Below are 56,818 nucleotides of genomic sequence, written 5' to 3'. Positions count from 1 at the left end.
TCCTCGGCATCAACCAGGACCCGGTGGCGATCAAGCGGGTCGAGGTCGAGATCATCGACCGGGCGTTCGCCGAGGGCTGGGTGCGGCCGCAGCCGCCCGCGGTGAAGACCGGCAAGAAGGTCGCCGTGGTCGGCTCCGGGCCGGCCGGCCTCGCCGCCGCCCAGCAGCTCACCCGCGCCGGACACGACGTCACCGTGTACGAGCGCGCCGACCGGATCGGCGGGCTGCTGCGCTACGGCATCCCCGAGTTCAAGATGGAGAAGCGGCACCTCGACCGGCGCCTCAACCAGATGCGCGCCGAGGGCACCTCCTTCAAGACCTCGGTGAACGTCGGCGTCGACATCACCGCCGAGGAGCTGCGCGAGCGCTACGACGCGGTGGTGCTGTCCGGCGGCGCCACCGTCTGGCGCGACCTGCCCATCCCCGGCCGGGAGCTCAAGGGCGTCCACCAGGCGATGGAGTACCTGCCGCCGTCCAACAAGGTGCAGGAGGGCGACCTCGACAAGTCCCCGATCGACGCGGCGGGCAAGCACGTCGTCGTGATCGGCGGCGGCGACACCGGCGCCGACTGCATCGGCACCGCGATCCGGCAGGGCGCCGCGTCGGTCACCCAGCTGGAGATCATGCCGCGGCCGCCGGAGGCGCGCAGCGGCGCCCAGCCGTGGCCGACCTACCCCATGCTGTTCAAGATGGAGAGCGCCCACGAGGAGCTCGCCGGCATGGGCGGCGACCGGCTGTACGCGGTGTCCACCACCGAGTTCACCGGCGACGAGGACGGCCACGTCCAGGCGCTGCGGATCGTCGAGGTCGGCGGCCCTGACACCGGCTTCAAGCCCGTCGAGGGCACCGAGCGGGAGATCCCGGCGCAGCTGGTCACCCTCGCCATGGGCTTCCTCGGCCCGCAGCGCGAGGGCCTGCTGGAGCAGCTCGGCGTCGAGCTGGACCAGCGCGGCAACGTCGTCCGCGACCGCGACTACCGGACCTCCGTCGACGGGGTCTACGCGGCCGGCGACATGGGCCGCGGCCAGTCCCTGATCGTCTGGGCGATCGCCGAGGGACGCGCCGCCGCGCACGGCGTGGACCGGTTCCTCACCGGCCACACCGCCCTGCCCTACCCGATTCCGCCCACCGCGCGACCGATAGCCTGATCCGCGAACATTCGCCCGCCGTGCCTCCGGTGTCCGCCGGAGGCGCGGCGGCGTCGCGCGTACGGGGGTTCCCATGCCGACCCGGCAGATCGAGGTCACCGACTGGCACCTGGAGCAGCTCGGCGCCGCCGAGCTGCGGCCCGCGCGGACACCGGACGTCCCCGCCGCCATCGCCCGCGCCGAGCTGCCCAGCCCCGAGCTGAGCCGCTACCTGTACACCGCGGTCGGCGGCGGCCACTACTGGACGGACCGGCTCGCCTGGACCTACGACCAGTGGCTCAACTGGCTGTCGCGGCCCGGTGTGGAGACCTGGGTCGCGCACGTCCGCGGCACCCCCGCCGGGTACGCCGAGCTCGACCCGCAGCCCGACGGCGTCGTCGAGATCACCTGCTTCGGGCTGCTGCCCGCCTTCACCGGCCAGGGCCTCGGCGGCCACCTGCTCAGCGTCGCCGCCGCCCGCGCCTGGGACCTCGCCGCCCGCTGGGACGACCGCAAGCCCACCCGCCGCGTCCACCTGACCACCAGCTCCAACGACGCGCCCGCCGCGCTGCGCAACTACCAGGCCCGCGGCTTCCGCGTCTACGACGTCACCGTCGCCACCGGCACCTTCGGCCACACCCCGCCCGGCCCCTGGCCCGGTGCGCACTGACCCGGGCCGTCTAGGGTCTGAGGTCCGCCGCCAGTTCCCGCAGCACCTCCACCAGCAGCTCCACGTCCGCCCTGGTGGTGCGCCAGTTCAACGCCGCCGGCCGGAACACCGTCATCCCGCGGTACCGGCTCGTCCCCGCGTAGACGCGGCCGTCCGCGAGCAGCGCCTCCCCGAGCCTCGCGTTCAGCTCGTCCAGCCGCTCCTCGGGCACGCCCGCCGGACGGTACCGGAAGCACACCACGCACAGCTGCACCGGCGCGAGCAGCTCGAGCTCCGGCGCCGCCTCCACCAGCGACCCCAGATGCTCCGCGACGTCCAGGTGCCGCTCCACCATCGCCCGGTACCCGTCCCGCCCGTACGCCCGCAGCGTCGCCCAGATCGGCAGCGCCCGCGCCCGCCGCGACGACTCCGGCCCCAGCATGTTGTAGTTGACCCGCTCGCCGTCCTCCTCCGGCAGGTACGCCGCGCCCCACGCCCCGAACGCCCGGCTCAGCGCCGCCGGATCCCGCACGAACGAGAACCCGCTCTCGTACGGCACGTTCAGCCACTTGTGGCCGTCCGCCGTCACCGAATCCGCCCGCTCCACCCCCCGCGCCAGAGCCGCCGTCCGCGGCGACAGCGCCGCGAACATCCCGAACGCCCCGTCCACGTGCAGCCACGCCCCGTGCCGCTCCGCCAGGTCCGCCATCTCCGCGATCGGATCGGAGTCGCCGGTGTTCACCTCCCCGAGGTTCGCCACGACCACCGCCCGGCCGCCCAGCTCCGCCAGCGCCGCGTCCATCGCCGCCAGATCCACCCGGCCCGCCTCATCGCGCGCGAACACCCGCAGCGTGTCCCGCCCGCAGCCGAGGATCTGCAGCGCCTTGCGGGTGCTGACGTGCACCAGCCCGCTGCTGAGCACCGGCATCGCCGGCAGCCCCGCCAGCCCCCGCGCCGCCGCGTCCACCCCGTACCGCCCCGCCCACCACTGCCGCGCGCACGCCAGCCCCGCCACGTGCGCCAGCGTCGCGCTCGGCGTCAGCACCCCGCCGAACGCCGCCGGCAGCCCGAACAGCTCCCTCAGCCAGCGCAGCACCACCGTCTCCGCCCGCGCCGCCAGCGGCGACGTCAGCCACAGCCCCGCCGCCTGGTCCAGCAGCGACGCCGTCCAGTCGCCCGCCATCGCCGCCGGCGTCGACCCGCCCACCACGAAATGGAAGAACCGCGGACCCGACGAATGCGTCGCCGCCCCCGTCCCCACCCGCACCAGCCGCCCGACCGCCGCCACCGACCCCTCGCCGCGCTCCGGCAGCGGGCCGTCCAGCTCGTCCAGCAGCCCGTCCATCGCCCGGTCGTGCACCGGACGCTCCGCCAGCCCGTCCAGGTACGGCCCCGCCGCCCCCGCCACCAGCTCCAGCGCGCCGCCCGCGATGTCACGTTCGTCCAGAGGATCGCTCATCGCCCCAGCAGACCACACGGACCGGCCTTGTGGATCACCCGGATTGGCCCGCGATTCCGTAACGCACCCCTTGTGGTCAAGAGACCGATTCGCTACCGTCCCGCCCGACACCCACGCGGGACGTCACGGGCCCGGCCGCCCACCGCTGGGGCGACCGGGCCCGCCGCCGCGGACCGGGGCGCGCGTCCGAATCCTCCAAGACCGGCCCCCTCGCCCCGCCCTACGGTGACACCCATGAGAACCCTGCACGCCACCGACCTCGCCCGCGCCTGGGAGTTCATGCGGCTCAACGCCCGCGTCATCGACCGCCGCCGCTTCGCCCTCCACTTCCACGACGCCCCCGCCGCACCCCTCCTCGCCGCCCTCGCCGCCTACGAGAACCCCGACGGCGGCTACGGCCACGCCCTCGAACCCGACCTGCGCGGCGAGGCCAGCCAGCCCGTCCCCGCCCAGCACGCCCTCGACGTCCTCCACCAGGCCGGTGCCGACGACCACCCCGCCGTCACCCGCATCGCCGACCACCTCGCCGCCATCACCACCCCCGACGGGGGAGTGCCGTTCGTCCTGCCCACCGTCCACGACGCCCCCCACGCCCCCTGGTGGCAGACCCCCGACGACCCGCCCGCCGCGATCAACCCCACCGCCTCCCTCGCCGGCATGCTCCACCGCGCCGGATCACGCCACCCCTGGCTCGACACCGCCACCGCCTTCTGCTGGCGCCACCTCGACGACCCGCCCGCCGAACCAGGCCCCTACGACGTCCTCGCCCTGCTCACCTTCCTCGACCACGTCCCCGACCGCCCCCGCGCCGAGGCCGCCTTCGCCCGCCTGCGCGGCACCCTCGCCGCCCACGCCCGCAGCGACCACCACGACCCCCTCGACTTCGCCCCCGAACCCGGCGGATTCGGGCACCGCCTCGTCGGCGAGACCGCCGTCGCCACCGCGCTCGACGCCCTCGTCGACGCCCAGCACGACGACGGCGGCTGGGACGTCGCCTTCCTCATCTGGACGCCCGCCACCCGCCCCGAATGGCGCGGCCACGTCACCATCGAACGCCTCCGCACCCTGCGCGCCTACGGCCGCCTCAAGCCCTGACCCGGCCCGCTCAGAGCAGCGCGCGGACGGGCTCGCCTGCCAGCGCCCGCACCTCGTTCGACAGATGCGCCTGGTCGGCGTAGCCCGCCGCCGTCGCCACGTCCGCCAGCGCAACCCCCGACCGCGCCAGCCCCAGCGCCCGCTGGAACCGCAGCACCCGCTGCAACGTCTTCGGCCCGTACCCGAACGCCGCCAGCGAACGCCGCCGCAACTGCCGCTCGCCCAGCCCCACCGCGTCCGCCACCTCCGGCACCGACCGGCCCGCGACCCCCGCCAGGATCGCCGGGACCAGCGGATCCACCGGCTCCGCCACCGCCGCCCGCGCCCGCACACCCGCCACCAGCACCGCCCGCCGCTCCTCCAGCGACCCCGCACCGGCCACCGCGTCCGCCAGCGCCTCCGCCGCACCGCCCCACAGCTCCCGCAGCGGCCCCCGCCCGTCACGCAGCGCGTCCGCGGGCACCCCCAGCACCGGAGGCGCCGCACCCGGCCCGAACCGCACCGCGACGATCTCCGCCCCCGGCCGCACCGCCGCCGGCATCGGGCCCGTGTCCGGCCCCGCCACATGGATCCCGCCCGCCGACCAGATCACGTCCACGCACCCGTCCGGCACCACCCGCTGCACGAACGGCTCCGCGCCCGCCGGCAGCGCCGCCGTCCACGAGCACACCAGCCCCGCCCCGCGCTCGGGGACCTCGCGATAACCCGTCGGGTTCATCCTCCCTGCATACCACCCGCCCGCACGGGCAGGGGACGCAGAGGACCCCAACGGGAGGAACCTGACATGCCGTCCGATCTCCAAGGCAAGACCATCGCCTTCCTCTGCGCCCCCGAAGGCACCGAGCAGGTCGAGCTCACCGAACCCTGGAAGGCCGTCGAGCAGGCCGGCGGCAACCCGCGCCTCGTCTCCACCCAGTCCGGCCGCCTCCAGGCGTTCGACCACCTCGACAAGGCCGACACCTTCCCCGTCGACACCACCGTCGACGTCTCCGACCACACCGAGTTCGACGGCCTCGTCCTGCCCGGCGGCGTCGCCAACCCCGACTTCCTGCGCACCGAGCCCAAGGCCGTCGCGTTCGCCAAGGCGTTCTTCGACGCCGGCAAGCCCGTCGCCGTCATCTGCCACGGCCCCTGGACGCTCATCGAGGCCGGCGTCGTCCGCGGCCGCACCATGACGTCCTGGCCCAGCGTGCGGACGGACCTGCGCAACGCCGGGGCGACCTGGGTCGACGAAGAGGTCAAGATCTGCGAGGACGGCCCCAACGTGCTCGTCAGCAGCCGCAAGCCCGACGACCTGAAGGCCTTCTGCCAGGCCGCCGTCGAGGTCTTCAAACGATGACCCGGGCCGCATGGTCTAGACCTCTGACCTAGACCATTCGGTGAACCTTGGGCGACCGCATCCTGCACGAATATCCGTACCAGCGGGTAACTAAGTACGGTTGTGACGTGACCCGTCGAGCGAAGATAGTCAGCACCATCGGCCCCGCCTGCTCCAGCACGGAACAGATCAACGCCCTCGTCCACGCCGGCGTCGACGTCGCCCGGCTCAACATGAGCCACGGCGACCACGCCGGCCACGAGGAGGTCTACCACCGGATCAGGGCGGCCGCCGACGCCACCGGACGCGGCGTCGGCATCCTCGCGGACCTGCAGGGCCCCAAGATCCGCATCGGCCGGTTCCCCGACGGCCCCGTGCGGCTCACCCTCGGCGACGAGTTCACCATCACCACCGACGACGTCCCCGGCACCCGCCGCGAGGTCTCCACCACCTTCCAGGGCCTGCCCGGCGACGTCTCCCCGGGCGACACCGTCCTCATCGACGACGGCCGCGTCGCCCTCGAGGTCACCGGCGTCGACGGACCCCGCGTCCACACCGTCGTCAAGGTCGGCGGCATGGTCTCCGACAACAAGGGCCTCAACCTGCCCGGCGTCCCCGTCAGCGTCCCCGCCCTCACCGGCAAGGACGAGGCCGACCTGCGCTGGGCCCTGCGCCTCGGCGTCGACCTCGTCGCGCTCTCCTTTGTCCGCACCCCCGCCGACGCCGACATCTGCTACCAGATCATGGAAGAGGAGGGCGTCCGCGTCCCCCTCATCGGCAAGATCGAGAAGCCCCAGGCCGTCGAACTCCTCCCCGAGATCGTCGCTGCCTTCGACGGCATCATGGTCGCCCGCGGCGACCTCGGCGTCGAACTCCCCCTCGAACAGGTCCCGATGGTCCAGAAGCGCGCCATCGAACTCTGCCGCGAGAAGGCCCGCCCGGTCATCGTCGCCACCCAGATGCTCGAATCCATGATCTCCGCGCCGCGCCCCACCCGCGCCGAGACCTCCGACGTCGCCAACGCCGTCTTCGAGGGCGCCGACGCCGTCATGCTCTCCGGCGAGACCGCCGTCGGCCAGTACCCGATCGAGTCCGTCCGCACCATGAGCCGCATCGTGGAGACCGCCGAGCAGGCCACCCTGCACGCCACCCACACCCTGCAGCGCATGCCCGAGACCGTCGGCGGCGCCATCGCCCGCGCCGCCGCCGAGGTCGGCGCGATCGTCGGCGCCGAGGCCCTCGCCGCCTTCACCATGTCCGGCGAGACCGCCCGCCGCCTGTCCCGCTACCGCTCGCCGATCCCGCTGCTGGCCTTCACCTCCGTGCCCGCCGTCCGCGGCCGCCTGGCGCACGTCTGGGGCGTCGAGACCTTCATCGTCCCCCAGGTCGACCACACCGACGCCATGTTCCGCCAGGTCGAGCAGGCCCTCCTCGAACTCGGCCGCTGCCAGAAGGGCGACAAGGTCGTCGTCGTCGCCGGCTCGCCCCCCGGCACCCCGGGCTCCACCAACGCCCTCCAGGTCCTCAACATCGGCGAGAGTCACTGACCCCACCGCCGGCCGACCGGCCGCCGACCCGCGAGGGCCGGCCCGGCCGGCCGCGCGCGGACCCGGCGTTGATCACCACCGGATCTCATTTCCACGACGCTCCGGAAACCGCGTCAACCCTCAGTACTCGGCCCCCACGAACCCATCCAGCCGCCCCACCGCCTCCCGCCTCGCGACGGAGATGTTCTTCGCGTTCATCTGAGTCCAGGGGATCCCGAGCCGGAGTTTGCGCCGGGTCTATGGCCGCCGGGGACTGGACGTTGTGCCGTCGCCTCGGTCAGCTCCCGCTCTGGTGACGATCAGGCTCGCGAGCCCTCGCGGCCGGGCGGAAGCGTCGCGGGTCGGACCGGATGAAAGGCCACTCAAGGGATAAAGTGCCCCGAGTGGGATTCGAACCCACACTGGATGTGGTTTGAGCACATAGCCTCTGCCATTGGGCTATCGGGGCATTTGTCCGGATAAACTGGACATTTTTTGTGGCATTGACCCTCAGGCGGGCTGGGGGAGGGTCGACAGGAACCAGGGTAGCGGGTTCGGTAGGCTCGTGCGCGTGGAGAGCGCTCGGCGAGTTGTGATTGCGGAAGACGAGGCCCTGATCCGGCTGGACCTGAAGGAGATGCTGCAGGAGGACGGCTACGAGGTCGTGGGCGAGGCCGGGGACGGGGAGACCGCCGTCCGGCTGGCCGGCGAGCTCAAGCCCGACCTGGTGATCCTGGACGTGAAGATGCCCGTCCTGGACGGTATCTCGGCGGCCGAGCGGATCTCGGCGGACCGGATCGCGCCGGTCGTGATCCTCACCGCGTTCTCCCAGCGCGAGCTCGTCCAGCGGGCGACGGAGGCGGGCGCGATGGCCTACCTCGTCAAGCCGTTCGCCAAGACGGACCTGACGCCGGCGATCGAGATGGCGGTGAGCCGGTACACCGAGCTGCGGGCGCTGGAGGCGGAGGTCGCCGGGCTGCAGGAGCGGCTGGAGACCCGCAAGGTGGTGGACCGGGCGAAGGGGCTGCTCCAGGAGGCGAACGGCTGGTCCGAGCCGGAGGCGTTCCGGTGGATCCAGAAGACGTCGATGGACCGCAGGCTCACGATGCGGGCCGTCGCGGAGGCCGTGGTGGCGGGCGCCACCGGCGGGGCGGCCGCCGACGGCGCGGGCGATTCCTCCGCCGGTTGACCTTCTGCCCTGTCATCCGGCGCGTTGTCAAGATCCAATGCGCCCGTGCCGGACCGGCCGCGGTCGGCACGCTGCGTAATCGTGCCTGGCAAAACGGGGGAACCGATGGGCACGGTGGCGTAACGAAGCAATAACCCTTCGATCCTGGGGTGCTGTTCTGGGACGGGTCGACGGTGTACGACATAGCTGGTCCCCGAGTGACCGTTATCTCCTTCCGGGAGAGTTCGGCGTCGGGGCATGACTCGTACCCGATCCGGCGCGGATCCGGATGTGAAAGGTTGGGCACCTTGCGGCGCAACAGGATGAGGCTGACCGGCGCGATCGCGCTGGGTGCGGCGGTGGCGCTCGGCGCCGCCGCCTGCGGTTCGGGAGACAGCGGCGGCGGCAAGGATCTGACGATCGCCTACATCGGTGTCCAGACCGGCGACAACTCCCCCGAGCTCGGGATCAACATCTCCAACGGGGTCAAGCTGGCGATCGACCAGTACAACGCCACGAACCCGAAGAAGAAGGTCAAGTTCAAGATCTACGACACCAAGGGCGACCCGGCCGTCGCGCCCGGCCAGGTGCAGAAGGCGATCGACGACGACGTCACCGCGGTCGTCGGCCCGGTGTTCTCCGGCGAGTCCAAGGCGACGGTGCCGAGCCTGGAGGAGGCGGAGATCCCGAACATCTCCCCCTCGGCCACCTCCACGGCGCTGGGCAAGAACGGCTGGAAGTTCTGGCACCGGCTGATCTCCAACGACGACGCGCAGGGCCAGGTCGACGGCGACTTCATCGTGAAGACGCTGGCCGCCAAGAAGGTCTTCGTCATCGACGACAACCAGGAGTACAGCGTCGGCCTGGCCGACAAGGTGTTCTCCGCGGTGCAGGCGCAGGGCGTCGCGCCGCAGCGGGACAAGATCGACCCGAAGGCGACCGACTACTCCAGCACGGTCAACAAGGTGAAGGCGTTCAAGCCGGACGCGATCTTCTTCGGCGGCTACTACAACGGCGGCGACAAGCTGCTCAAGCAGCTGCGCGACGGCGGCGTGACCGCCAAGTTCGTCTCCGACGACGGCGCGCTGGACCAGAAGCTGATCGACGGCGCCGGCGTCAAGCAGGCCGACGGCGCGCTGGTCTCGTGCGCCTGCCAGTCGATCAACCCGACGGCCGACAACCCGGCCGTGGCGAAGTTCATCAACGACTACAAGGCCGCGTTCCACAAGGACCAGGGCACGTACTCGGCGGAGGGCTACGACGCCACGAACGCGATCCTGGACGCCTTCAAGGCCGGCAAGACCACGACCAAGGACGTCAACGACTACCTCAAGACGGTGAACTTCCAGGGCGTGTCGAAGCCGGTCAAGTTCGAGGCGAACGGCGAGATCCAGGTCAAGACCATCTACATGTTCCAGGTGGTCGACGGGAAGCTGAAGTTCCTCGGCGACGCCGCCAAGGTCAAGCCCGAGTGAGCTAGGCCCGCCACGACGCAGGACGGCCGCCGGTCCTCCGGCGCGGGGCGGGAGCGCCGCTGCGCTCCCGCCCCCTCTTTCTTGAGGAACCCTCTGTGCTCCACGACTTCACATCCCAGTTCTGGGCGAACACGGTCGACGGGCTGACCGTCGGTTCGATCTACGCGCTGGTCGCGCTCGGCTACACGATGGTCTACGGCGTGCTCCGGCTCATCAACTTCGCCCATTCCGAAATCTTCATGATCGGCACGTTCGGCGGGCTGACCTTGATCCAGGTGGTCGGTTTCGACAACGGCCCCTACACCGGCATCGCCCTGGTGGGAGTGCTGCTGGCCTGCCTGATCGCGTCGATGGTCGCGTCGGGCGGGGCGGCGCTCGTGCTGGAGCTGATCGCCTACCGGCCGCTGCGCCGCAAGGGGGCGTCGCGGCTGGCGGCGCTGATCTCGGCGATCGGCGCGTCGCTGTTCCTGCAGGAGCTGTTCGCGACGACGGTGATCCCGCACTTCTTCGGGCACGGCGGCGGGCGCGACCCGATCCACGTGCCGGACCTGATGAAGAAGGAGACGCTGTTCTCGATCGGTTCCGGGGACGTCCGCAACGACAAGCTGCTGATCTTCGTGGCGGCGATCGTGATGATGATCGTCCTGGACCGGTTCGTGAACGCCTCCAAGCTCGGCCGCGGTATCCGGGCCACGGCGCAGGACCCCGAGACGGCGGTGCTGCTCGGCGTGAACATCGACCGGGTCGTCGTCGTGACCTTCGTGGTCGGCGGCCTGATGGCGGGCGCGGCGGGGTTCTTCTTCGCGCTGCTCTACCAGCAGACGATGTTCAACATCGGCTTCATCCTCGGTATCAAGGCGTTCACGGCCGCGGTGCTCGGCGGTATCGGGAACCTGCGCGGCGCTCTCGTCGGCGGGTTCACGCTGGGGCTGATCGAGAACTACGGCGGCTCCATCTTCGGCTCCGAGTGGAAGGACGTCATCGCGTTCACGCTGCTCGTGGTCATCCTCCTGTTCCGTCCCACCGGCATCCTCGGTGAGTCCCTCCAGCAGGCGCGCGCATGAGCGATAACACGAACAAGACAGCGAACACGGCGGGGTTGCGCGGTGCGCTCTCCGGGCCCTTGGAGGCCGTCCGCACGCACTGGGACCGGGCACCGGGCTGGGAGCGCTGGGCGGTCTACGTCCTTCTGGTGATCGGCGCGCTGTTCCTGCCCTACCAGGGTCTCGCGCCGGCGATGTCGCCGGAGTCGGACTGGCAGACGATCCTGTTCTATCCGATCGGGATCTATGTGCTGCTCGCGCTCGGCCTGAACGTGGTGATCGGGTACGCCGGCATGCTCGACCTCGGGTATGTGGCGTTCTGGGCGATCGGCGCGTACACGATGGCGACGATGGCCGTGAAGCACGGGATCGGGTTCTGGCCGCTGCTGCCGTGCGGGATCGTGCTGGCGGCGGTGTCCGGCGTGATCCTGGGCGCTCCGACGCTGCGGCTGCGCGGCGACTACCTGGCGATCGTGACGCTGGGCTTCGGGGAGATCGTCCGGAAGGTCGCGGAGAACACCGACTGGCTGGGCGGGACGCGGGGGGTCAACAACATCCCGCATCCGCCGAGCCATGAGGGCGTGTGGTTCCTCGGCGTGGACCTGTTCACCTACAAGATCAGGGACGCGCGGCCGTACTACTACCTGCTGGTCGCGCTGATCATCCTGGTGGTGATCTTCTCGAAGCGGCTGGAGGCCAGCCGGATCGGGCGGTCCTGGACGGCGATCCGGGAGGACGAGGACGCCGCGGAGATCATGGGCGTGCCGACGTTCAAGTTCAAGCTGCTGTCGTTCGCGACGGGAGCGGCGATCGGCGGTTCGGCGGGCGTGGTGTTCGCGGCGAAGACCAGTTACGTGGCGCCGGCGAACTTCCCGTTCCTGCTGTCGGCGACGATCCTGGCCGCGGTGGTGCTGGGCGGCGCGGGCAACATCCCCGGCGTGATCGTCGGCGCGTTCCTGGTGGCGTGGCTGCCGGAGCGCTTCCGCGGTCTGGCCGACTACCGGGACCTGGCGTTCGGCGCGATCCTGGTGGCGATGATGATCTTCCGCCCGGAGGGGCTGATCCCGTCGAGACAGCGCAAGGCCGAGATGGCCGAGGGCGGCGGAGGGATGGGCCATATGGGCGCCGAGATCGACACGTCCGGTTCGGAGGCGGAGGTGGGGAGCAGATGAGCGAGGTGTCCGGCGCGGGCGGCAAGACCGGCGGCGCCCTGCTCGAGCTGTCGCAGGTGACGATGCGCTTCGGCGGCGTCGTCGCGCTGAACGCGGTCGACCTGACGGTCCGGGAGGGCGAGATCTTCGCCCTGATCGGGCCGAACGGCGCGGGCAAGACGACGGTGTTCAACACGGTGACCGGCGTGTACCGGCCGACGTCCGGGGAGATCCGGTTCGCGGGCGGCCGGCTGAACGGCCTGAAGCGCTACCAGGTCACCCGGCGGGGCGTCGCGCGGACGTTCCAGAACATCCGGCTGTTCCCGAACATGACGGCGGAGCAGAACGTGCAGGTGGGCGCGGACGCGCACCACAACGCGGGGCTGGTCAGCGTGACGTTCGGGCTGCCGAAGCACCGGCGCGCCGAGCGGGAGGGCAAGGCGCTGGCGCGGGAGCTGCTGGACTTCGTCGGGGTGTCGCACCGCACGCACGACATGGCGAAGAACCTGCCGTACGGCGACCAGCGGCGGCTGGAGATCGCGCGGGCGCTGGCCACGGATCCGAAGCTGCTGCTGCTGGACGAGCCGGCCGCCGGGATGAACCCGGCGGAGAAGATCGCGCTGATGGAGCTGATCCGCAAGATCCGCGACAGCGGCCGGACGGTGCTGCTGATCGAGCACGACATGGGCCTGGTGATGGGCATCAGCGACCGGGTCGCGGTGCTGGACTTCGGGCAGAAGATCGCCGACGGGCTGCCCGCCGAGGTGCAGAACGACCCGAAGGTCATCGAGGCGTACCTGGGGGCTCCGGCCGATGCTTCTTGAACTGAAGGACGTGCACGTCCACTACGGCAAGATCGAGGCGCTGAAGGGCGTGTCGCTGGAGGTCGGCGAGGGCGAGATCGTCTCGCTGATCGGCGGGAACGGCGCGGGGAAGACGACCACGCTGAAGACGATCTCGGGGCTGCGGTCCTGCTCGGCGGGGTCGGTGTTCTTCGAGGGCGCCGACATCGGGTCGATGCCGGGGCACCGGCGGGTGCTGGCCGGCATCGGGCAGGCGCCGGAGGGCCGCGGGATCTTCCCGGGCATGTCGGTGCACGAGAACCTGCTGATGGGCGCGTACGCCCGCAAGGACGACCACACCAAGGAGCTGGCGGAGGCGTACGAGCTGTTCCCGCGGCTGGCGGAGCGGCGGACGCAGGCGGCGGGCACGATGTCGGGCGGCGAGCAGCAGATGCTGGCGATCGGCCGGGCGCTGCTGTCCAAGCCGAAGGTGCTGCTGCTGGACGAGCCGTCGATGGGGCTGGCGCCGATGCTGGTGCAGCAGATCTTCTCGATCATCGAGGAGATCAACCGGCGCGGCACGACGATCCTGCTGGTGGAGCAGAACGCGCAGCAGGCGCTGCGGCTGGCGCACCGGGCGTACGTGCTGGAGACGGGCCGGATCGTGCGGTCGGCGCCGGCGTCGGAGCTGCTGGACGACCCGCAGGTGCGGGCGGCGTATCTGGGCGGCGACGTCGGCGGCGATCCGGGTGCGGCGGCGGCCGCGAGCGGCCCGGAATCGGTCGCGCTGAGCAAGCCCGCGAAGGGCGGGCCTGCGAAGGGCGAGCCTGCGAAGGGCGAGCCTGCGAAGGGCGAGGCCGAGCCCGCCGACGACGCCGAGCCGGACGGCGCGGACGCGCCCGACGGCGAGTAGCGCCCGGCCGGGGCGTCCCACCACGACCCCGGGGCGGGGCCGCCGTTCACCGCAACGGCAGCTCCGCCCCGGGGTCGTGCTGCAGCGGGACGCCGAGCTCGTCGGTGGGGTCGGAGTAGAGCCGCAGCGCGGTGATCCGGGCGTCCTTCGGGATGTCGTACATCAGGTCGAACTCGAGCCGGTCGCGGGAGCCGAGCTCGATGTCGGTGGGCTGCCGCTTGACCCGCATCGCGTTCACGTCGGGCGGGTAGGCGCCGCGCGTGGTGACCAGCAGCTGGCGGTCGAGGTCGATCTTGTGGAAGGTGGCGTAGCGGTTCTCGGCGAGCATGCGGACGCGGGCGAAGCCGCCGAGCCGGGACGGCAGGTCGGCGTGGCTGCCGGTGATGGTGGTGAGGCCGGAGCTGAGGCCGATCGCGGCGAACGCGATCTGCCCGTCGGTCACCTCGCGGTAGGGGAGGGCGTGCTCGCCGTCGCGGACGGGGCGGGCGGGCACGCGGTAGTGGGCGGTGCCGTGGCCGCCGCATGCGGACGCCAGGGGGAGCAGTGGTGCGAGCGCGAGGAGGGCCGCCGCCGCGCGTGGTGCCGTGTGCCGCGCCGGGCGCCGTTCCGGGCGTCTTCTGGGGGTGCGGGGGCGTCCTGCAGGTAGGGGCCGCATGGTCCGCACCGTAGGACGGTGTTCGCGGCGCCCGCCAGATCGCGGGGCGTCCTGGAACCGTCCTGTGACGGTGCCCGCCTGCGAGGACGTGCCGGGCCTGGGATCACCTTTGGGGCCGTACGGCCCTTGCGGGCGCGTGCGTTGTCTACTCGGTGATCCCAGGCCGTTCCGATCCACGCTACAGACCCCGGCCGGTCCATCGCAAAGAAAGCGGCGGATCGGACTTACGGCCGACACGCGGCGGACGTGCGCCGGACGTGCGGCGTGCGGGGGCTGGAAGCGCGGAAGCGCGGGACGCGGGGGCCGGGAGGTCAGGCGGCGGGGGCGTCGCGGAGCATGCAGGTGAGGCGGGCGGTGCAGACCCGGCGGTCCTGGTCGTCGGTGATGACGATGTCGTAGGTGGCGAGGGTCCGGCCGCCGTGCGCGCGGGTGGCGACGCCGGTGACGTACCCCTCGGTCGCGGACCGGTGGTGGGTGGCGTTGATCTCGATGCCGACGGCGATGCGGCCGGGGCCGGCGTGCATCGCCGAGCCGGCGGACCCGAGGGTCTCGGCCAGCACGCACGAGGCGCCGCCGTGCAGCAGCCCGTACGGCTGGGTGTTGCCCTTGACCGGCATGCGGCCGACGACGCGTTCGGCGGACACCTCCAGGTACTCCACGCCCATCGCCTTGGCCAGGTCGCCGCGGGACTCCATCCCCTCACCGGAAAGGATCTTCGCGGCCAGGTCGTCCCGGCTCAGGCCGTCGGTGTCGCTCACTTACGCCTCCACAAAACTGTCGTACGCGCAGACTAGAGTCCTGGTGTGGCGAACGAACCAGCGACCCCTGACAAGCGTGACCGGCTCCTCCTGCTCGACGGGCATTCCCTGGCCTACCGCGCGTTCTTCGCGCTGCCGGTGGAGAACTTCTCCACCACCGACGGGCAGCCGACGAACGCGGTGTACGGCTTCACCTCGATGCTCATCAACGTCCTGCGCGACGAGCAGCCCACCCACATCGCGGTGGCGTTCGACCGCAGCGAGCCGACCTTCCGGCACGAGCAGTACGTGGAGTACAAGGCGGGGCGGGCGAAGACGCCCGACGAGTTCCGCAGCCAGGTCAGCCTGATCTTCGAGGTGCTGGACGCGCTGCGCATCCCGCGGATGTCGGTCGCGGGGTTCGAGGCCGACGACATCATCGCCACCCTGTCGGTGCAGGCCACCGAGGCCGGGCTCGACACCCTCGTCGTCACCGGCGACCGGGACGCGTTCCAGCTCGTCAACGAGCACGTCACGATCCTGTACCCGGTGAAGGGCGTCTCGGAGCTGGCCCGGATGGACCCGGCCGCGGTCGAGGCCAAGTACGGGGTGCCGCCCGAGCGGTACCGGGAGCTGGCCGCGCTGGTCGGGGAGAGCAGCGACAACCTGCCGGGCGTGCCCGGCGTCGGCCCGAAGACGGCCGCGAAGTGGCTGACCAAGTACGGCGACCTCGACACCCTCGTCGCGAAGGTCGAGGAGATCAAGGGCAAGGCCGGCGACAACCTGCGCGAGCACCTCGCCGGGGTGCTGCGCAACCAGCAGATCAACAAGCTCGACACGGCGGTCGGGCTGGAGCTGACGCCGCCGCAGCTGACGATGGGGCAGTGGGACCGCGACGAGATCCACACCCTGTTCGACTCGCTGCAGTTCCGGGTGCTGCGCGAGCGGCTGTACTCCTCGCTGTCGGCCGCCGAGCCGGAGGCCGACGAGGGCTTCGAGGTGCAGGTGGACGCGCTGGAGCCGGGCGCGCTCGGCGCGTGGCTGGAGGCCAACGGCGGCGGGCGCCTCGGCGTCGCCGTCACCGGGTCGTGGGGGCGCGGCACCGGCGAGATCACCGCGCTGGCGCTGGCGTCCAAGGACGGCCCGGCCGTCCACCTCGACCCGGCGGAGCTGATCGAGGACGACGAGCGTGCGCTCGCGGCGTTCCTCGCCGACCCGTCCCGCCCGAAGGCGATCCACGAGGCGAAGGGCCCGATGCTGGCGCTCGCCGCGCGCGGCCTGCGGCTGGACGGCGTCACCAGCGACACCGCGCTCGCCGCCTACCTGGCGCTGCCGGGGCAGCGCACCTTCGACCTCGCCGACCTCGTCCTGCGCTACCTGCACCGGGAGCTGCGCAGCGAGACCGAGGACTCCGGGCAGCTCACCCTGGACGGGTCCGGCGAGGAGGAGGCCGCCGAGGCGCTCGCCGTCCGCGCCCGCGCCGTCACCGAGCTCGCCGACGTCCTGGACGGCGACCTGGACAAGCGCGGCGCGACGCGGCTGCTGCGCGAGGTGGAGCTGCCGCTCGTGCGCGTGCTGGCCGACATGGAGCGCGCCGGGATCGCCGTCGACGCCGACCACCTGGCGGGCCTGTCGGCGTCGCTCGGCGGCCAGGTGAAGGAGCAGGAGCAGCAGGCCCACACGGCCGTCGGGCACGAGTTCAACCTCGGCTCGCCCAAGCAGGTGCAGCAGGTGCTGTTCGACGAGCTGAACCTGCCGAAGACCAAGCGGACCAAGACCGGCTACACCACCGACTCCGAGGCCCTCACCACCCTGCTGGAGAAGGACGGCCACCCGGTGCTGGAGCACATCCTGCGCTGGCGCGAGGTCGCGAAGCTGAAGAGCATCGTCGACTCGCTCATCCCGATGGCCGACGACGCGGGCCGCATCCACACCACGTTCAACCAGATGATCGCCGCGACGGGCCGGCTGTCCTCCACCGATCCGAACCTGCAGAACATCCCGATCCGCACGGCCGAGGGCCGGCAGATCCGCGAGGCGTTCGTCGTCGGCGGGGAGTACGAGTCGCTGCTGACCGCCGACTACTCGCAGATCGAGCTGCGGATCATGGCGCACCTGTCGGAGGACGAGGCGCTGCTGGAGGCGTTCGGGACCGGCGCCGACTTCCACACCATCACCGCGTCCCGCGTGTTCGGCCTGCCGCCCGAGCAGATCGACTCCGAGCTGCGCGCCCGCATCAAGGCGATGAACTACGGACTGGCGTACGGGCTGTCGGCCTACGGCCTGTCCCAGCAGCTCCGCATCTCCCCGGACGAGGCGCGCGGCCTGATGGAGGAGTACTTCCAGCAGTTCGGCGGCGTCCGCGACTACCTGCGCGACATCGTCGGCAAGGCCCGCCAGGACGGCTACACCGAGACCATCCTCGGCCGCCGCCGCTACCTGCCCGACCTCAACTCCGACAACCGGCAGCGCCGCGAGATGGCCGAGCGGATGGCGCTGAACGCGCCGATCCAGGGCTCGGCCGCCGACATCATCAAGGTCGCGAGCCTGAACGTCGACCGCGCCCTGCGCGAGGCGGGCCTGCGCTCCCGGATGCTGCTGCAGGTCCACGACGAGCTGGTGTTCGAGGTCGCCGCCGGCGAGCTCGACGAGCTCAAGTCCCTGGTCAGCGACCAGATGGCCGGCGCCTACGCGCTCCGCGCCCCGCTGAGCGTCTCCATGGGCACCGGCCGCACCTGGCAGGAAGCGGCGCATTGATTCAATTCCGGCCCAGGGCCCTCGCCTAGCGGCCCGGACCCTGACCGTGATCGGGGCGAACGCGGCCTCGCTTCGCGAGCTTCCCGTCGGGGGCTCGCCTTCGGCGTCGCCCCTCACGGTCAGATACCGCGCTCGCGTGCAAGCTGAGCTCGTCGGCGGGCGGGTGACGGGCTCGCTTGCTGCTTGAGCGCGTTGGCGTGGCCTGTCAAGGCGGCTTGCCGTATGCCCCGCGTCCGTTCTGGGCGCGGGGCATCTTTTCATGGGCGCCGATCGCGGTTCGCGGGCGGGGTGTCCGGGTTTACCGGGGGGTTTCGTACTTGGTGTGATGCGGGGCGGCGGTGGAGTGGTCTGTGGAGATCATTCGGGTACGCCGGTGGGTGTCCGTTGATGTCCGGGGGGTCGTACGCTGTCCCCCTGGTCCTGTTCGGGTCTACCGGCGGGGGGAACGTGCCTCTCCTTCACAAGATCGCTGGAGTTGTGGTCGTCTGCGCCGTGATCCTGGGACTGACGTTGCCAGGGGAGCGGCGCGGGCGCGATAAGGACGCCGACGCGGCGCAGGCCGCGGCCACCGCGCGCGCGGCGCGCGACGACCGCCCGGCGGGGAAGGCCGCGCCGTCAGGGCCGCCGGCGCCCGGCCGCGCGGCGGCGTCGCCGAGCGGGGCGGCGAGCCCGCCCGCGCCCGTGAAGCTCGCGGCGGCGACGCCCGCGGCGGCCCAGGTCAAGGCCGACGAGCTCGGCCAGATCCCGGTGCTCATGTACCACCGGATCATGGTCAAGCCGCAGCAGTCGCTGGACCGCTCGACCACGGAGCTGTACGACGAGCTGACGCGGCTCGCCAAGGACGGGTACGTGCCGATCACCGCGGCGCAGTTCGTCAGCGGGCGGATCGACGTCCCGGCCGGCAGGCACCCCGTCGTGCTGACCTTCGACGACAGCACGCCGGGGCACTTCGGGCTGGACGCGCAGGGCAACCCCAAGCCCGACACCGCGGTCGGGGTCATCGAGCGGGTCGCCCGCGAGAACCCCGGGTTCCGGCCGGTGGCGACGTTCTACCTGAACAAGGACCTGTTCGGGATGGACGAGCTGCAGGCCGCGGCGGGGCTGAAGTGGCTCGTCCAGCACGGGTACGAGGTCGCCAACCACACCATGTCGCATCCCGACCTGTCGCATCTGACCAAGGACCAGGTGCACAAGGAGATCGGCGGCATGGAGGACGAGATCGTCAAGATGACCGGGGCGCACACGACGACGTTCGCCTACCCGTTCGGGGTCGCCCCGCACAAGCCGGCGTGGGCGGAGAGGCTGGACGGCTCGTACGCGTTCCAGGGGATCTTCCTGGCCGGGTGGCGGCCGTCGGTGTCGCCGTTCGACGCCAAGTTCGACCGGTGGGCGATCGACCGGGTGCGGTCCGAGGGCAAGATCAAAGAGGACGACTGCAAGCAGTTCTGCTCGACGGCCTGGCTCGACTATCTGGACAAGCACCCCGATGAGCGGTACACATCTGACGGGGACCCGAACACCGTGACGTTTCCCGATGTGCTCGAGGACCGGCTGGCCAAGCCGTACCGGGCCTGGGCGCGGGTCTACTGATGCGCGCCGGCCGGCGGTGCCCCCACCGGATTGACCAGGCGCGCCGCGTCCCATATCCTGATCGCTGCGCTGTGGGCCTGCGCGCGCTTCGGACGGAGCAGGCTCGCGCTCGGTCAGGTCGGCGACATCGGTTCGGTTCACTGACGCGGTCAGCACCGCGTTCCTTCCGGTTCTCGGCAGGGCGGACGGCCCTCCGCGCACAACCCATGACGACTTCCATGTCCGTACCGGAGCCAGCCGACACATGACGAGTAGCACCGAGGCCACCTCGACCACCCCGCAGGTAGCGGTCAACGACATCGGGTCCGAGGAAGCCTTCCTCGCGGCGATCGATGAGACCATCAAGTACTTCAACGACGGCGACATCGTCGAAGGCACCGTCGTCAAGGTCGATCGTGACGAGGTCCTCCTCGACATCGGCTACAAGACCGAGGGCGTCATCCCCTCGCGCGAGCTCTCCATCAAGCACGACGTCGACCCCAACGAGGTCGTCGCCGTCGGGGACCACGTCGAGGCCCTCGTCCTCCAGAAGGAGGACAAGGAAGGCCGTCTGATCCTGTCCAAGAAGCGCGCCCAGTACGAGCGCGCCTGGGGCACGATCGAGAAGATCAAGGACGAGGACGGCATCGTCACCGGCACCGTCATCGAGGTCGTCAAGGGCGGCCTCATCCTCGACATCGGCCTGCGCGGCTTCCTGCCCGCCTCGCTGGTCGAGATGCGCCGCGTCCGCGACCTGCAGCCCTACGTCGGCCGCGAGCTCGAGGCGAAGATCATCGAGCTGGACAAGAACCGCAACAACGTGGTCCTGTCCCGCCGCGCCTGGCTGGAGCAGACGCAGAGCGAGGTCCGCCAGACCTTCCTCAACACCCTGCAGAAGGGCCAGGTCCGCAAGGGCGTCGTCTCCTCGATCGTCAACTTCGGCGCGTTCGTCGACCTCGGCGGCGTCGACGGCCTGGTGCACGTCTCCGAGCTGTCCTGGAAGCACATCGACCACCCCTCCGAGGTCGTCGAGGTCGGCCAGGAGGTCACGGTCGAGGTCCTGGACGTCGACATGGAGCGCGAGCGCGTGTCCCTGTCGCTCAAGGCGACCCAGGAAGACCCGTGGCAGCAGTTCGCCCGCACCCACCAGATCGGCCAGGTCGTGCCGGGCCGCGTCACCAAGCTGGTGCCGTTCGGCGCGTTCGTCCGGGTCGAGGAGGGCATCGAGGGCCTGGTGCACATCTCCGAGCTGGCCGAGCGGCACGTCGAGATCCCCGAGCAGGTCGTCCAGGTCGGCGACGAGATCTTCGTGAAGATCATCGACATCGACCTCGACCGGCGCCGGATCAGCCTGTCCCTCAAGCAGGCGAACGAGGGCGCCGCCAGCATGGAGGAAGAGGACTTCGACCCCACGCTGTACGGCATGCCGGCGGAGTACGACGAGCAGGGCAACTACAAGTACCCCGAGGGCTTCGACGCCGACACCGGCGAGTGGCTCGAGGGCTTCGACGAGCAGCGCGAGACCTGGGAGCGGCAGTACGCCGAGGCGCGCACCCGCTTCGACGCGCACCGCAAGCAGATCGAGGAGGCCCGCAAGGCCGAGGCGGAGGCCGAGACCGGCCCCGTGACCGGCGGCGGCGAGACCTCCTACTCCGGCGGCGGTGAGAGCGAGTCCGGCGGTGGCGCCCTGGCCACCGACGAGGCGCTCGCCGCGCTGCGGGAGAAGCTGTCCGGCGGCCAGTGACCCGTCACTGACCACCGCAAGGCCGACCTGACCACGGCCGGAGCGCGATCCTCGGATCGGCTCCGGCCGTGGTCGGTTTCGTCAGGGGTGCGGCGGGAACCGGCGGAACGGGAACCCGCGGTGCGGGACCCGGCGGCGCGCGAACCGCCGGTGTGAGATCCGTCCCGCTCCCGGCGGGTTCCGCGCGCACGGCGCCCGCCGGGGCCGTAGAGTCCGCAGGGGCCGCGCAGCGCCGCGCCGCCGCAACCCCCGTAGGTCCGCTCGTCCCCCGGGAGCACTCGTTCAATTGGCCAGCACAGAGGTAGGCACCAAGACCGGCGGCCCGGCAGCGCCGGGGCCGTCGATCGTCCCGCAGGGCCCCGCCCGGCTGACGCTCATCGCGATCACGGTCGCGGTGCTCGCGCAGACCCTGCGCTTCTCGCTTCCCCAGCTCGACCACTTCGCCGGCGACGCCGGCACCGGCGTCGCCGCGATCGCCGTGCTGGTGGTCTATCTCGCCGGGTTCGCCGCGCCGCTGGTGCGGCGCGCCGCCGGGCCGCGCGGGCTGCTGCTGGTCGGCGTGGGCGGGCTGTTCGCCGTCCGGCTGCTCGCGCAGGTGATCGGCCCGCAGACGTGGCTGGCGTTCGTCGGCACCGCCGTCGGCATGATCGCGGTCGCGGCGCTGTTCGAGGGGGCGCGCGGGCTGTCGGGCGTCGGGTTCGCCACCGCGACCGTCGCGGGCCTGTCCGCCGACACCGCCGTCCGGATGTGCTTCGCCACCTGGGACCCGGTGTGGCGCAACGGGATCGGGCCGTGGGCGGCGTGCCTGGCGTTCGTGGCGCTCGGCGCCGCCGCCCTCTACCGGGAGCTGTCGTCCGGGCCGGTCACGGCGCCCGGCCTGTCCTGGCGGGACGCGATGGGCGCCGCCGCGTTCGGGCCGTTCCTGGCGCTGCAGGTGCTGGTGCTGTCCAGCCCCGCGTTCGTCGCCTCGTCCGGGTGGCAGTCGCTGACCGGCGCGCACATCGCGATCGTCGCCGGGCAGGGCCTGGCGCTGGCGTTCCTGGCGTCCGGGCTCGCCGTCCGCGCCGTGCCGGGCGGGGTCTGCGTGCTCGGCGGCACCGTGCTCGGGGTCGGCGCCGGCGCGGTCGCCGGGACGTACGCGATGAGCGGCATCGAGGTGGTGCCGGTCGTGATCGTCGGGCAGGTGCTGTCGGCGTGGCTGCTGGCCGTGGCGTGCCGGGCCCCGCTGCGCCGCGCCGGGACCGGCGGGCACGTCTCGCGGATCGACGTCGGCGCCGCGCTCGGCGGCTTCCTGATCCTCGTCGTCCTCGTCCCGTACCAGGTGAGCGCGCTGTCGCCGCTGCCGTTCCCGAACAACCTGCTGCCGGGCGTCGCGGGCATCGCGCTCGGCGGCCTCGCCGCCGCCGCGGCGGCCCGCGGGGGCCCGCTTCCCGCGCGCGCGCCGCTGCGCGCGCTGGCCGGCGGCGCCGCCGCGCTCGTGCTGCTGCTCGGCACCGCGGTGTTCACCGTCGCCGCACCGGACGGGACGGCGAAGGCCGGGCCCGTCCCCGGGCAGGTCCGGCTGCTCAGCTACAACATCGAGGACGCCGTCAACCAGAAGGGCCGGCTGGACCCCGAGGGCGTCGCCCGCACCATCGAGGGGCAGCGCGCCCAGGTCGTCCTGCTGCAGGAGGCGAGCCGCGGGTCGCTGCTGTCGGGCACCGCCGACCTCGGCGTGTGGCTGTCGCGGCGGCTCGGCATGAAGCTGATCTGGGGTCCCGCGGCGGACGGGCAGTTCGGCAACGCGATCCTGACCTCGCTGCCGGTCCGCAGCTCCGGGACGGGCCGGATGCAGAAGGGCGACTGGTCGCAGATCCGCGGGTACGTGTGGGCGCGGCTGGCCGTCGGCGGCACCACGATGGACGTGTGGTCGACGCGGCTGCAGGGCGGCGACGGGGAGAGCGGCGAGCGGTCCCGCGAGGTCGCGGCGCTGCTGCGCGCCTGGGGCGGCGCGCCCCGGACCGTCATCGGCGGCGACTTCGGCGCCGGGCCCGACAGCCCCGAGGTGGCCGGCATGACCGACGGGACGGACCTGCGGAACGCCGCGCTCGGCGCCGAGCCGTCCCCGACCTCCGCCGACGGCGACCGCACCGACTACGTCTTCGGCTCCGACGGCGTGATGTTCGGCGACTACGACGTGCCGCGCTCGGGGGCGTCCGGCCACTATCCGGTCGCGGTGACCGTCCGGATCGGGAAGTGAGAGGCGACCATGGAGGAGACCGCGGGCGAGGCGACGGTCGAGGCCGCGGTCCCGGCCGACGCCGGTGAGCTGCTGACGCTGCAGCGCGCCGCCTACGTCACCGAGGCGCAGCTGTACGGCGACCCGTTCATCCCGCCGCTCGTCGAGTCGCTGGAGCAGCTGCGCAAGGTGCTGGAGGGCGACGCGGTCGTGCTCAAGGCGGTGCTCGGCGGCCGGATGGCCGGTGCGGTCCGCGCCCAGTTCAGCGACCGCACCTGCCTGGTCGGCCGCCTCGTCGTCGCGCCCGACCTGCAGGGGCGGGGGATCGGCGGGCGGCTGATGCGGGAGCTGGAGGAGCGCGTCGCGGGCCGCGCCGACGCGCTGGTGCTGTTCACCGGGCACCTCAGCGACGGCAACCTGCGCCTGTACCGGCGGCTCGGCTTCGCCGAGACGCACCGCGAGCGGGTCGCCGCGCACCTGACGTTCGTGCACATGCGCAAGACCCTCGTCCCCGCCGAAACCCCCTGAAAGCCGCGACCGCTAGGGTGGGCGCGTGCTGAAAGTGGGACTCACCGGCGGAATCGGGTCGGGCAAGAGCGAGGTGTCCGCGCGGCTGGACGAGCGCGGCGCGGTGGTCATCGACGCCGACAAGATCGCCCGCGAGGTGGTCGAGCCGGGCACCCCGGGCCTCGCGGCCGTCGCCGCCGAGTTCGGCGAGGAGGTGCTGCTGCCGTCGGGCGCCCTCGACCGGGAGAAGGTCGGCAGGATCGTGTTCGCCGACGCCGGCCGGCTCGCCGCGCTGAACGCGATCGTCCACCCGCTGGTGGGGGAGCGGATGCAGGAGCTGATGGACGCCGCCCCCGCCGACGCGATCGTCGTCTACGACGTCCCGCTGCTCGCGGAGAACGGCCTCGCCGGCATGTACGACGTCGTCGTGGTCGTCGACGCGCCGGAGGAGACGCAGCTGGACCGGCTGACGTCCCGCCGCGGCATGACCGAGGAGGACGCCCGCGCCCGCATGGCGAACCAGGCCACCCGCGGCCGGCGCCGCGCCGTCGCCACCCACGTCATCGACAACTCCGGCACCCTCGACGACCTGAAGTCCCAGGTCGACGCCCTCTGGCAGACCCTCACCCGCCAAGCCGCCGCGCAGGCGTGACGGCGCCCCCTGGAGAGCCAGGGGGCCTCGGCCATGCTCAGAAGGGCGCTTCCATGGGGAGCTGGCGGACTTCGCGGAGGTAGTTGTCGAGTTCGCCGGGCTCGAAGCGGCACATGCCGACGGCGTACCAGAACTCGGCGGTGGCGTTGCCCTCCCACTTGTAGCGGCCGTCGGGCGCGAGGGCGGCCCAGCCCTCGGCGAGGCCGAGGAGGGTCGCGCGGCGGACGGGGGCGGCGCGGTCGGAGACGTCCCACAGGATGACGGCGCCGTCGTCGCCGGCGGTGGCGAGCTGCGTCCCGTCCGGGCTGAACGCCGCCGACCACACGCGGCGGGTGTGGCCGGTGAGGGTGTGCAGCGGCTCGCCGGTGGCGGGGTCCCAGAGGCGGACGACGAGGTCGTCGCCGGCGCTGGCGAGCAGCGTCCCCGACGGGTGGAACGCGGTCGTCCACAGGCGCCCGGCGTGGCCGCGGAGCTCGTGCAGCTCAGCGCCGGTCCCGGCGTCCCACAGCCGGACGGTGCCGTCGTTGCTCGCGCTGGCGAGGACGTCGCCGGACGGCGCGAACGCCACCTGGTAGACGCGGTCGCCGTGGCCGCGCAGCGCCCGGGCGAGCGCGCCGGTGCCGGGGTCCCAGAGCCGGACGACGCCGTCGTCGCAGCCGGTCGCGACGAGGTCGCCGGAGGGCCGGAACGCGATCGAGCGGACCCGGCCGCGGTGGTCGGCGAGGTTGACGATCTCCCGGCCGCTCGTCCAGTACCAGAGCCGGACGCTGTCGTCGTCGTTGGCGGTGGCGAGGACGTCGCTGCCGGGCGCGAACGCCTGCGCCCACACGTGGTCGGTCTCGACGTTCAGCTCCCGCTCGAACGCGCCGGTGCCGGCCTGCCACAGGTGGACGCCGCCGTCGTTGGTGGCGGTGGCGAGCTGGGAGTCGCGGCCGTTGAACGCGGCGGAGGTGAGGTTGTCGGCGACGCCGCGCAGCTCCCGGACGAGCCGGCCGGTGCGCGGCTCCCACAGCCGGACGAGGCCGTCGTTGCCGCTGGAGGCCAGCAGCCCGCCGTCGGGGCTGAACGCGACGCCGGTGACGCGGCGGCCGTGGCCGCGCAGCACCGTGCGGCACTGGCCGGTCTCGGCGTCCCACAGCCGGGCGGTGCCGTCGTTGCTGCTGGTGGCGAGCTGGTGGCCGTCGGGGCGGAACGCGAACGGCCAGACCGCGCCGCGGTGCCCGGCGAGCTCGAGGCGCTGCCGGCCGGTCGCCGGGTCCCACAGCCGGACGGACCCGGCGCTGTCGGCGGTGGCGAGGCGGCCGCCGTCGGGGCTGAACGCGGCCTGGTAGATGCCGCCGCCGTGGCCGGACAGGGTGGCGCGGTGCCGGCCGTCGTCCCACAGCCGGACGGACCCGTCGGTGTCGCCGGTGACGAGCAGGTCGCCGCCGGGGTGGAAGGCGATGGCGTAGACGCGGCCGGTGTGGCCGAGCAGCTCCTGCCGGATCTCGCCGGTGCGGATGTCCCAGAGCCGGACGACGCCGGCCTCGTCGCCCGCGGCGAGCACCGAGCCGCCGGGGTGGAACACGGCGCGGAACACCGCGCCGCGGTGGCCGGTCAGCTCGCGGCGCAGCGCGCCGGTGGCGAGGTCCCAGACGCGCAGGGTTCCGCCGGCGTCGCCGGTGACCATGAGGGAGCCGGCGGGGTCGAACACGGCGGTGTAGACGGGCGCGGTGTGCCCGGAGAGGTCGTGGAGGTGCTCGCCGGTGGCGGCGTCCCAGATCCGGATGGTGCCGTCGGCGGCGCCGGCCGCGACGAGGCCGCCGCCGGCGGGGGCGTGCCCGCCGACGACGACGGGCCAGACCCCTTCGGGGTGGACGGCGAGGGTGTGCGCGCAGCGTCCGGTGGCCAGGTCCCAGATGCGGACGGTGCCGTCCGCCGAGCCGCTGGCGAGCAGGTTCCCGCCGCGGTCGAACGCGACGGCGTAGGCGCGGTCGCGGTGGCCCTGCAGGGTGCGCAGCGGGGTGCCGGTGACGGCGTCGCAGACGAGCACGCCGCCGTCCTCGCTGCCGACGGCGAGGACGGACCCGCCGGGGCTGTAGGCGAGCGGCTGCGGCAGCCGGCTGGTCTGGAAGTGGAAGCCGTAGGGGACGCCGACGGCGGCGGGCGCGACCTGGATGTCGATGGGGCGGCCGGGGGCGATGGCGGCCTCGCGCAGCTCCGGCGCGGCGGCGATCCGCTCGGGCAGGTCGGCGTCGACGAGCGCGGCGCGCGTCCAGCGGCTGCCCTCCACGGCGGCGTCGCGCAGGTCGGCGCGGGCGAGCCGGGCCCGGGACAGGTCGGCGCCGCGCAGGTCCGCGCCGGTCAGCTTCGCCTCGTCGAGCCGCGCCCCGGCGAGCGAGGCGTCCCGCAGCACGGCGCGCGACAGGTTCGCGCCGACCAGCTGCGCGTCGGTGAGGTCGGCGCCGGTGAGGTCGACCTCGTGCAGGTCGCGGTAGGACAGGTCCTCGCCCTGCAGGCGGGCGCCGCGCAGGTCGGTGCGGGCGGGGGTGCGCAGCCGGGTGGTGACGCGGATGGCGTTGGCGCGGGCGGTGTCGTCGGCGCCGGGGTCGGCGAGGACGCCGGCGGCCCAGTCCTGGCAGGCGCGGGTGTCGGCGAGGTCGCACAGGAAGTCGACGGTGAGCTGGGACAGGGCGCGGCGGCTCAGCGCGGCGGGGGCGTCGCCGCGGGCGAACCCGTCCGCGATGTGCCGGGCGACGAGCCACTCCATTACCGAGCCGTGGATGAACCCGAACAGGCCCTCGTCGGTGCGGACGAGCAGGCTGCCGGCGCCGACCGCGTGCGTCACCTGGTGGGGCGACAGGCGCCCGTCGGCGAGGCCGGTGAGGGTGTCGGCGACGTCGGCGAGCTCGGCGAGCCGCAGGAACTGCTCGTTGGACTCCCACAGCCGCAGCGCGAGCGTGCCGACGGCCTCCCACATGTCGTCGGCGGCGAGCCCGGACGGCCCGCCCGAGCCGCGGACCCGTTCGGCCTCGTACGCCAGCCACGACGAGAGGATCTCGCGGTACAGGTCGGCGGGGCTGACCGTGGTGCGGGCCTGCGCGACGGCGCGCAGCCGGTCCTCGGGCAGGTCGGCGATGAAGCTCAGCATGCGCGGGTTGGACGTCAGCGCGAGCAGCTCCTCGATGCCCGACAGCAGGCCGAGGCGGGCGTCGGCGGTCTCCTCGTCGCCGTACCGGTTCACCAGGTAGGAGCGGACCTGGCGGGGCGCGAACTCCTCCAGCCCGAGGACGCGCCGGTGCGGCAGCACCCCGACCTTCTCGCCGAGCGCGGTCAGCACCTGCGCCTGCGACTTGAAGTGCTGGGTGCGGCTCGCCACGACGATCTTCGCCTTGTCCTGCGCGGCCTGCAGCAGGGTGTCGAGGTGGTCGGCGGCCTGGTCGTAGGTGACCCGCGTGACCAGCTCGTCGAACCCGTCGAACAGCAGCACGATGCGGCCCTGCCGCAGCATGTAGTGGAACGCCTTGAGGTCGATCAGCTCCTCGCCGTGGTTGGCCAGGTGCGCGGCGACGAGGCCGTCCACCGAGTGCGCCTTGTCGAGCGCGCGCAGCTCGATGAGGATCGGGACGACGTGCGGCAGTTCCTCGGGGATGCGGCGGGCGAGCTCGCGCAGCGCGAACGTCTTGCCGCGGCCGAAGTCGCCGAGCAGCAGCAGGAACCGGCCGTGGTCGGCGGCCAGCAGCCGCAGCATCTCGCCGACGACGTCCTCCTCGACGCCGGCGCCCTCACCGGAGGAATCGTCGGAGGTGTCTCCGGACGGCGCGTCCGGGCGGAACCGGTCGAGCTCCCGGTACCGCTGCGGGACGTACAGCGACGGCGGGTACAGCCCGCCCGCCGACAGCCGCGCGGTCTGCGCCGTCACGTACTCCGACAGGTCCAGCAGCCCCTGGAACTCGGTGAGGCTGCGGACCCGGATGCCGCGGCGCAGCGCGTCGTCGCGCAGCGACCGCGGCGGCGGCGGACCGAGGTAGACCAGCTCGGAGCCGTGGTCGGCGCCGTCGGCGTGCACGTGCCGGACGAACGCGTCCACGTCCGCCTCGGTCACCTGCCCGACGTGCGCGCCGATCCGGTACTGCCGGACGAACCCGTCCTCCAGGTGGGTGAGCAGCAGGTGCGGCGGGTCGGCGCGGCCGTCGGGTCCGGGCGGGACGACGCGCCGGATCGTCGCGCGCTCGAACCGGGTCTCGCACGCCTCGGTGAGCCGGTCCAGCAGCCGGGCCGTCGGGTCGGGCGCCGGGTCGGCGGCCCGGTCCGCGGGGTCGGCCGAGCCGCCTTGGCCGCCGGGGCCGAGTTCGGGGACGGGACCGGCGGGCGCCGCCTCCGCCTTGGGCGGGAACGTTCCGGTGGTCTTCGACCAGGCGACCGTGAGGTGCTCGGCGCCGCGCTTCGCGGCGTCCTCGGGGATCCACCGCTCCAGGCCGTCCGGGCGGACCACGACGGTCTGGTGCCGCCCGGGCCCGAGCGCCGGGACCGCCGGGACGCCGGAGCCGAGCAGCGGCACGGCGCCGAAGTCGGACTCGGTGCCCTGGAAGAACAGGTTGAGGTGGCCGCTCAGCAGCGTCTCGACGGCCTCGGGGTCGCGCAGCGCGCCCGGCTCGCCCGCGATGGGCGTGTGCTCGATCGCGCCGAGCCGCAGCCACCCCTCGTCCTCGAAGTGGCGGAGCCGCTCGTTGAACCACGCGGCCTGCGCCTGCCCGACCCGCCCGTACCGGTCCTCCTCGCGGTGCGACTGCGGCAGCGTCGAGTTGAGCCCGGCCACGACGACCTTGAGGTCGGGGACGGGGAACAGCGTCCACGGCTGCGCGCTGTCGAAGATGAGCGAGTCGAGGCCCTGGTAGAACTCCTTGAACAGGTTCGCGAAGTGCCGCCACTTCGGCCAGTACGGCGGCTGCGGCTCGATGTCGTCGGCCTCGCAGCTGGAGAAGTACGCCTGGCACGCCGCCCGGGTCACGTCGTGCGTGCCCGGCACCACCACGACGCGCTGCGCCTCCAGGCCGAGCAGGGCGCGCAGGCTCGTCAGGAACGACAGCGCCTCCGCGAACTCCTTGCGGCTGCCCGAGTGGGTGAGGTTGCCGGTGACGACCACCAGGTCGGGGCGGGGGACGCCGGCGTCGGCGAGCCGCGTCACGTCGCTCCAGATGCGGTCCTGCAGCTCCGCCGCCGTCGTCGGCTCGCCCGGCTCGGCGAGCGTCCGGCCGAACCGGGGCCCCGACACGTGCAGGACGCTCAGCCGGTCGCGGGGCTCCTCGGCGCCGTGCGCGGACGGGAACGCCGGCGCCGCCACGGGCGCGCGGCGCACGGGCCGCTCGCCCGTCGCCTCCGGCCGCTCCGGGGCGGCGGGCCCGTCGCCCTCCACGTGGCCCACGAGCGGCGCGGGACCGCCCTGCCCGCCGAGTTGCCCGCCGCCGGGGAACCCCGGGCCGTCCGCGGGCCGCGCGTGGCCGGCCAGCGCCTCCCGGATGCGCCGCATCAGCAGCCCGCGCGCCTCGTCGGGGTCCTCGATCCCGACCAGGTCGACGTAGGTGATCGTCGACAGCAGCCCGTCGATCGGGCAGTCCTCGATCCGCACCGTGACGAGCTTGCGCGCCGGGTCGTCGGGGTCGGCCCGCAGCGCCGCCATCCACTCCAGCCGGCCGTACCGCGAGCGCAGGTAGTTGCGCGACAGCACCGCCACCACGGCCTTGGCCTCCGACAGCCCCCGGTCCATGAAGTCGATGAAGTTCGTCCCGGGCACGAAGTCCCACGCCTGCATCATCGTCCGGTGCCCCGCCGCCTCCAGCTGCCAGGCGATCCACGACGCCCACCGCTCGTCGGCGGGGGAGTAGCTGACGAAGAAGTCGGTGGGACGCTCCTGCCGTGAAAGGCCGCCGGGGGGAGTCATGCCGCCAGTATCGCGCCTGGGACGGCGATCTCCAGCGCACCCGGCCCGGTAAGTCGCCGCCGTTCGCCGCCGCCGGGCAGGCGGGTCCGGCGGGGGCGCGGCCGGTTATGGGATCATGGCGCGCGTGTCGCCCCCGATCGAGACCGTCCGCCGCGCGGCCCGCTCGCTGGGCGTTCTCGACTGGATCCGCATCGGCGTGCTGGTGCTCGGGCTGGTGTTCGTCGCGACCGGCCTGCTGCCCGCCGACTCCGCGCGCTCCAGCCTCGGACGCATCGCCCCGCTGCTGCTGTTCCTGTTCGCGATCATCGTGCTCGCGGAGCTCACGAAGGAGGCGGGCGTCTTCGACGCCATCGCCCAGCGGCTGGCGCGCGCCGGGCGCGGACGCTATGCGGCGTTGTTCCTGCTGTGCGTGGCGTTCGCGTCGGTCAACACCATCTTCCTCAACCTCGACACGACCGCCGTACTGCTGACGCCCGTCATGCTCGCGCTCGCGGCGCGCGCGCGGATCGCGGCCCTGCCGCTCGCCATGACGACCGTGTGGCTCGCCAACACCGCCAGCATCCTGCTGCCGGTCTCCAACCTGACGAACCTGCTCGCCGCCGACCGGGTCGCCCTGGAGACACCCGAGTTCGCGGCGCGCATGTGGCTGCCGCAGGCGGCGGTCCTGGCCGTCACCATGGTGCTGCTGTGGGTGTTCTACTGGCGGCGCCGCATGCGCGGAGAGGACACCTACGACCCGCCCGAACCCGTCCCCGTGCGCGACCGGGTGCTGTTCTCCTCGACCGGCATCGCCTGCCTGTTCTTCATCGGGGCGATCCTCGCGGGCGTCCACACCGGGATACAGCTCGGCATCACCACCACCATCGCCGCCGCCGTGGCCGTCGCCGCGTTCGCCGTACGCGACAGGTCGGTCCTGCGCCCCACGCTGATCCCCTGGCAGCTGATGGTGTTCGTCACCGGGCTGTTCCTGGTCGTCCCCACGCTGGAGCGCTACGGGCTCGACGACGCGATGCGCGCTCTCGTCGGCACCGACGACGGCGCCTCGGGCGCGTTCCGCGCGGGGTTCTCAGGGGCGGGCCTGTCGAACGTCCTGAACAACCTGCCCGCCTACGTCGCGGGGGAGTCCGCCGTGCCCGCGGCCAACAAGGATCAGCTGCTCTCGCTGCTCGTCGGCACGAACGTGGGGCCCGTCATCACCCCGTGGGGGTCGCTCGCGACGCTCCTGTGGTTCGAATGGTGCCGCCGGTGGGACGTCCGGGTCCCGATGCGCAAGTTCGTCCTGACCGGCGCGGCCCTGGCGGTCCTCGGCTGCACCGCCGCCGTCGGGGCCCTGCTCCTCACGAGCTGACCCCGTTCCTCACCCGCCGGCCGCGCGGGTCACAGGGCGCTTCCGGCGGCCGTCTCCAGCAGCCGGTCGAGCAGCTCCGGGCGCGCCGCCACGAAGCTCAGCTCCGACGGCGGCCGGTCGATGCCCAGCTCGTACGGGGACCCGTCCAGGCGGCGCAGCTCCGCGCCCGCCTCCGCCGCCAGCAGCGCCCCCGCCGGAAGGTCCACGATCTCCGGCAGGTACCCGACGATCCCGTCGATGTCGCCGCGCGCCAGCATCGCCCACCCGACCAGCGGCGCCCACAGCTGCAGCATCCGCGCGCACCCGGCCTCCACCCGCGACCGCAGCCGGAACGCCGCCGCGTCGCCCGGCCCCACCTGGTGGCCCTGCGTCCACGCCAGCACCGGGTTCCGCTCCCGGCCGGGACGCGGATGCTCGGGCAGCGTGAGCGGCGCCCCGTCGGGGCCCTGCGCGCCGCCGCCGTGCAGCGCCGACCACGTCCGTCCCGTCACCGGGTCGTGGACGACGCCCAGGACCGGCTCCGCGCGCGCGCACAGCGCCACCCCCACCGCGTACACCGGCATCCCGATGGCGACGTTGTTGGTGCCGTCCAGCGGGTCGACGAGCCACACCATCTCCTCGCCCGGCGCGCCGTCGAGGATCCCCGACTCCTCCGCGATGATGCGGTGCCCCGGATACGTCGCGCGCAGCCGCTCCAGGATCAGCGCCTCCGCGGCCGTGTCCAGCTCCGTCACCACGTCCCCCGCCGTGCCCTTCGGACGGACGTCCACCGGCCCGTCCACCCGGGAGCGCAGCAGCGTCCCCGCCGCCTCCGCCGCCTCGACCGCCACCCGCCGGGCCTCCGCGAGATCGACCGGGCGGGCCGGTGACGGAGTGCTGGTTCTCATCGGGCCTCTCCAGTCGTTGACGGGCCCGCCTACCGGCGGGCCGAGCGGTGCCGGCACCCGTGCGGGCCGGAGGACGGAGGTTCGCCGGGCGGGGCCGCGGCCCCCGCGGGACCGGGACGCGCCGCCGCGATCCGGTGCGCCGAGCGCCGCAGCGCCCGCACCGTCTCGCCGGGATCGCACCGGGCGCGCCGCACCCGGTGCGTCGGGACGTCCAGCGGCCCGAGCGACAGGTCGCCGCCACCGGGCGTCTGCCGCCCCAGCGCCACCGTCGCCGCGTCCAGGCCGTCCTCGATGAGCGTGCTGTGGAACACACCCGCGGGCAGCGTGTACGACTCCCCGGTGCGGTGCGTCGCCGACGGGCCGGGACGGTACCGGACGGCCCGCCCCGTCGCCCTGAGCTCGTCGACGTCGCCGCTGCTCACGACCTCGAACACCTGCCCGGCGCCCTCCGCCGCGGTGCCCGGCCCCTCCAGCACGTCCATGCGCACGTTCCGCACCGTCCCGTACAGGACGAAACTGAGCAGATCCCAGCTGTGGCAGTGCACCGGCGACGTCGTCGACGGGACGGGCCGCACCTCCGGCGTCCAGATGTGCAGGCACACGCCGAGATCACCGCTGCGCTCCACCGGCAGGCACAGGAACCCCAGGGGGTGGCGGACCGCCGCGACGGGCGAGCGGCCCGCGGCCGCGTCCTCCAGGACGCGCCCGGCCCACGCCGGCAGGGTCCGCGCGGCGCGGCCGGCGCGGATGTCCCCCTGGATCTCCTCGTACCTCATCCCGTCCCGTCACGCCCTCCCCGCGGCCGGTGGCACGGCCCGGTCACTCGTACGGGTCCTTCGCCCGCAGCGCCTTGCGGATGATCTCGATGACGTCCCGGTCGGTGTAGGAGTGCGCGAGCGGGATCGCGATCACCTCGAAGAGCCGGCGGACCTCCTCGACGGTCGGCTCGTCGTCCAGCGGCGCCAGCCTCGCCTGCTCGACCGGGACGCGGCGCGCCTGGTCCAGGCTGGTCTGCAGCTCCGCGCTCACCCAGCTGTAGTAGAACTTGTCGTTGTCGACGACCAGCGCCTCGCCGCGCGGGTCGTCGCGGGTCACCACCAGCCGCGACGCCGCCAGGTCGTAGCGCAGCGTCGTCATCGTCCGCGCCAGGCCGATGTCGATGTCGAGCATCCCGAAGCGCTGCTTGTGCCAGCACGCCGCCAGCAGCGTCGCGTACGCCTCCTTGCGGGTGCGCTCCAGCGTCCACTTCTCGCCCGTCGCGTCCGGCGCGTCCGACACCGACCGGCGGTGCCGCGCGTACGCCTCGCAGACCTCCACGTCGGTGGGGTCGATGATCTCCAGCCGGAACAGCAGCGTGCGCCGGTCCCGGCGGGCGGCCGCCACGCACTCCGGCAGCGTCTTGGCGCGGATGTAGGTGCCGGTGCCGCCCTTGAAGAACCACCGGTCGGTGTCGCGGCGCGCCTCCTCCAGCACCTGCGCGACCTGGCCGCCGCCGATCACCCGCACGACCGCCGTCTCGTCGAGCGCCCGCTTGGTGCCCGCCAGCACGTTCTCGAACTCCTCGATGTGCGCCAGCCGCCCGCTCAGCTCGTCGAGCGTGGACGCCGACGCCCGCAGCGTGTCGCGGACCTCGGCCTCCACCGGGATGCGGCGGCCCCGGTCGCGCAGCACCGAGGTGGCCAGCAGCGCGATCACCGCGAGGATCGCGCTCTGCGTGATCTCGTTCTCGTGCGGCAGGTTCACCCCGAGCCCGAGCACCGCGACGGTGATCGCCAGGACCAGCGCGATGAAGGCGTCGGCGTTCTTCCCGAGCCAGTTGGCGAAGCGGGTCATCGTGTGCGGCCATCCCCGTGCTAGTCGGCCCCCGTGCTAGTCGGCGCCGTCATCGTAACCACAGCACCGGGACGGCGGGAAAGCCCTGCGGCCGGGGCGTCGCGGGCGCTGCCCGGCCACACCCCCGTCACCTGCGCCGCCGCCCGAGCGGCCCTTCGGCGGCGTGGGGCGCGTCACCCCGGCCCCACATGGACGGTTACGGTCCCCCGGCCTGGCTATAGGCTCGTGACATGCACCTGGGGGCCTGGTGGTCGGCGGCGTGGCCGACGCGGCGTTCACGTGTGCTGGACGTCGGCCTGGCCGTGACCTTCGCCGTCCTGGACGGCCTCTTCCTGTGGTTCTCCCCCCAGCACTTCTGGCTGCCGCACACCGTCACCTCGGCGTGCAGCGTCGTCCTCGGCCTGACCATCGTGGTGCGGCGCCGGCACCCCGTCGCGCTGGCGGTCTTCGCGACGGTGTTCAGCGCCGTGACGGGCGGCGGCGCGTTCGTGGTCCTCGTGATCCTGTACTCGCTGGCCGCCTACGCGGCGTCCCGGCGCGTCGTCCTGGCGATCGCCGCGCTGAACTACGCCGTGGGCCTCGCCTTCCCCGCGCCCACCGCCAGCAGGGACAGCTTCCTCGTCCAGGTGATCTTCGGTGTCACCTTCACCGTGGTCCCCGTCCTGCTCGGCCTCTACATGGGTGCGCGCAAGCAGCTGCTGGTCTCCCTCCAGGAACGGGCGGCGCGGCTGGAACGCGAACAGAACCTGCTGGCGGAGCGCGCGCGGGGCGAGGAACGCACCCGCATCGCCCGCGAGATGCACGACGTGGTCGCCAACCGCATCAGCGTCATGGTCGTCCACGCGGGCGCGCTCAAGGCCGTCGCCGCCCGCGACCCCGGACGGGCCGCCGAGACCGCCACCGTCATCGGCGACATGGGACGCCAGGCCCTGGAGGAGCTGCGGCACGTCATCGGCGTCCTGCGGCAGGGCGAGGAGGCGCTCCCGCAGGAGGCCGTCACGCTGGAGCACGTGCGGGAGCTGATCGGCCAGTCCGGCGCGGCGGGCCTCAGCGTCGTCCTGTCCGTCCGCGGCGTGGAGCGCCCCATGCCGACCGCGGTGGGCCGGACGCTCTACCGGCTCGTCCAGGAGGCCCTGACCAACGTGCACAAGCACGCCGGCGCCGCCGACACCCGCGTCGACCTCGGCCTGCTCCCCGAGGCGATCGAGGTGGAGATCGCCAACGAGCCGCCCACCGCGCCGCCCGCGCACGGCCTGCCGAGCGGCGGGCACGGCCTGGTCGGGCTGCGCGAGCGGGTCACCGCCCTCGGCGGCAGCTTCGAGGCCGGCCCGCGCGGCGGCGGCTACGCCGTCAGCGCCCGGCTCCCGCTGCCCGCCTCCTGACCGTTCAATCGTTCTGACCTGCGGAAATATCGGACGGTCCGCGATTGTCGTACCTGCTGCATAGAGTGGGCGGCAAGCGAGTGGAAGACCAGGGGGAGAGGCGATCATGCGGCCGATCACGGACCTGCGGCGCCGCGTGGCGCCGTTCGAGGTCGTCACCGAGATGACGCCGTCGGGCGACCAGCCGGCGGCGATCGCCGGGCTGGCCGAGCGGGTCGAGCGCGGCGACAAGGACTCGGTGCTGCTCGGCGCCACCGGCACCGGCAAGACCGCCACCATCGCGTGGCTGGTCGAGAAGCTCCAGCGGCCCGTCCTGGTCATGCAGCCGAACAAGACGCTGGCCGCGCAGTTCGCCAACGAGCTGCGCGAGATGATGCCCGGCAACGCCGTCGAGTACTTCGTGTCGTACTACGACTACTACCAGCCCGAGGCGTACATCCCGCAGACCGACACCTACATCGAGAAGGACTCCTCGATCAACGACGAGGTCGACCGGCTGCGGCACTCGGCGACCAACTCGCTGCTCACCCGCCGCGACACCGTCGTCGTCGCGTCGGTGTCGTGCATCTACGGCCTCGGCACCCCGCAGGAGTACGTCGACCGGATGGTCCGGCTGCACGTCGGCCAGGAGATCGAGCGCGACGACCTGCTCCGCCAGCTCGTCGGCATGCAGTACAGCCGCAACGACCTGGCGTTCACCCGCGGCACCTTCCGGGTCCGCGGCGACACCATCGAGATCATCCCGCAGTACGAGGAGCTCGCCGTCCGGATCGAGATGTTCGGCGACGAGATCGAGAAGCTCGCCACCCTGCACCCGCTCACCGGCGAGGTCATCACCGAGGACGAGGAGCTGTACGTCTTCCCCGCCTCCCACTACGTCGCCGGCCCGGAGCGGATGGAGCGCGCCATCGGCGACATCGAGGCCGAGCTCGAGGTGACGCTCGCCGACATGGAGCGGCAGGGCAAGATGCTGGAGGCGCAGCGGCTGCGGATGCGCACCACCTACGACATCGAGATGATGCGCCAGGTCGGCACCTGCTCCGGCATCGAGAACTACTCCCGGCACATCGACGGCCGCGGCGCCGGCACCGCGCCCAACACCCTCATCGACTACTTCCCGGAGGACTTCCTCCTCGTCGTCGACGAGTCGCACCAGACCGTCCCGCAGATCGGCGCGATGTACGAGGGCGACGCGTCCCGCAAGCGGATGCTGGTCGAGCACGGGTTCCGGCTGCCGTCCGCGATGGACAACCGGCCGCTGAAGTGGGAGGAGTTCCTCGACCGCATCGGCCAGACCGTCTACCTGTCCGCGACGCCCGGCACCTACGAGATGAACCGCGTCAAGGGCGACGTCGTCGAGCAGGTCATCCGCCCGACCGGCCTGATCGACCCCGAGATCGTCGTGAAGCCGACCAAGGGCCAGATCGACGACCTCATCCACGAGATCAGGCTGCGCACCGAGCGCGACGAGCGGGTCCTGGTCACCACCCTCACCAAGAAGATGGCCGAGGACCTCACCGACTACCTGCTGGAACTCGGCATCCAGGTCCGCTACCTGCACAGCGAGGTCGACACGCTGCGCCGCATCGAGCTGCTGCGCGAGCTGCGCGCCGGCGAGTTCGACGTGCTGGTCGGCATCAACCTGCTGCGCGAGGGCCTCGACCTGCCCGAGGTGTCGCTCGTCGCGATCCTGGACGCCGACAAGGAGGGCTTCCTGCGCTCCGAGACGTCCCTCATCCAGACGATCGGCCGCGCGGCCCGCAACGTCTCCGGCCAGGTGCACATGTACGCCGACACCGTCACCCCGTCGATGGAGCGCGCGATCGACGAGACGAACCGGCGCCGCGCCAAGCAGCAGGCCTACAACACCGAGCACGGCATCGAGCCGACGGCGCTGCGCAAGCGGATCGCCGACATCCTCGACTCCCTCGCCCGCGAGGACGCCGACACCGAGACCCTGATCGGCGGCGCCGGCCGCCAGCAGAGCCGCGGCAAGGCGCCCGTCCCCGGCCTGGCGTCCCGCACCAAGGAGGTCGGCCGGCACGCCGCCGACCTCGTCGGCGAGCGCCCCCGCGAGGAGCTGGAGGGCCTCATCGAGCAGATGACCGACCAGATGCACCAGGCCGCCGCCGACCTGCAGTTCGAGCTCGCCGCCCGGCTCCGCGACGAGATCAAGGAGCTCAAGCGCGAACTCCGCGAGATGAAGGAGGCGGGCGTCAAGTAGCGCCGCCGCGCCGCTGAGAACCGGTACCGGACGACCACGCGGCCCGCGCAGAATCGAGGAATGCGGGCCGTGCAGAGCACCAGGGGACGGATCGTCTACGAGACGGCGGGGGAGGGGGCGCTGGCGATCGGGCTGTGCGACCGTCCCGGCATCAACGGTGAGCCGGCCGCAGCGGGCGTGCCGGTGCTGCTGCTCAGCGGCGACGGCGACGTCCGCCTGCCGGAGATCCGCCGCACCGCCGAGCGGGTGCCGCAGGCGCGGCTGGTGGAACTCGGCTATGCCGGAGCCGGTACGTGCGCCATCTGCACTTGGCCCGCGCCGGGTCGGCCGGGCTGGGTGACGCCGGTCCGCGCGAAGCCGTGCCGGGCGTAGAGCCGTTCGGCATGGCGGTTGCCCTCGACGACCCACAGCCGCAGTTCGGTGAGGCCGCGCTCGGCCGTCCAGTCCAGGGCGGCGCGGACCAGGAGATCGCCGACGCCCCGGCCGCGCGCGGCGGGCGCCACCCACATGCCGACCAGTTCGCCCGTGCCGTCCTCGGCGGCGAGGACGGTGACGATGCCGCCGGGGCCGTCCCCGGTCTCGGCGAGGAAGGTGTTGCGGGCGGCGAGCCGGCCCTGCCAGACGTCCGGGGCGAACGCCTCCTCGCGCGCGAGGGTGGAACAGAAGGCTTCGGGGGAGTCGGCGAGCGACTCCAGGCGGACGGCCCGGTACAGGCCCCAGTCCTCGGCGTCCAGCAGCCGTACCTTCGTCATGGCGCCAACGTCGCATCCGCCGGCCGCCGGGGGCAACCGGATTCCCGGCCGGTAAATGGGAGGCCGCGGCGCCGTCCCGCGAACTACGCTCACCGGATGGACGACGACGTTCGCCTCGCGCGGCCCGAGGACCTGGCCGGGCTTCCGGAGATCGAGAACTCGGGCGACCGGCTGTTCACCCCGATCGGGATCGTGTTCCCGCCCGGCCCGACGATCGCCGAGCAGATGATCGGGAAGGGGGCGGAGATCCTGGTGGCGGGGGACCCGCCGGTCGCTTTCGCGGCCGTCGAGGAGGTGGACGGCGCGACGCATCTGGAGCAGATCTCCGTGCACGCCGACCTCGTAGGCCAGGGCATCGGCGCCCGCCTGCTGCGCGCGGTGAAGGAGGGCGCGGCCGGGCGGGGGTCTCCGGGCGTGAGCCTCCTGACGTTCCGGGACGTCCCGTGGAACGGCCCCTGGTACGCCCGGCACGGCTTCGCCGAACTGCCGCGGGAGCGGTGGGGGCCCGGCATCCGGGCCTACCGGGACGCGGAGATCGCGGCCGGCCTGCACGAACTCGGGCCGCGCCTCGTCATGTGGGCGCCGCTGCCGCCGCCCGGGACGGGATGACCGGGAACGGATGAGCTACGTCCGCACGTAAGGTTGGTGTCCGGGAACGCGCGACGCCCCGCCCGCGTCCCAGTACAAGATCTACAATGTAAAGGCGGACGCCCTGGGAACGCGGCGTCCGGGTTGCGCGAGGAGGACGATGACCCCGGGGTCCTGGCCGCGTCGGCTGCGTGAGCGTCTCGGCGACCGCGGGCTCGCCGTCCTCGTCCTGGTGGGGCTGCTGGCCCTCGCCGTCGTCCCGCTGGTGGCGATGCCCGCCGCGCGGTGCAAGGCGTTCGGGAGCGGCTGCCCGCGGCCGAAGCCGCCGGTGCGCGCCGACCCGGTCGTCGTGAAGGACGGGCAGGTCACGCCGGTCCAGGCGGCCACGCGCGGCGCGTACGTCGCGCTCGGCGACTCCTATTCGGCGGGGGTGGGCGCGGAGGCGACGGTCGCCGACCGCAACCCGCTCAACCGGTGCCGGCGGACGTCCAAGGCCTACTACCACGAGGTCTCGGCGGCGTTCCGCTTCGCCAAGGGGTCCTCGTTCTGGGCGTGCTCGGGCGCGACGACGGCCGACGTCCTGAAGGGGCGCTATGGCGAGCCGCCGCAGCTCGACCGCATCGACGCCGGCACGAGCCTGGTGACGATCAGCATCGGCGGCAACGACGTCGGGTTCTCCAAGGTGCTCGGCGGCTGCGTGATGCGCCTGCCGTGGAGCCACAGCTGCACGAACCAGGGCCAGGACATCGCCGACCGGATGGCGAAGCTGCGCCTGGCGCTGCCCGCGCTGCTGGAGAAGATCACCGACAAGGCGCCCTCCGCGCGGGTGATCGTGATGGGCTACCCGAAGGCGTTCTCGGAGGTCACCGGGGCCGGCGGCGACAACATCACGGTGTCGGACCAGCAGTGGCTGAACGCCCGCGCCTACGACCTCGGGCGGCTCGTCCGGCAGTCGGCCGTCGAGGCGGACGCGCGGGTCGTCGCGCGGCACGGGCGGGGGAGCGTGGAGTTCGTCGACGCCTACAGCGCGTTCGCCGGCCACGAGGCGGGCAGCGCGGACCCGTACATGAACGGCCTGGCGCTGAACCTGTCGGCGCTGGAGGCCGAGCCGCGCAGCTTCCATCCGACGGCCGCCGGCCAGCACGCGCTGGCGCAGCTGTTCATCGCGCAGGTCAACCGGGGCCCCGGCCGCCCGCTGACCTGAAGCGGCCCCCGCCGTCGTCCTGAAACGGCCCCTGCTGTCCTGAAACGGTCATGGTGCGCCGCGCGTCCGGCCGGACGTGCGGCGATGATCCGTGGCGCCCGGAGTTGAGAGGTCCGTCACACCGAGCGACCTTCAAAAAGACATTGACGTTTGTTTAGCTTGTGGCGTCCCGGTCGCTCCAACCCCCGGAAGTGAGCCCGATGCCCAACGCCCTCCGCAGGACCCTCGCCGCCGCCCTCCTCGCCGCCGGCCTGTCCCTGCCCGCCCTGCCCGCCCACGCCGACACCGCCACGCCCGTGCCGATCGGCGGCGGCTCCGGGATCGTCCAGCAGCTCAAGCAGGTCACTCCCGGTGGCGGCTACTCCTTCGAGCTCTGCACGCTGACGGCCATCGGCCATGACGCCGAGGGCAACCTCGTGGGCCTGACCAACGCGCACTGCTTCCTCGACGCGGACGGCAACAAGCTGGTGGGCGACACCGTGTACGACAACACCACCCCGGCCGGCACGCCCGCCGCCAACGCCCCCGCCACCTTCGACTTCGACGCCACCATGGCGATCGGGCCGATCGGGAAGGTCACCTACGTCAGCGAGCCCAACAACCTCCTGTCCGGAGGCCCGAAGGGGCTGGACTACGCGGTCATCAAGCTGGACCCGGCCAAGGTCACCCCCACCGCGACCGTCAGCGCGCCCAACGGCTCGACGACGATCGACTCGATCGGCCAGGTGCCCGGCTTCGGGACCCGGATGTGCAAGATGGGTCACACCACCGGCGTCACCTGCGGCATCACCCTCGGCACCGACGGCCCCTGGTACCTGACGGCGATCTGGACCTCGCCGGGCGACTCCGGTTCCCCGGTCGTCAACGGGACGGCTCTGACCGGCACGGCGTTCGGCCTGCAGCACTTCACGCCGATCACCAGCATCCTCGCCGACATGAACGCCCGCGGCGGCGTCGGCGCGGGCTTCCACATCGGCTGACGGCCCCTCCGGTTCCAGGCGCCTCCCCGCGGCGGCGGGGAGGCGCCTCCTCCATGAGAGGCCCGCAGAACAATCGGTCCTCCAGGACGGGGTAGGACGACCAAGGGGGAGGTGCACGATGACCGTCACAGTGGCCCTCGCAGGAGACACGATGCTCGGACGCGGCGTGGCGGAGGAGATCGCCGTGTCCGGCCCGCACGGCCTGTTCGGCGGGGACGTCCGGGACGCCTTCCACGAAGCCGATCTCGCCCTGCTGAACCTCGAATGCTGCGTGTCCGACCGCGGGCGCCCGTGGGACGCGCCGGGCAAGCCGTTCCACTTCCGCGCGCCCCCGGACGCCGTCGAGGCGCTCCTCGATCTCGGCGTCGACTGCGTGACCCTCGCCAACAACCACGCGCTCGACTTCGGCCGGGACGCCCTCGCGGACACCATCGAGCACCTGCGGGGGGCGGGCGTGCGCAGCGTCGGCGCGGGACGCGACGTCGCCGAGGCCCGCGAACCGGCGGTCCTGGAGGCCGGCGGCCTGCGCGTCGCGGTCGCCGGCTTCACCGACCACCCCGCGGACTTCGCCGCCGGCCCGGACCGTCCGGGCGTCGCGCTCGCCGACCTCGGACACGGCGTCCCCGCCTGGCCGGCCGAGGAGATCCGCGCGCTGGCCCGCGACAACGACGCCGTCCTGGTCATGCCGCACTGGGGCCCGAACATGACCGGCGAACCGCTCCGCTACATCCGGCGGGCCGCGAAGGACCTGGTGGACGCGGGCGCCTCGCTCGTCGCGGGAAGCTCCGCGCACGTCTTCCACGGCGTCGCCTGGCCGGTGCTGTTCGACATGGGCGACTTCATCGACGACTACGTCGTGTCGGACCTGCTCCGCAACGACCTGGGGCTGCTGTTCCTGGTCACCCTCGGACGCGGCGGGCCGTCCCGCGTCGAGGCCGTCCCGCTCCGCGTGGACTTCGCGCGCACCCGCCTCGCCGGCCCCGCCGACCGCGCCTGGATCTTCGACCGGTTCACCGCCGCCTGCGCCGGGTTCGGCACCGCCGTCACCGTCGAGAACGACCGGCTCGTCGTCGAGGCGCCCGCCCAGCGCCGCGTCAGTCGGCGGAGGTGATGGTGTTGAGGCGGTCGACGGCGCCGGCGAACTCCTCGACCATGTCGTAGACGACCTGGCGGGCGGGCTTGACGGTGTTCATCAGGCCGACGCACTGGCCGACGAAGTAGTTGGCGAGCGCGCGGGCGCCCGGGTTGCCGGACTCGGCCACCTTCGTGATCTGCCGCATGGCGCCCTCGGCGACGATCATCTGCAGCGGCATGCCGAGCGGGCCGGGGCTGTCCGGCCCCTCCCACTCCTCGGTCCACGCGGACCGGAGCTGGCGGGCGGGCTTGCCGGTGCGCGACCGCGACCGGATGGTGTCGCGGGACGTGGCGGCGAGCATCTTCTCCTTGACGGCGGGCGCCGTCTCGGCCTCCTCGGTGGTCAGCCACACCGAGCCGCACCACACGCCGGACGCGCCGAGGGCGAGCGCGGCGGCCATCTGGCGGCCGGTGGCGATGCCGCCGGCGGCGAGGACGGGCACCGGCGCGACGGTGTCGACGACCTCGGGGACGAGGACCATCGTGGAGATCTCGCCGGTGTGCCCGCCGGCCTCGCCGCCCTGCGCGATGACGAGGTCGACGCCGGCGGCGACCTGGCGGCGCGCGTGCTCGGACGTCCCGACGAGCGCGGCGACGGGGATCCCGGCGGCCTTGGCCTTGTCCACCATGACCGGCGGCGGGGTGCCGAGGGCGCTGGCGATGAGGCCGATCGGGTGCGCGAGGGACACGTCGATCAGCTCGGTGGCGCCCTCCTTGGTGACCTGGGTGCCGCCGCGCGTGTTGGACTTCTTGGCCTTCTCGAAGTCGGGCAGCGGGACGTCGTACTTGGTGAACAGGCCGATGAGGAAGTCCCAGTGCTCCTGCGGGACCGCGGCGAGCATGGTGGCGAGGCCGCCCTCGCCGCGGCCGGCGCGCTCCGCGGACTCGTCGATCTTGGCGGGGACGAGCACGTCGACGCCGTAGGGGCGGCCGCCGACGTGGTCGTCGATCCAGCGCAGCTCCTCCTCCAGCCGGTCGGGGGTGTAGGCGACGGCGCCGAGGACGCCGAAGCCGCCGGCGTTGGTGACGGCGGCGACGACGTCGCGGCAGTGGCTGAAGGCGAACAGCGGGAACTCGATCCCGAACGTGGCGCAGACCTCGGTGTTCATGGCCCCGACGCTAATGGACCGAACGCCATTCGGTCCAGGGCTCGCGACGGTCAGCCGACCGGGCGGAACAGCACGTAGGACTCGCCCTCGTCCGGGTGCTCGAACGAGGCCCGCAGCGGCAGCCCTTCGCGCAGGTCATCGCCGGTGACGCCGGCCAGCCGCGCGTACATCCACGGCCCTTCGGCGAGCTCGACGAGCGCGAGGTGCACCGGCGGCGGGACGGTGCCGTCCTCGGCGGGCCGGCCGTGGGTGGCCGTCCAGGTGACCAGGACCGCCTCGCCGCTCGCGTCCGCCCAGGCCAGGTCCTCCTCGCCGCACTCGGGGCAGCCGCCCGCGTCCGGCGCGTACCAGCGGTCGCACGCCTCGCAGCGCTTGATCACGAGCTTGCCGGCGGCGGTGCCGTCGAAGAACGGGTCGGTGCGCCCGTCGCGCCGCAGAACGCCGATCTCCATCGGTCAGGCTCCCTTCGGGTGCGGGCTGACGATCAGGGTGGAGTGGTGGTCGAGGATGCCGCCGTTCCCGCTGACGAGGACGACGTCGTTGCGCGGCGCCTGCCGCTCCCCGCCGTCGCCGCGCGCCTGGATCACGGCCTCCGACAGCGGCGTGAAGCCCCACATGTAGTACGCCGACAGCTGCCCGCCGCCGGTGTTGGTGGGCAGCGACCCGCCGGGGCCGAGCGCGCCGGACGCGGCGAACGCGCCGCCCTCGCCCTTGGCGCAGAACCCGTAGTCCTCCAGCGACACCAGGACCGTGTAGGTGTAGCAGTCGTACAGCTCGCACACGTCCACGTCGGGCGGGGTGATCCCGGCCATCTTCATCGCGGTCGCGCCGGAGGAGACGGCGCCGGTGGTCAGCCCGAAGTCGCTGCCGCGCTCCTTGCGGTGCCCCGGGTGGCCCTGCCCCCAGCCCCACAGGTGGACGGGCGGGCGGGCGAGGTCGCGGGCCCGGTCGGCGCTGGTCACGATCACCGCGATGGCGCCGTTGGAGACCAGGCAGCAGTCCAGCAGGTGCAGCGGCTCCGACACCCACCGGGACGCCTGGTGGTCGGCGATCGTGATCGGCTCGCGCATCTGCGCGAGCGGGTTGCGGGACGCCCATTCCCGGGTCGACACCGCGATCGCGCCGAGTTGCTCGCTCGTCGTCCCGTACCGGGACATGTGGCGCTGAGCGGCGAGCGCGTAGAAGGAGTTGACGCTGCGCAGCCCGAGCGCCGCCGTCATCCCGCCGTACCCGTACCATTCGCGGGCGCTGCGGTTGTAGGCCGAGCCCGCCGACTGCTTCGGCTTCAGCGGCGCGTCGGCGAACACGCACGCGACCGTGGTCGCGGCGCCGCTCAGCACCGACATCGCGGCGTGCGCGACCATGGCCCCGGCGGTGGCGCCGAAGGCGTTCATCTGGGTCAGCAGCCGCAGGTCGCGCAGGCCGAGCGTGTCGGCCAGCTCGATCCCGGGCGAGCCGCCCATGCCGTGGCTGACCAGCAGGCCGTCCAGGTCCTCCAGGCCGAGGCCGGCGTCGGCCGCGGCGAGCCGCACCGCGTCGGCCGCCAGCCGCCGCGGGCTGCGCCCGTACACCCTGCCGAGCTCCGTCATTCCCAGCCCGGCGATCGCAGCGCTCATTCGTCGCATCCCTCCCCGCATCGTCACCGCCACGGTACCGAACAGCATTCGGTAGGCGGGGCGGCGGGGCGGAGGATCACTCCGAGCGCGCGCGGAACGCGCCCCGGTAGGCCAGCGGCGACGCGCCGACCCGGCGGGCGAAGTGCGCGCGCAGCGTCACCGGCGACCCGAACCCCGCCGCGGCCGCCACCCGCTCGACCGGCAGGTCGGTGTCCTCCAGCAGCTGCTGGGCGCGGCGCACCCGCGCGTGCGACAGCCACTGCTGCGGCGTCGTCCCGGCCTGCTCCCGGAACCGCCGCGTCAGCGTCCGGACGCTGCACGACGCCTGCCGCGCGATCTCCTCCAGCGGCAGCGGACGGTGCAGGTTCTCCTCCAGCCAGGCCAGCGTCGGCTGCAGCGCCGCCCCGCCGTCCGGCGGCTCGTCGTGCCGGATGAACTGCGCCTGGCCGCCGTCGCGCTGCGGCGGCATGACGATCCGCCGGGCCGTGCGCGCCGCCGTCGCCGAGCCGTGGTCGCGGCGGACGACGTGCAGGCACAGGTCGACGCCCGCCGCGACGCCCGCCGACGTGAGCACCTGCCCGTTGTCGACGTACAGCACGGTCGGGTCCACCTCCACCCGCGGATAGCGCCGCGCCAGAGCGCGCGCGTAGTGCCAGTGCGTCGTCGCGCGGTGCCCGTCCAGCAGGCCCGCCGCGGCCAGGACGAACGCGCCGACGCAGATCGACGCGATCCGCGCGCCCCGGTCCGCCGCGGACCGCAGCGCGTCCAGGACCTCGCCGGGCGGAGCGTCGGCGACCCCCTCGTGGCCGGGGACGACGATCGTGTCCGCCGCCGCGAACGCGTCCAGGCCGTACGGGGCGTCCACCCGCATCCGGCCGAGCGCGGCGGAGGTGCGCGCGCCGCCCGGCGGCGTGCAGACCCGGACGTCGTAGAGCGGGACGCCCTCGGCCGTGGTCGTCGTCCCGAACACCTGGCCCGGCGTCGCCAGGTCGAACGGCACGACCCCGTCCAGCGCGAGCACCGCGACGACATGAGGTTCGGCCATGGCCAGAACGTAGCGCACATCGGCACTCCGGACACTGGCCGGTCTCCCGCCCGGCATCGGACGATCGATGGCGTTCAGCGCACCACCGCGAAGGAGCCTCCGTGTCCGACCGTTTCGCCGAGTTCTCGCTGCCCGACACCGACCTGACCCGCAGGGCGTACGACCTGGTCTTCGCCACCGGGACGCCGGCGCTCGCGCACCACAGCGTCCGCACCTACCTGTTCGGCCGCGCCCTCGGCGAGGCGGGCGGGCTCCGTGCCGGCGCCGACTACGACGACGAGGCGCTGTTCCTCGCGAGCGTCCTGCACGACCTCGGGCTGACCGAGCGGGGGAACGGCGGCCACCGCTTCGAGGTGGACGGCGCCGACCTCGCCGCCGAGTTCCTCACCGCGAACGGCCTCGACGGCGCGCGGGTCCGCGTCGTCTGGGAGGCCATCGCCCTGCACACCAGCCAGGGCATCGCCCACCGCATGCGCCCCGAGACCGCCCTCACCCACGCCGGCACCGGCGCGGACGTCGCCGGCCTGGGCGCCGAGCGCCTCCCCGCCGGCGTCGCCGAGCGCGCGCACGCCGCGTTCCCCCGCCTCGAACCGGGCTGCGGCCTCACCGAGATCATCGTCGGCCAGGTCGCCCGCGACCCCGCCAAGGCCCCGCTGGGCTCGCTCCCGTACGAACTGGCCCGCCAGGCCGGCGCCCCCGTCCCCGAACTCCGCTGGACGGACCTGATCGCGGCAGCCTGGCCCGGCACCCCCTGACCCGCGCCGGCGACCGGGAGGCCAGGATCGACAACCTCGACCACCGCGCGAGCGCGTTATCTGACCGGCGGGGGCGAAGCCGAAGGCGAGCCCCCGCCGGGAAGCTCGCGAAGCGAGGTCGCGCTCGCCCAAGCACGGTCAGCGGCCGAGCCGCCAGGCGAGGCCGCTGGGCCGGGATTGCATAAATACCGCCCGCGGCCCCGGGGCGACGGGGACGCGGGCGGTGTCGAACGAGTCGAGACTAGACCCTGCCGGGGGTCCTGCTTAAGAGGCCAGGACCGCCTGGAGGAACTCGCGGGTCCGCTGCTCGGCCGGCTCGCCGAAGATGCGGTCCGGCGGGCCCTCCTCGACGATCTGGCCCTGGTCGAACATCAGGACCCGGTTGGAGATGTCCCTGGCGAAGTTCATCTCGTGCGTGACGCACAGCATCGTCAGGTCGCTCTCGCGGGCGATGTCGCGCAGCAGGTCCTGCACGCCGACGACCAGTTCCGGGTCGAGCGCGGAGGTGACCTCGTCGAGCAGCAGCACCTTCGGCTGCATGGCGAGCGCCCGCGCGATCGCGACCCGCTGCTGCTGCCCGCCGGACAGCTGCGAGGGGTGCGCGTTCTCCTTGTCGGCGAGCCCGACCATGTCCAGCAGGCCGCGGGCGCGCTCGACCGCCTCGTCCTTGGACGCCCCGAGCACGCGCACCGGCCCCTCGGTGAGGTTGCGGAGCACGTTCATGTTCGGGAACAGGTTGAACTGCTGGAACACCATGCCGACCTGCTTGCGCATCTCGTGCAGGTGCTTCTGGTTCGCCGGGACGCGCCGGCCGCCCTTGTCCATGTGCCAGAGCGTGTCGTCGCCGATCCAGATCACGCCGTCGTCGAGCTTCTCCAGCGTCATCAGCAGCCGCAGGATCGTGGTCTTGCCCGATCCGCTCGGCCCGATCAGCGTCACCCGCTCGCCGGGCTCGACGGCGAAGTCCAGCTCGCGCAGGACGACGTTGGAGCCGAACCGCTTGACGACCTTCTCGAAGCGGATGCCGGGGGCGTCGCCATGCGGCAGCGCGGCCGCCGCGCCGTCGCCGTCCTCCTTGCGGGCGCCCTTCTTCTCGGTCGAGACGCCCTCCGCGGGGGCGGCGGCGTCCTCCGACTCCTCGGGGGTGGGGGCTTCCGGTGCGGTGTCAGTTGGTGGCATAACGCCTCTCCAGGCGGCGGACGAGAATCGAGGAAATGACGCTGACGATGATGAACAGCACGCCGACGAGCGTGATCGGCTCGAGCATGTGGTAGCTCTCGGTGCCGGCCTTGTACGCCGCGAGCAGCATCTCCGTCACCTGGATCACCAGCAGCTGGGGCGAGTCCTTGAACATCGCGATCAGGTAGTTGCCCAGCGTCGGGATCACCCGGCGGATCGCCTGCGGCAGGACGACGTCCAGCCACACCCGCGACCGCGGCAGGTTCAGCGCGGTGCACGCCTCCCACTGGCCGCGGGGGATGTCGGCGATCCCCGCCCGGTACACCTCGGCGGTGTAGGTGGAGTAGTGGATCCCGAGGGTGATGATCCCGGCGGTGAGGGGGCCGATGGTCAGCCCCCACGCCGGCAGCACGTAGTAGACGAAGAACAGCTGCGGGATCAGCGGCGTCGACCGGATGAACTCGGTGACCCAGCGGACTGCGCCGTTGAAGACCCGGCTCGGGGAGCGGCGCAGCAGCGTCCACACCATGCCGAGCACCAGCGCGATGAGGTAGCCGAAGATCGTCGCGAGGACGGTGGTGCGCAGCCCGCGCAGCAGGTCGGGGAGGATGTCCCAGGTGTAGTTCCAGTCCCACTGCATCAGCCGGCCACCCCCGCACCCGGTGCGCCGGCGGCGACGGCCGACAGGGACGGATCGCGGGACGGGCGGCGCCCGAGCATCCGGTCCACCCGCCGTTCGGCGTAGCGCACGAACAGCTGCAGGACCTGCGCGATGACGAAGTAGAGCACCAGGACGGCGGTGAACGGCCCGATGGTGTCACCGGAGAAGCCCTGGATGTTCTTCGACACCTTCGTCAGGTCGACCAGGCCGATCGTGTACACGATCGCGGTGCCCTTCATCAGCTCGATGACGAGGTTGCCGAACGGCGGCAGCATCAGCGCGAACGCCTGCGGCAGCAGGACGCGCCGCATCCGCTGGAACGGCGTGAAGTTCAGGGCGATGGTCGCCTCGAACTGCGCCTTGGGCACCGACAGGATCGAGCCGCGCACGACCTCGGCGCCGTACGCGCCGACGTTGAGGCCGAGCGCGAGGACCGCGCAGGTCATCTTGGAGTCGATCTGCACGCCGACCAGGGGCAGCGCGTAGAAGAACCAGTACAGCAGGACGAGCGTCGCGGTGCCGCGGAAGAACTCGACGTAGACCCGGTTCAGCGCCCGCATCCAGACGTGGCGGGAGGTGCCCGCCAGGCCGAAGACCAGGGCGAGCACCAGCGCCAGTGCGCAGCCGTACACGGTGAGCTGAACGGTCAGCCACGCGCCCTTCAGCCACTGCTCGTGGCTGTCGAAGACGACGGACACAGGTCAGCCCTTGCAGAACTTGGCGGCGGTGTCGTCCGGGGTCGGCATCTCCGCCTGGGTGAACCCGAACTTCTGCACGACGGGCAGCAGCTGGTTGCCCTTCTCCAGCGCGGCGAGCTGGGTGTTCCAGGCGTTCAGCAGGTCGGAGTCGGCCTTGCGGAACACGAACGCGCCGGCGCCGAGCTGCTCCTTGCCGTCGATGACGGGCGTGAACGCCTCGGTCACCTCGTACTTGCCGTCCTGGTGCTTGGACAGCAGGTCCGCCAGCGAGATGCGGGTCAGCCAGATGCAGTCGATGCGCCCGGACTTCAGGCCCTCGTAGGCGCTGGCCTGGTCCTGGAACGTCTTGATCTTGCTCTTGCTCACGCCGCTCTTCTGCGCGTAGCCCTCCTCGACGGCGCCGGTCAGCACGCCGACCGTCACGCCCGCCTTCGCCGGGTCGTTCTGGCTCTTGAGGTTCTTCGGGTTGCCCTTCGGCACCATGAACGCGCTCTTGGCGACGTACTCGGGGTTGGCGAACGCCGCGGACGCGCAGCGCTCGGGCGTGATGAACATGCCGGCGGCGATCGCGTCGAACCGCTTGGCGTTGAGGCCGCCGATCAGGCCGGCGAAGTCGACCTGCACGCCCTCGACCTTGTCGATGCCGAGCTTCTTGAAGATGACGCGGGCCAGCTCCGGCGCCTCGCCGGTCAGCTTGCCGTCCTTGTCGGTGTAGCCGTAGGGGGCCTCGTTGGCGAAGCCGACGGTGATCTTGCCGGCCTTCTTGGCCTTGTCGAGCGTGCCGCCGCCGGAGACCTCCTTGTCCGGATCCGTCGTGGAGCAGCCCGCCGCCGCGAGGGGGACCGCGGCGGACAGCAGAACGGCGGTGCGGAGGAAGTCGCGTCTCGAGGAAGTCATCGTTGAACTCCTGCAGGGATGGGGGGTGGCCCGCGCCCGCGGGGGGCCGTGGAGTGGCCCCCCGCGGGCGCGGGGTCCGTCGTCGGGGGTATCCAGTTGGGAGCGGGGTGCGTGGCGCCGGGTCAGTCGCTGACGGGGGTGAAGTCGCGGGCCCCGATGAACGGCGGGCGCGGCGCCGGGGCCGAGAACGGCTCGACGCACGTGTTCTCCACGCTGTTGAACACGACGAACACGTTGGAGCGGGGGAACGGGGTGATGTTCCCGTTCGAGCCGTGCATGCAGTTGCAGTCGAACATGGTGGCCGAGCCCGCGGGCCCGGTGAACAGCTCGATCCCGTGCTTGTCGGCCAGGATCGACAGGCTGTTCGGGTCGGGGGTGCCGATCTCCTGCCCGCGCAGCGACTCCTTGTAGTGGTCGGCCGGGGTCTCCCCGACACAGGCCACGAAGGTCTTGTGCGATCCGGGCATGATCATTAGCCCGCCATTGTGCACGAAATTCTCCGTGAGCGCGATGGAAATGCTCACCGCGCGCATCCTCGGCATGCCGTCCTCGGCGTGCCAGGTCTCGAAGTCGGAGTGCCAGTAGAAGTCCTTGCCGGTGAACCCCGGCTTGTAGTTGACCCGGCTCTGGTGCACGTAGACGTCGGAGCCGAGCAGCTGGCGGGCGCGGCCGACCACGCGCGGGTCGCGGACCAGCCGGCCGAACACCTCGCTGATCTTGTGCACCTCGAAGATGGAGCGGACCTCGTCCGAGCCGCGCTCGGTGACCGTGCGCTCGTCGGCCAGGATCTGCGGGTCGGAGGCCAGCCGGCGCAGCTCGGCGCGGTAGTCCTCGACCTCCTCCGGCGCGATCAGCTGCTCGACGGACAGGAAGCCGTCGCGTTCGAAGGAGTCCAGGGTGGCGGCGTCGATGGGGCCGTCGCCGGGGCCGCCGTACACGACCGGGTCCTGCCGGTACAGCAGCGCCGCTTCGGCGGCCTTGCGGGTGGGGTAGGCGTCGTCGATCGACGGATGCGACTCGATGATGCTCATGCGTCCTCCTCGGTGAGCAGCGGATAGACCCCGTTCTCGTCATGGACCTCCCGGCCGGTGCAGGGCGGGTTGAACACGCACACGGTCTTCACGTCCGTGTGGGCGCGCAGGGTGTGGTGCTCGTGCCCGTCGAGCAGGTACATCACGCCCGGCCTGATGTCGTGCTTCTCGCCCGTCTCATCGTTGGTGAGCTCGCCCTCGCCATCGATGCAGTAGACGGCCTCGATGTGGTTCGCGTACCACATCTTCGTCTCGGTCCCCGCGTACAGGATCGTCTCGTGCAGCGAGAACCCCACGCCCTCCTTGGCCAGCACGAGGCGGCGGCTGCACCAGGTCGGTGCCTCCACGTCGCGCTCGGTGCCGATGATCTCGTCAAGGGAGCGAACGATCATGACTTCCTCATTTCCGGTGTGTTACGCGGCGGCGGTACGGCCCGGCGGCCGGGTCAGACCGACACCTTGGTGCGGACGGCGTCGACCGACTCGGCGATGATCTCCAGGCCGTGCGCCAGCTCGGTCTCGGTCGTGGTGAGCGGCGGGAGCAGCTTGACGACCTCGCCCTCGGGGCCGGAGGTCTCCATCAGCAGCCCGCGGGAGAACGCCTCGGCGCACACCTGCGGCGCGGTCTCCGGGTCCTTCATGACCAGGCCCCACGCGAGGCCGCGGCCGCGGACGGTGTCGATCGCGCCGGCGTGCGCGACGGCGATCTCCTCCAGCGCCGTCTGGACCTGCTGGCCCTTGGCGAGGGTCTGCTTCTCCATGCCCTGGCCGGTCCAGTAGTCCTCCAGCGCGGCGACGGCGGTGACGAACGCGGGGTTGAAGCCGCGGAAGGTGCCGTTGTGCTCGCCGGGCTCCCACACGTCCAGCTCGCGCTTCATCAGCGTGATCGCGAACGGCAGCCCGTAGCCGCTGAGGGACTTGGACAGGCAGACGATGTCCGGGGTGATCCCGGCCTCCTCGAAGCTGAAGAAGGGGCCGGTGCGGCCGCAGCCCATCTGCACGTCGTCGACGATGAGCAGGATGTCCTGGCGGCGGCAGAGGTCCTGCAGGCCGCGCAGCCAGTCGGCGGTGGCGACGTTGATGCCGCCCTCGCCCTGCACGGTCTCGACGATCACGGCGGCGGGCTTGTCCAGGCCGCTGCCGCTGTCGTCCAGCATCGTCTCGAACAGCAGGAAGTCGGGCGTGCGGCCGTCGAGGTAGTTGTCGTAGGGCATCGCGACGCCGTGCCCGAGCGGCACGCCGGCGCCGGTGCGCTTCATCGAGTTGCCGGTGACGGCGAGCGCGCCGAGCGTCATGCCGTGGAAGGCGTTGGTGAAGCTGACGACGGTCTCCCGGCCGGTGTACTTGCGGGCCAGTTTCAGCGCCGCCTCGACCGAGTTGTTGCCCGCCGGGCCGGGGAACTGGACCTTGTAGTCGAGCCCGCGCGGCTCGAGCACGTACTCGTTGAATCGTTCCAGGAAGTCCCGCTTGGCGGTGGTGTACATGTCGAGGCTGTGGACAATGGCGTCGCTCGCGAGATAGTCCATCAGCCGGCGTTTCAGCTGCGGGTTGTTGTGCCCGTAGTTCAGCGTTCCCGCGCCGGCGAAGAAATCGAGGTAGGTCCGGCCGTTCTCATCGGTGATGTGGGAGCCCTGGGCCGTGCGGAACACCGCCGGCCAACTCCTGCAGTAGCCGCGGACTTCCGATTCCATACGAGCGAAAACGTCCATGTTCTGCCTCCGGCAGGTCGGGGGTGGGAGCGGTTCGGGCGAATGCGGTGCCGGCCGGCACCGGTCGGATGCGTGCGGTCGGGCGGACTCGAGGCGGACTCGGAGCGGAGTCGGAGCGGAAGCCGGCCGGCGGCGGTCCCGCCGGCCGCGGGTCAGGTGGCGGCGCCGAGCGGGCCGATCCGGAACAGCACCTCGGGCTCGTGCCCGCCGCCCGGGAAGTGCTCGGCTTCGAAGAGCGGCTCGCGGGTCAGCGCGCAGCCGCGGTCCCGGGCGAATGAGGCGAACATCGCCTCCGAGGCCTTGTTGTCAGGGGTCACGGTCGCTTCCATGTACCGGTGCCCGCGGGCCGTCAGCCGGTCGCCGAGGCGGTCCAGCATGCGGCGAGCCAAACCCTGCCCGCGATGCGCCTGGTCAACCGCCACCTGCCACACGAAGAAGGTGTCGGGGCGGGACGGGCGGACGTAGCCGGTGACGAAACCGCAGGCGCGGCCGCCGTCGCGGGCCACCACCGAGGTGTCGGCGAAGTCGCGGCACCAGAGCGCGTAGCTGTACGGCGAATTGACGTCCAGGACCTTGGAGTCGCGGGCGATCCGCCACAGTTCGGGGCCGTCGGTGAGGCTCGGCTCCTGGAGTTGCACGTCCGCGGTCGTCTCGTCCGGATCGGGGCGTCGGGTCTGTGATTCCAGGTGTTGCGGTGCCATGTCCAGGCAACTTAGCGAATCTCGCCGAGTGATCGTTCCGTAATGTTATCGTCAGGATGTTTAGCCCGGCGAGCAGCGGGTATGGCAGCACGCTTGCCAAATTCCGGATGTTTTCGGCCGACCGTTCTCATGGCCGCGGCGTGCCATTTCCAGCGATACGCAGGAGGTACTGGCGCCTTCGCGGGCGCCCGCGCGGCGCGCCTTCCTGAACGCCACCTTAATGTTCGGCGCCCGGGGGCACGGCGTTTTTGTGTATCGGTTGTGTGAGGTAAGTCACTTGGAATCGGTGACAACGGGAAGGCTGCGGTCGGCGTCACGTCGCATCACGGGAGGTCGTGCCCTCGCCCGGGGCCGTGGGGCGGATGTGGGCCGAGGCGTGCGAGGCGGGCCCTGTGAGCCCCCTCACCTCACTTTCAAGGGGGAGGCAGCCTTGCCGCCGGGTAAAGCAGGGTTAGCGGCCGCGTAAGGATTGAACCCGTCCGGAGGCCCTCGTGGCCGCCGCCGGGACCCCGCGCGGACGCGGAATCCCGGCCTCGTTCCGGTCGTACGGAGGACGCGATTAGGGCGCGTCCGATACCGGGGACCGGCCGGACCGCCGCTCGACGGGTCCGTCCGGTCCGCGCTAAAGGTCCGGCCGATCCGCGCTCAAGGCTCAGCCGGTCTGCGCGAAACGGTCGGTCGCCTCGACGAGGCGGTGCAGGATCCCCGGCTCGCTGTAGGCGTGCCCCGCGTCGTCCACGATGTGGAACTCCGCCTCCGGCCACGCGCGGTGCAGGTCCCACGCCGTCGCCGCCGGCGTGCACACGTCGTAGCGGCCCTGCACGATCACCGCCGGGATGTGCCGGATCTTGTCCACGTCCCGGATCAGCTGCTCGTCCTCGAAGAACCCCTCGTTCACGAAGTAGTGGTTCTCGATCCGCGCGAACGCCACCGCGTAGTCCGGCTCGCCGAACCCCTCCGCCAGCTCCGGGTCCGGGCGCAGCGTCAGCGTCGAGCCCTCCCAGGTCGCCCACGCCTTCGCCGCGGCGACCCGCACGTCCCGGTCGGGGGAGTTGAGCCGCTCGTTGAAGGCGGACATGAGGTCCTCGCGCTCGTCCTCCGGGATCGGCTCGATGTACTTCTCCCACAGGTCGGGGAAGATGAGCGACGCGCCCTCCTGGTAGAACCAGTACAGCTCGAACGGGCGCAGCGTGAAGATGCCCCGCAGCACCATCTCGGTGACCCGCTCCGGATGCGTCTGCGCGTACGCCAGCGCCAGCGCGCTGCCCCAGCTCCCGCCGAACACCAGCCACCGCTCGATGCCGAGGTGCTCGCGCAGCCGCTCCATGTCGGCGACGAGGTTCCAGGTGGTGTTGCCGTCCAGCGAGACGTCCGGGTCCTTGGCGTGCGGCAGGCTCCGGCCGCAGTTGCGCTGGTCGAACAGCACGATCCGGTACCGCTCGGGGTCGAACTGCCGGCGGTGCGCCGCGCTGCACCCGCCGCCCGGGCCGCCGTGCAGCATCACCGCCGGCTTGCCGTCCGGGTTCCCGCAGACCTCCCAGAAGATCTGGTTGCCGTCGCCGACGTCGAGCAGCCCTGAGTCGTAGGGCTCGATCGGCGGATACAGGGTGCGAAGCTCCATGGTGCGGAATCATCGCATCCGGCGACCGGCTCCGCGCTTTCCCGCGCGGCGCGGTGTGACCCGTGGCACCGTTGGGGGTGCGGGAGGGGGCCCGCACCGGGTGTGACCAGGCGCCCGGCCCCCGTCCGCACCGAGAGGCGAGCACGAAACTAAACCCCAAACTGGGCAAACGTTCCGCTGGTCGGCACTAGAGTGCCTTCAGTGAGCGGAGCGACGAGCCCTCGGGCGAGGAGTGACGCGAGCGCCATGTCCATGACAGCCCCCGCGGAACACGGCCCCCGGACGGAGCCGTCGGCGAGGAGACGTGAGAGCGAAGTGACGAGCCGCGAGGCGAGGAACTGCAGCGACCCGAGCGGGCGTCCCGGCGCTCCGCTCGGCCGTCTCCGGGCCTTGAGGCGAGGAGACCAGTGAGTGAGCTGAACGGATCGGGTGGTTCGCGCGGAGTCCCGGACGCGGGTTCTCCCTGGCCCGCGATGGGGCGTGACCCGGGCCGCGGGTCCGACGTGCCCGTGCCTGCCGCCCAGCAGCCGATCCAGATGGCCAAGCCCGACCAGCCGGCTCTGCCGGGCCGGGTCGCCGACGCCGGAGGCCCGGCGGGCGAGCAGCCCGAGGCCCAGCCCTGGGACATCGTCGAGCGGCTGCGCCAGATGGCCGACCTCATCGGCGACGCGCTCGCCGCCGGCGAGCGCAAGGTCACCGAGGCGCAGAGCGAGACCGCCTCGCAGGTGGCGGCGATCCAGGCGGAGAAGGAGTCGGCGCAGCGCGACGCCGCGGCCGCGTGGGGCGAGGTGCAGCGCGCGCGGGGTCAGGCCGAGCAGGCCGACCGCCGCGCCGTCGACGCCGAGCGCCGCATCACCGAGGCGCAGAACGAGTCCGCCTCGCAGGTGGCGGCGATCCAGGCGGAGAAGGAGTCGGCGCAGCGCGACGCCGCGGCCGCGTGGGGCGAGGTGCAGCGCGCGCGGGGTCAGGCCGAGCAGGCCGACCGCCGCGCCGTCGACGC

At 72.6% G+C, this 56,818-nt stretch carries 49 protein-coding genes and 1 tRNA gene (1 of these 50 cut by a window edge); 27 read left to right on the top strand and 23 right to left on the bottom strand.

The window, feature by feature from the left end:
• Both J4709_RS49925 and J4709_RS49920 read left to right on the top strand, forming a co-directional pair.
• A protein-coding gene (locus J4709_RS49925; RefSeq protein ID WP_208252548.1) for a glutamate synthase subunit beta crosses the window boundary here: on the top strand, window positions 1–1,148 show its 3' portion. 316 nt of this gene lie to the left of the window's left edge; the window shows 1,148 of its 1,464 coding nt (coding positions 317–1,464); its start codon lies beyond the left edge, outside the window; the stop codon is at window positions 1,146–1,148.
• A 73-nt stretch (window positions 1,149–1,221) separates the two neighbouring features.
• Window positions 1,222–1,797 carry a GNAT family N-acetyltransferase gene (locus J4709_RS49920; protein ID WP_208252547.1) on the top strand — a complete coding sequence of 192 codons (576 nt, stop codon included), beginning with the start codon at window positions 1,222–1,224 and terminating at the stop codon, window positions 1,795–1,797.
• Window positions 1,798–1,807: 10 nt separating this feature from the next.
• Here the strand turns inward: J4709_RS49920 and J4709_RS49915 are convergent, their stop codons facing one another.
• The gene (locus J4709_RS49915; protein WP_208252546.1) at window positions 1,808–3,235 is read right to left on the bottom strand and encodes a pyridoxal phosphate-dependent decarboxylase family protein; all 1,428 of its coding nucleotides are present in this window, start codon (window positions 3,233–3,235) and stop codon (window positions 1,808–1,810) included.
• A gap of 234 nt (window positions 3,236–3,469) precedes the next feature.
• Here J4709_RS49915 and J4709_RS49910 point away from each other — a divergent pair, with 234 nt between their 5' ends.
• Window positions 3,470–4,330, top strand: a complete 861-nt coding sequence (locus tag J4709_RS49910) for a hypothetical protein (RefSeq protein WP_208252545.1) — start codon at window positions 3,470–3,472, stop codon at window positions 4,328–4,330.
• A gap of 10 nt (window positions 4,331–4,340) precedes the next feature.
• On the opposite strand, the gene J4709_RS49905 is transcribed toward J4709_RS49910, so the two are convergent.
• Window positions 4,341–5,048, bottom strand: coding sequence for a DUF6597 domain-containing transcriptional factor (locus tag J4709_RS49905; protein ID WP_208252544.1), 708 nt, complete (start codon window positions 5,046–5,048; stop codon window positions 4,341–4,343).
• Window positions 5,049–5,114: 66 nt separating this feature from the next.
• Between J4709_RS49905 and J4709_RS49900 the strand changes: the two genes are divergently transcribed.
• Window positions 5,115–5,669 (top strand): type 1 glutamine amidotransferase domain-containing protein, encoded by a 555-nt coding sequence (locus J4709_RS49900; protein WP_208252543.1) that lies wholly within the window; start codon window positions 5,115–5,117, stop codon window positions 5,667–5,669.
• Window positions 5,670–5,776: 107 nt separating this feature from the next.
• Complete coding sequence (gene pyk / locus J4709_RS49895; RefSeq protein ID WP_208252542.1) at window positions 5,777–7,195, top strand: pyruvate kinase; 1,419 nt, start codon at window positions 5,777–5,779, stop codon at window positions 7,193–7,195.
• 375 nt (window positions 7,196–7,570) lie between these two features.
• Here the strand turns inward: pyk and J4709_RS49890 are convergent.
• Window positions 7,571–7,643: transfer RNA gene (locus J4709_RS49890), tRNA-Leu, on the bottom strand.
• A gap of 96 nt (window positions 7,644–7,739) precedes the next feature.
• Here J4709_RS49890 and J4709_RS49885 point away from each other — a divergent pair.
• From J4709_RS49885 to J4709_RS55300, 6 genes are all read left to right on the top strand, one after another.
• Window positions 7,740–8,363, top strand: coding sequence for an ANTAR domain-containing response regulator (locus J4709_RS49885; protein WP_307802150.1), 624 nt, complete (start codon window positions 7,740–7,742; stop codon window positions 8,361–8,363).
• A 287-nt stretch (window positions 8,364–8,650) separates the two neighbouring features.
• Window positions 8,651–9,817, top strand: coding sequence for a branched-chain amino acid ABC transporter substrate-binding protein (locus J4709_RS49880; RefSeq protein ID WP_232385278.1), 1,167 nt, complete (start codon window positions 8,651–8,653; stop codon window positions 9,815–9,817).
• A 95-nt stretch (window positions 9,818–9,912) separates the two neighbouring features.
• On the top strand, window positions 9,913–10,881 hold the full coding sequence (locus J4709_RS49875) for a branched-chain amino acid ABC transporter permease (RefSeq protein ID WP_208252541.1): 969 nt from the start codon (window positions 9,913–9,915) through the stop codon (window positions 10,879–10,881).
• The gene (locus J4709_RS49870; protein ID WP_208252540.1) at window positions 10,878–12,032 is read left to right on the top strand and encodes a branched-chain amino acid ABC transporter permease; all 1,155 of its coding nucleotides are present in this window, start codon (window positions 10,878–10,880) and stop codon (window positions 12,030–12,032) included. Before J4709_RS49875 ends, J4709_RS49870 begins: the two co-directional genes overlap by 4 nt.
• Window positions 12,029–12,835 carry an ABC transporter ATP-binding protein gene (locus J4709_RS49865; protein WP_208252539.1) on the top strand — a complete coding sequence of 269 codons (807 nt, stop codon included), beginning with the start codon at window positions 12,029–12,031 and terminating at the stop codon, window positions 12,833–12,835. The genes J4709_RS49870 and J4709_RS49865 overlap by 4 nt, the downstream gene beginning before the upstream one ends.
• Window positions 12,825–13,706 (top strand): ABC transporter ATP-binding protein, encoded by an 882-nt coding sequence (locus J4709_RS55300; protein ID WP_208252538.1) that lies wholly within the window; start codon window positions 12,825–12,827, stop codon window positions 13,704–13,706. Before J4709_RS49865 ends, J4709_RS55300 begins: the two co-directional genes overlap by 11 nt.
• Window positions 13,707–13,752: 46 nt before the next feature.
• Here the strand turns inward: J4709_RS55300 and J4709_RS49855 are convergent, their stop codons facing one another.
• Together J4709_RS49855 and J4709_RS49850 are read right to left on the bottom strand one after the other, a co-directional pair.
• Entirely contained in the window at window positions 13,753–14,361 is a 609-nt protein-coding gene (locus J4709_RS49855) for a DUF4352 domain-containing protein (protein WP_208252537.1), read from the bottom strand.
• A 311-nt stretch (window positions 14,362–14,672) separates the two neighbouring features.
• Window positions 14,673–15,056: a PaaI family thioesterase gene (locus J4709_RS49850; protein WP_173101791.1), complete on the bottom strand. Its 384-nt coding sequence runs from the start codon at window positions 15,054–15,056 to the stop codon at window positions 14,673–14,675.
• A 108-nt stretch (window positions 15,057–15,164) separates the two neighbouring features.
• Between J4709_RS49850 and polA the strand changes: the two genes are divergently transcribed.
• From polA to coaE, 6 genes are all read left to right on the top strand, one after another.
• Window positions 15,165–17,855, top strand: a complete 2,691-nt coding sequence (gene polA / locus J4709_RS49845) for a DNA polymerase I (RefSeq protein ID WP_208252536.1) — start codon at window positions 15,165–15,167, stop codon at window positions 17,853–17,855.
• A gap of 492 nt (window positions 17,856–18,347) precedes the next feature.
• Entirely contained in the window at window positions 18,348–19,445 is a 1,098-nt protein-coding gene (locus tag J4709_RS49840) for a polysaccharide deacetylase family protein (RefSeq protein ID WP_307802149.1), read from the top strand.
• 244 nt (window positions 19,446–19,689) lie between these two features.
• Window positions 19,690–21,168 carry a 30S ribosomal protein S1 gene (rpsA, locus tag J4709_RS49835; protein WP_208252534.1) on the top strand — a complete coding sequence of 493 codons (1,479 nt, stop codon included), beginning with the start codon at window positions 19,690–19,692 and terminating at the stop codon, window positions 21,166–21,168.
• 286 nt (window positions 21,169–21,454) lie between these two features.
• A complete protein-coding gene (locus J4709_RS49830; protein WP_208252533.1) occupies window positions 21,455–23,407 on the top strand; it encodes an endonuclease/exonuclease/phosphatase family protein in 1,953 nt (650 codons plus the stop codon).
• Between the two features lie 9 nt (window positions 23,408–23,416).
• On the top strand, window positions 23,417–23,914 hold the full coding sequence (locus J4709_RS49825) for a GNAT family N-acetyltransferase (protein WP_208252532.1): 498 nt from the start codon (window positions 23,417–23,419) through the stop codon (window positions 23,912–23,914).
• Window positions 23,915–23,939: 25 nt separating this feature from the next.
• Window positions 23,940–24,545, top strand: coding sequence for a dephospho-CoA kinase (gene coaE / locus J4709_RS49820; protein ID WP_208252531.1), 606 nt, complete (start codon window positions 23,940–23,942; stop codon window positions 24,543–24,545).
• 37 nt (window positions 24,546–24,582) lie between these two features.
• Here coaE and J4709_RS49815 read toward each other — a convergent pair whose 3' ends face one another.
• Window positions 24,583–30,465, bottom strand: a complete 5,883-nt coding sequence (locus J4709_RS49815; RefSeq protein ID WP_208252530.1) for a WD40 domain-containing protein — start codon at window positions 30,463–30,465, stop codon at window positions 24,583–24,585.
• Between the two features lie 124 nt (window positions 30,466–30,589).
• On the opposite strand from J4709_RS49815, the gene J4709_RS49810 reads away from it, so the two are divergent.
• Window positions 30,590–31,813 (top strand): ArsB/NhaD family transporter, encoded by a 1,224-nt coding sequence (locus J4709_RS49810; protein WP_307802148.1) that lies wholly within the window; start codon window positions 30,590–30,592, stop codon window positions 31,811–31,813.
• A gap of 29 nt (window positions 31,814–31,842) precedes the next feature.
• On the opposite strand, the gene J4709_RS49805 is transcribed toward J4709_RS49810, so the two are convergent.
• The 3 genes from J4709_RS49805 to J4709_RS49795 are packed head-to-tail and all read right to left on the bottom strand — an operon-like array spanning window position 31,843 to window position 34,533.
• Complete coding sequence (locus J4709_RS49805; protein WP_208252528.1) at window positions 31,843–32,700, bottom strand: inositol monophosphatase family protein; 858 nt, start codon at window positions 32,698–32,700, stop codon at window positions 31,843–31,845.
• A gap of 29 nt (window positions 32,701–32,729) precedes the next feature.
• Window positions 32,730–33,476 carry a hypothetical protein gene (locus tag J4709_RS49800; protein ID WP_208252527.1) on the bottom strand — a complete coding sequence of 249 codons (747 nt, stop codon included), beginning with the start codon at window positions 33,474–33,476 and terminating at the stop codon, window positions 32,730–32,732.
• Between the two features lie 43 nt (window positions 33,477–33,519).
• A complete protein-coding gene (locus tag J4709_RS49795; protein WP_208252526.1) occupies window positions 33,520–34,533 on the bottom strand; it encodes a hypothetical protein in 1,014 nt (337 codons plus the stop codon).
• A 230-nt stretch (window positions 34,534–34,763) separates the two neighbouring features.
• Here J4709_RS49795 and J4709_RS49790 point away from each other — a divergent pair, with 230 nt between their 5' ends.
• From J4709_RS49790 to J4709_RS49780, 3 genes are all read left to right on the top strand, one after another.
• Window positions 34,764–35,915: a sensor histidine kinase gene (locus J4709_RS49790; RefSeq protein WP_208252525.1), complete on the top strand. Its 1,152-nt coding sequence runs from the start codon at window positions 34,764–34,766 to the stop codon at window positions 35,913–35,915.
• A gap of 106 nt (window positions 35,916–36,021) precedes the next feature.
• The gene (gene uvrB / locus J4709_RS49785) at window positions 36,022–38,139 is read left to right on the top strand and encodes an excinuclease ABC subunit UvrB (RefSeq protein WP_208252524.1); all 2,118 of its coding nucleotides are present in this window, start codon (window positions 36,022–36,024) and stop codon (window positions 38,137–38,139) included.
• 60 nt (window positions 38,140–38,199) lie between these two features.
• Window positions 38,200–38,511, top strand: coding sequence for a hypothetical protein (locus tag J4709_RS49780; protein WP_208252523.1), 312 nt, complete (start codon window positions 38,200–38,202; stop codon window positions 38,509–38,511).
• Here the strand turns inward: J4709_RS49780 and J4709_RS49775 are convergent.
• Entirely contained in the window at window positions 38,415–38,891 is a 477-nt protein-coding gene (locus J4709_RS49775) for a GNAT family N-acetyltransferase (RefSeq protein ID WP_208252522.1), read from the bottom strand. The two genes, J4709_RS49780 and J4709_RS49775, sit on opposite strands and share 97 nt — an antisense overlap.
• 96 nt (window positions 38,892–38,987) lie before the next feature.
• Here J4709_RS49775 and J4709_RS49770 point away from each other — a divergent pair, with 96 nt between their 5' ends.
• The 4 genes from J4709_RS49770 (at window position 38,988) to J4709_RS49755 (ending at window position 42,774) form a co-directional block, all read left to right on the top strand.
• The gene (locus J4709_RS49770; RefSeq protein ID WP_208252521.1) at window positions 38,988–39,500 is read left to right on the top strand and encodes a GNAT family N-acetyltransferase; all 513 of its coding nucleotides are present in this window, start codon (window positions 38,988–38,990) and stop codon (window positions 39,498–39,500) included.
• Between the two features lie 139 nt (window positions 39,501–39,639).
• Window positions 39,640–40,683 (top strand): SGNH/GDSL hydrolase family protein, encoded by a 1,044-nt coding sequence (locus J4709_RS49765; protein WP_208252520.1) that lies wholly within the window; start codon window positions 39,640–39,642, stop codon window positions 40,681–40,683.
• Window positions 40,684–40,883: 200 nt separating this feature from the next.
• Window positions 40,884–41,663, top strand: a complete 780-nt coding sequence (locus tag J4709_RS49760) for a trypsin-like peptidase domain-containing protein (RefSeq protein WP_208252519.1) — start codon at window positions 40,884–40,886, stop codon at window positions 41,661–41,663.
• A gap of 118 nt (window positions 41,664–41,781) precedes the next feature.
• Window positions 41,782–42,774, top strand: a complete 993-nt coding sequence (locus J4709_RS49755; protein ID WP_208252518.1) for a CapA family protein — start codon at window positions 41,782–41,784, stop codon at window positions 42,772–42,774.
• Here the strand turns inward: J4709_RS49755 and J4709_RS49750 are convergent.
• From J4709_RS49750 to J4709_RS49735, 4 genes are all read right to left on the bottom strand, one after another.
• Window positions 42,758–43,906, bottom strand: coding sequence for an NAD(P)H-dependent flavin oxidoreductase (locus J4709_RS49750; RefSeq protein ID WP_208252517.1), 1,149 nt, complete (start codon window positions 43,904–43,906; stop codon window positions 42,758–42,760). The two genes, J4709_RS49755 and J4709_RS49750, sit on opposite strands and share 17 nt — an antisense overlap.
• Window positions 43,907–43,956: 50 nt before the next feature.
• Window positions 43,957–44,358: a Zn-ribbon domain-containing OB-fold protein gene (locus J4709_RS49745; RefSeq protein ID WP_208252516.1), complete on the bottom strand. Its 402-nt coding sequence runs from the start codon at window positions 44,356–44,358 to the stop codon at window positions 43,957–43,959.
• Between the two features lie 3 nt (window positions 44,359–44,361).
• On the bottom strand, window positions 44,362–45,522 hold the full coding sequence (locus tag J4709_RS49740) for a thiolase family protein (protein ID WP_208252515.1): 1,161 nt from the start codon (window positions 45,520–45,522) through the stop codon (window positions 44,362–44,364).
• A 76-nt stretch (window positions 45,523–45,598) separates the two neighbouring features.
• Window positions 45,599–46,567 carry a GlxA family transcriptional regulator gene (locus J4709_RS49735; RefSeq protein WP_208252514.1) on the bottom strand — a complete coding sequence of 323 codons (969 nt, stop codon included), beginning with the start codon at window positions 46,565–46,567 and terminating at the stop codon, window positions 45,599–45,601.
• A gap of 101 nt (window positions 46,568–46,668) precedes the next feature.
• On the opposite strand from J4709_RS49735, the gene J4709_RS49730 reads away from it, so the two are divergent.
• Complete coding sequence (locus tag J4709_RS49730; protein WP_208252513.1) at window positions 46,669–47,322, top strand: HD domain-containing protein; 654 nt, start codon at window positions 46,669–46,671, stop codon at window positions 47,320–47,322.
• Window positions 47,323–47,586: 264 nt separating this feature from the next.
• On the opposite strand, the gene ehuA is transcribed toward J4709_RS49730, so the two are convergent.
• From ehuA to pip, 9 genes are all read right to left on the bottom strand, one after another.
• On the bottom strand, window positions 47,587–48,501 hold the full coding sequence (gene ehuA, locus J4709_RS49725) for an ectoine/hydroxyectoine ABC transporter ATP-binding protein EhuA (protein ID WP_208252512.1): 915 nt from the start codon (window positions 48,499–48,501) through the stop codon (window positions 47,587–47,589).
• Window positions 48,488–49,141, bottom strand: a complete 654-nt coding sequence (gene ehuD / locus J4709_RS49720) for an ectoine/hydroxyectoine ABC transporter permease subunit EhuD (protein WP_208252511.1) — start codon at window positions 49,139–49,141, stop codon at window positions 48,488–48,490. The genes ehuA and ehuD overlap by 14 nt, the downstream gene beginning before the upstream one ends.
• Window positions 49,141–49,860, bottom strand: coding sequence for an ectoine/hydroxyectoine ABC transporter permease subunit EhuC (gene ehuC, locus J4709_RS49715; RefSeq protein WP_208252510.1), 720 nt, complete (start codon window positions 49,858–49,860; stop codon window positions 49,141–49,143). Before ehuC ends, ehuD begins: the two co-directional genes overlap by 1 nt.
• 3 nt (window positions 49,861–49,863) lie before the next feature.
• Window positions 49,864–50,757 (bottom strand): ectoine/hydroxyectoine ABC transporter substrate-binding protein EhuB, encoded by an 894-nt coding sequence (ehuB, locus tag J4709_RS49710; RefSeq protein ID WP_208252509.1) that lies wholly within the window; start codon window positions 50,755–50,757, stop codon window positions 49,864–49,866.
• Window positions 50,758–50,879: 122 nt separating this feature from the next.
• The gene (gene thpD / locus J4709_RS49705) at window positions 50,880–51,788 is read right to left on the bottom strand and encodes an ectoine hydroxylase (protein WP_208252508.1); all 909 of its coding nucleotides are present in this window, start codon (window positions 51,786–51,788) and stop codon (window positions 50,880–50,882) included.
• Window positions 51,785–52,180 (bottom strand): ectoine synthase, encoded by a 396-nt coding sequence (locus tag J4709_RS49700; RefSeq protein ID WP_208252507.1) that lies wholly within the window; start codon window positions 52,178–52,180, stop codon window positions 51,785–51,787. The genes thpD and J4709_RS49700 overlap by 4 nt, the downstream gene beginning before the upstream one ends.
• 53 nt (window positions 52,181–52,233) lie before the next feature.
• Window positions 52,234–53,496 carry a diaminobutyrate--2-oxoglutarate transaminase gene (gene ectB, locus J4709_RS49695; protein ID WP_208252506.1) on the bottom strand — a complete coding sequence of 421 codons (1,263 nt, stop codon included), beginning with the start codon at window positions 53,494–53,496 and terminating at the stop codon, window positions 52,234–52,236.
• A gap of 152 nt (window positions 53,497–53,648) precedes the next feature.
• Window positions 53,649–54,197: a diaminobutyrate acetyltransferase gene (ectA, locus tag J4709_RS49690; protein ID WP_208252505.1), complete on the bottom strand. Its 549-nt coding sequence runs from the start codon at window positions 54,195–54,197 to the stop codon at window positions 53,649–53,651.
• 652 nt (window positions 54,198–54,849) lie between these two features.
• A complete protein-coding gene (gene pip, locus J4709_RS49685) occupies window positions 54,850–55,818 on the bottom strand; it encodes a prolyl aminopeptidase (protein ID WP_208252504.1) in 969 nt (322 codons plus the stop codon).
• 503 nt (window positions 55,819–56,321) lie between these two features.
• Between pip and J4709_RS49680 the strand changes: the two genes are divergently transcribed.
• Window positions 56,322–56,818: hypothetical protein (locus J4709_RS49680; protein ID WP_372442248.1), on the top strand; the 497-nt coding region annotated here is incomplete at its 3' end.

Source organism: Actinomadura violacea (genome assembly GCF_017573465.1).
Taxonomy (GTDB): Bacteria; Actinomycetota; Actinomycetes; order Streptosporangiales; family Streptosporangiaceae; genus Spirillospora; species Spirillospora violacea.
The sequence above is the reverse complement of the archived record's forward strand: the minus strand, read 5'-3'. Positions and strand labels throughout refer to the sequence as shown.

What these genes read in the sequence shown, in the direction of transcription:
- J4709_RS49920 (WP_208252547.1), top strand. Translation starts at nt 1,222, where the DNA reads ATGCCGACCCGGCAGATCGAGGTCACCGACTGGCACCTGGAGCAGCTC.
- J4709_RS49915 (WP_208252546.1), bottom strand. Translation starts at nt 3,235, where the DNA reads ATGAGCGATCCTCTGGACGAACGTGACATCGCGGGCGGCGCGCTGGAG.
- J4709_RS49910 (WP_208252545.1), top strand. Translation starts at nt 3,470, where the DNA reads ATGAGAACCCTGCACGCCACCGACCTCGCCCGCGCCTGGGAGTTCATG.
- J4709_RS49905 (WP_208252544.1), bottom strand. Translation starts at nt 5,048, where the DNA reads ATGAACCCGACGGGTTATCGCGAGGTCCCCGAGCGCGGGGCGGGGCTG.
- J4709_RS49900 (WP_208252543.1), top strand. Translation starts at nt 5,115, where the DNA reads ATGCCGTCCGATCTCCAAGGCAAGACCATCGCCTTCCTCTGCGCCCCC.
- J4709_RS49870 (WP_208252540.1), top strand. Translation starts at nt 10,878, where the DNA reads ATGAGCGATAACACGAACAAGACAGCGAACACGGCGGGGTTGCGCGGT.
- J4709_RS49865 (WP_208252539.1), top strand. Translation starts at nt 12,029, where the DNA reads ATGAGCGAGGTGTCCGGCGCGGGCGGCAAGACCGGCGGCGCCCTGCTC.
- J4709_RS55300 (WP_208252538.1), top strand. Translation starts at nt 12,825, where the DNA reads ATGCTTCTTGAACTGAAGGACGTGCACGTCCACTACGGCAAGATCGAG.
- J4709_RS49855 (WP_208252537.1), bottom strand. Translation starts at nt 14,361, where the DNA reads ATGCGGCCCCTACCTGCAGGACGCCCCCGCACCCCCAGAAGACGCCCG.
- J4709_RS49850 (WP_173101791.1), bottom strand. Translation starts at nt 15,056, where the DNA reads ATGGAGTCCCGCGGCGACCTGGCCAAGGCGATGGGCGTGGAGTACCTG.
- rpsA (WP_208252534.1), top strand. Translation starts at nt 19,690, where the DNA reads ATGACGAGTAGCACCGAGGCCACCTCGACCACCCCGCAGGTAGCGGTC.
- J4709_RS49825 (WP_208252532.1), top strand. Translation starts at nt 23,417, where the DNA reads ATGGAGGAGACCGCGGGCGAGGCGACGGTCGAGGCCGCGGTCCCGGCC.
- J4709_RS49815 (WP_208252530.1), bottom strand. Translation starts at nt 30,465, where the DNA reads ATGACTCCCCCCGGCGGCCTTTCACGGCAGGAGCGTCCCACCGACTTC.
- J4709_RS49805 (WP_208252528.1), bottom strand. Translation starts at nt 32,700, where the DNA reads ATGAGAACCAGCACTCCGTCACCGGCCCGCCCGGTCGATCTCGCGGAG.
- J4709_RS49800 (WP_208252527.1), bottom strand. Translation starts at nt 33,476, where the DNA reads ATGAGGTACGAGGAGATCCAGGGGGACATCCGCGCCGGCCGCGCCGCG.
- J4709_RS49795 (WP_208252526.1), bottom strand. Translation starts at nt 34,533, where the DNA reads ATGACCCGCTTCGCCAACTGGCTCGGGAAGAACGCCGACGCCTTCATC.
- J4709_RS49790 (WP_208252525.1), top strand. Translation starts at nt 34,764, where the DNA reads ATGCACCTGGGGGCCTGGTGGTCGGCGGCGTGGCCGACGCGGCGTTCA.
- uvrB (WP_208252524.1), top strand. Translation starts at nt 36,022, where the DNA reads ATGCGGCCGATCACGGACCTGCGGCGCCGCGTGGCGCCGTTCGAGGTC.
- J4709_RS49780 (WP_208252523.1), top strand. Translation starts at nt 38,200, where the DNA reads ATGCGGGCCGTGCAGAGCACCAGGGGACGGATCGTCTACGAGACGGCG.
- J4709_RS49775 (WP_208252522.1), bottom strand. Translation starts at nt 38,891, where the DNA reads ATGACGAAGGTACGGCTGCTGGACGCCGAGGACTGGGGCCTGTACCGG.
- J4709_RS49770 (WP_208252521.1), top strand. Translation starts at nt 38,988, where the DNA reads ATGGACGACGACGTTCGCCTCGCGCGGCCCGAGGACCTGGCCGGGCTT.
- J4709_RS49765 (WP_208252520.1), top strand. Translation starts at nt 39,640, where the DNA reads ATGACCCCGGGGTCCTGGCCGCGTCGGCTGCGTGAGCGTCTCGGCGAC.
- J4709_RS49760 (WP_208252519.1), top strand. Translation starts at nt 40,884, where the DNA reads ATGCCCAACGCCCTCCGCAGGACCCTCGCCGCCGCCCTCCTCGCCGCC.
- J4709_RS49755 (WP_208252518.1), top strand. Translation starts at nt 41,782, where the DNA reads ATGACCGTCACAGTGGCCCTCGCAGGAGACACGATGCTCGGACGCGGC.
- J4709_RS49750 (WP_208252517.1), bottom strand. Translation starts at nt 43,906, where the DNA reads ATGAACACCGAGGTCTGCGCCACGTTCGGGATCGAGTTCCCGCTGTTC.
- J4709_RS49745 (WP_208252516.1), bottom strand. Translation starts at nt 44,358, where the DNA reads ATGGAGATCGGCGTTCTGCGGCGCGACGGGCGCACCGACCCGTTCTTC.
- J4709_RS49740 (WP_208252515.1), bottom strand. Translation starts at nt 45,522, where the DNA reads ATGAGCGCTGCGATCGCCGGGCTGGGAATGACGGAGCTCGGCAGGGTG.
- J4709_RS49735 (WP_208252514.1), bottom strand. Translation starts at nt 46,567, where the DNA reads ATGGCCGAACCTCATGTCGTCGCGGTGCTCGCGCTGGACGGGGTCGTG.
- ehuA (WP_208252512.1), bottom strand. Translation starts at nt 48,501, where the DNA reads ATGCCACCAACTGACACCGCACCGGAAGCCCCCACCCCCGAGGAGTCG.
- ehuD (WP_208252511.1), bottom strand. Translation starts at nt 49,141, where the DNA reads ATGCAGTGGGACTGGAACTACACCTGGGACATCCTCCCCGACCTGCTG.
- ehuB (WP_208252509.1), bottom strand. Translation starts at nt 50,757, where the DNA reads ATGACTTCCTCGAGACGCGACTTCCTCCGCACCGCCGTTCTGCTGTCC.
- thpD (WP_208252508.1), bottom strand. Translation starts at nt 51,788, where the DNA reads ATGAGCATCATCGAGTCGCATCCGTCGATCGACGACGCCTACCCCACC.
- J4709_RS49700 (WP_208252507.1), bottom strand. Translation starts at nt 52,180, where the DNA reads ATGATCGTTCGCTCCCTTGACGAGATCATCGGCACCGAGCGCGACGTG.
- ectB (WP_208252506.1), bottom strand. Translation starts at nt 53,496, where the DNA reads ATGGACGTTTTCGCTCGTATGGAATCGGAAGTCCGCGGCTACTGCAGG.
- ectA (WP_208252505.1), bottom strand. Translation starts at nt 54,197, where the DNA reads ATGGCACCGCAACACCTGGAATCACAGACCCGACGCCCCGATCCGGAC.
- pip (WP_208252504.1), bottom strand. Translation starts at nt 55,818, where the DNA reads ATGGAGCTTCGCACCCTGTATCCGCCGATCGAGCCCTACGACTCAGGG.